We start from the raw sequence: 57671 nt of genomic DNA on the forward strand, positions 1-57671 counted from the left end.
CGCGATAGATGAGCCGTTTTGCTTTTTTTGCGGTTACGATCCCAAGGGAGAATGTCGAGTGTGTGGCCAGAGACTAACACCGGGTATCGAAGCCGATATGGGTGGTGATCTCTGTCAAGGTTGCTGGGAGGAGACATTCATACATCAGTGAAATTGCAGCCTTCCGGGTTTCCCAACGTTTCGGAGCATTGAACGAATGACGAGAATGGGTAGTGTAGCGGACGTTCGGTGCTCCAACGCCGCCGTCGCAGCCCGCGTCATCTATTGGTCATTACCCGTTACCGCATTGCGATGGTTTAGAGGTTTTTGGCCTGCGAGTGAAGTTTTAGCTCTGTTAGTGGGTAGGCTGATCAGGCTTTGGATGGCCACATGCTGTGGGTGTATCGCCGTATGCACTCGAGCGTGTCAATGATAACTTCCGTTGAAGTATGCATCTGGCTATTCTCCGAGGGATGAAAGTTGACGTTGTTCCATTGCGATAGGTATCTAGGTGGCCAGAAGCATCACTGATGAAGAAATCGGCTTAATAAAGGCCTTGCTCGCCAGGGGCGAGCGTAATGTAGATATACAGTTCTATTTCAACCGGCAAGATAGACCAGTTAACTCCGGGCGCATAAGCCAAATTCGTAATGGAACATATGGGCCAAACGTCCCTGCTGCATCACAAGATGACCTCGCAGCCTTTCTTGATAATTTCAAAGCTGCTGCGATTGGCATCGCGAATCAAGGCGCAGCCACACTGACAATCGCTGAACGTGCTGCGCAGCGATTCGAGCTGAAAGTTGACGGAAACTGGTATTTAAGTGATGGGGAGACGAATGATCAGGAGTGCAAGGCGGAGTTCGACCCCAAGAGAATGAATCCCCTTGTTAGGGCAATTGCTGCGCTAGCGAACAATAAAGGTGGGTTTATTTTTCTTGGCGTAAGCAACGCAGGATGCCAAGTTGTCGGGCTGCCTGATGATGTGTTTGACAATACCGATATTGTGCGAATAAGCGACAAGGTGAAGACCTTTTTAGTTCCAACGCCAGACTTCGTCAAAGAGACCATCCAGATTGGCGGCATGAATGTCGGCGTTCTGTATGTCGAGAAGTATAGCGTGCCTCCGGTAGTGGTATGCCGAGATAGCGACGGGCTGGAAGACGGTAGCATTTTATTTCGTTATCCTGGGCAATCGTCAAAAATAAAGTTTGGCGATCTTCACGCGATGCTTCGGGAGAGAGACCAAGCCAGCCAAAGTGTGCTGCTTCAATCCGCTCAACGACTTGCTGACATTGGTACTGATCGGTCGCTCATCGTCGACACAAATGCTGCGACCATGGAGACTTCCGACATGAAGCTTACCATTGATCGAAAGCTGGCTGACCAGCTAGACTTTATTCGGCAGGGTGAATTTGAAGAAGTTGAAGGTGCTCCCGCTCTTCGCCTCGTCGGAGACGTCAAGGCAGTCGATGCCGATGGTGAGGCCTTGGAACGTATCGAAGGACGTGCGCTTACTGCCGACGGCGTTTTACAAGCCTTTCTGACCAAGGCGCACGTTCGGACGCCTTTAGACTATGTTACCGTATCTGCCCAAGTTCAGCGCCAGTGGTTGCCGATGTTTTGCTTTTTGAACAATGCGGGGGCAACGAAAGCTCAAGCAATTGAGGCATTGGGTGGAACCGTAGCGGTCTACGCAAACAGCAAAGCCAACGCGTTGGAGCGATTGAGAGGTGAAAGAAGCGCGTTCAGCGCCGCCGGAGGGCAAGCTGTGCCAATTCTCGCAAGGATGATTGACGCGGATTTCGCAGGCCTTTTAGAGGAAGAAGATGATCGTGCGATCGCCAGAGCAATTCAGGCGCTACCGGACGGGTTTGACAACTTTGAGCCGGTGTACGACCTCCTTCTGAACCTGTTTGATAGCGCTGGACCTGATAGCGCGAGAAAGGGCGGTGTCTTTAAAGCCTCTGCACGTTTGGATGAACTGGCGTTCTTGCCGTTAGTCGCTGATGAATGAGCGTTCTCCCACATAGGTGAAGTTGGCAGGCTTTCTAGCAATAGGCCGGTAGGCTGAGCTGATCGCTGCGGTGGTATTCACCTGCCGGGCAATACCGTACGTCGCCGCGAAAGGTAGGTTCGATTGTATTGCGCGGTAGCGATGGCTGTCGTGCAGAAGCCCGGAGCAGTACCTGAGCTTGTGCCCGAAGAGGGGTTTCCGCTGCTGCCGCACTGCCAACATACGTGGAGTGTCCTGGCTCGCCCCAGAGAAAGGCAGGACGGTCCGCCCCTTGGTCGCATCAAGCTCTTAGGATTAAGGCCATTCTTTATGAAATTTTGTATCAATAAGATGTGCCCTCGTGACCAGTTTATATTGAAAATAAAAGGTTTTTTAGGTGCGAATAGTTCATGTCACATGGAGCGCCACATAAGCCCACTCAATATCGCACGAGTATCCCCCGCGCCCCGACCGCGGGGCGTGTCCTGCCCTGCTTGGCCGGTCAGCACCACAGCGCGGCGCCCAGCCACGGGCTTCGTGCAGGCATGCTGTCCTCCGTCGCCCCCCTGATCTGACCGGATTTCGGCCTGAGGCTGGCCGCCATTTATTCACGAATCGTGAATAATTATGTTACAACCGGTATACAGCTGGCGCAGTTTTCATAAGGAATTTGACATGACACCCTGGGAAATTCACGGCTTCGAACTGGCGAACTGCAACTGTGACACGGGCTGCCCGTGCCAGTTCATGTCGCTTCCGACCAAGGGCCATTGCGAGGCCGCGGTCGCCTTCATCATCGAAAAGGGGCACTACGGCGATGTCGACCTCTCCGGCACCAGGCTGGCGCAGGTCTTCAAGTGGCCCGGCGCGGTGCACGAGGGCAATGGCACGATGCAGACGATCATCGACGAGAGCGCGACGCCCGAACAACGCGACGCGCTGGAGAAGATCGCCACCGGGCAGGACACCGAGGACATGGCCACCTTCTGGTGGGTCTATTCCGCGATGAGCCCGCACAAGCTCGAAACCCTCTACAAGCCCCTCGACATCAAGATGGACTTCGACGGCCGCAGCGGCTCCGCCAAGGTGCCGGATGTCTTCGAGACCGCCTTCGAGCCCCTGACCAACCCGATCACCGGGGTCGAGCACCGGGCGCGGATCAACCTGCCCCACGGGTTCGAATACCGGTTCGCAGAGGTCGCCAAGGCGACCACCACGACCACCGGGGCAATCGCGATCACCGAGAACACGGGCAGCCACGCGCATTTCTGCGAGCTGCACATGAACAACGCCGGCGTCCTCGAAGCGGCCTGATCCGGGCGCAGACCAGATGCAGGACATTCCCCTGATGGAACGCGCCCTGCGGCGCGACCGGCTGCTGCTAGTCGCGCTGATCTCGACGCTGTTCCTGTTGGCCGGGCTCTACACGCTCCTTGGTTTGGGCATGGAGATGACGGCGCTGCAGATGACGGCCATGCGCGACATGCGGGACATGCCGGGCATGGCGACACCGGGGGCGTGGAGCGCGGGCCATGCGCTGCTCGTCTTCCTGATGTGGTGGGTCATGATGGTGGCGATGATGCTGCCCAGCGTGGCCCCCACGGTGCTGCTCAACGCGGCGCTTCGGCGCCATGCCGGGCAGGCGCAGGCGGTCCCGGCGATCTCCGCCGCCTTCCTCGGCGGTTACCTCGCCGTCTGGGCGGGGTTCAGCCTGATCGCGACGCTGACGCAATGGGCGCTGGAAGCGCGCGGCATCGTCTCGGCCACGATGATGACGCTCATCGACACGCTGCCCGGCGGGCTGGTGCTGATCGCCGCGGGGGCCTTCCAGTTCACCCCGCTCAAGGCCGCCTGCCTGACCCAGTGCCGCGACCCGATCCGCTTCCTCACCGACCGGCGGCGGCCCGGGGTCACCGGGGCCTTCCGCATGGGCATGGACCACGGGACCTATTGCCTCGGCTGCTGCTGGTTCCTGATGGCGCTGCTCTTCGTCGGCGGGATCATGAACCTCTACTGGATCGTCGGCCTCGCCGCCTTCGTGGCGGTGGAGAAACTGGCGCCGCAGGGCGCGCGGATTGCCCGCGTCACCGGTGCGGCGCTGATCCTCTGGGGCGCGGTGGTCGTGATCCGATCCCTCTGACCACGCCCCGGGATGACCTTCGGATCAGGCCCCGATCAGCCCTGACCGCGCAGCATCTCCTCCACGAGGCGCTGCACGTTCAGCGCCTCGCGCGGGGTGGCCAGCCGGTGCGGCTGCCCCGCCACGCAGAGCAGCAGGTCGTCGAGCTGCGCCCGCAGGGCGACGGCGCGGCGGTCTTCCGGAAGCTCCGCCACGGGGACGAAGACGCCGCCGTCCGAAACCGACCGCTCCGAGAAGTTCGAGACCCGGTGGCTGGCCCGGCTGCCCTTCACGGTGAACTCCTGCCGGTCCGGCTGGGCCCCGCCCACGCTGGCAAGGATCGACACGGGCACGCCTGCGCCGCTCTCCAGCCGTGCCAGCAGCGCGGTTTCGCAGAGCGCCGGATCGGCGGGATAGGTCGGATGCGCGAAGACCACCGACAGCGGGCCGAGGATACGCTGGGTGAAGAAGAGGAAATGCGACAGCACCTCGCGGGTCATCCCGCCCTCGTCCCGGAAGCGGAGCCAGTCGGCCGCGACCTGCCAGTCGCGCGGCCAGGCGGCATAGGTGACGACCATGTCGACCCCGGCCAGATCGCCCATCTCGCCCGCGGCGGCCGCGGCGGAGATATGCGCCAGCGGTTCGCCGGCGGCCTGGGTGAAGTTCACCGCGGCGCGGATGCCCCCGGCCTCCAGCTGCGCCACGAGGTCCTCGCTTTCGGCCACATCGACGCCGAGCGGTTTTTCGAGGAACACCGCCTTGCCCCCCGCCGCAGCGGCGAGGGCGTAGGTCTTGCGCGGCACCGGCGGGCAGGCAAGATAGACGAGGTCCGCCGCCGCGATCGCCGCCTCGGGCGAGCCTGCGATGGGCGCCTCGGGCGCGATCGCGCGGGCCGCGTCGCAGGCCTCTGCCGACGGGTCCCAGAGCGCGACCGGCGCATAGCCCTCGTGGCGCTGCATATGCTCCAGCATCCGCCGCCCCATGATCCCCAACCCGATGATCGCTACCTTGACCGTCATGTCCGCTCCTGATCTCCTGCGCCGCGTGGCGCGCCCTTTTCCCGGTTCCTCGCACAGTTGCAGGGCGGGGTGTAGGTTCTATCGCACACGACCATGCGTCCGCCACGGGCCATCCATGGCAGATTGGCGCGGGAGCGGCGCAGGACCGGGCAACGCGGCGGAGATGCCGAGGGGACGTGCAGGTGTCAGTGCTGGCCTTCGGCGCTCTTCTCGCCCGAGACGAGACTGATCACCGCGGCCAGCACGCCGCCGACCACCAGCGCCAGCACACCGGACAGCGCCGCCGTCACCAGCCAGTTCAGCGCCCCGCCGATCGCGGGCACCGCATGGGCCGCCACCTCGGCCAGATGGGCGATCCAGTGCTCGGGCGCGTCGTAGCCGTAGTGCGCCATCCCGTGCAGCAACAGGCTGCCGCCGACCCAGAGCATCGCCAGCGTGCCAACCACGGTCAGCGCCTTCAGGAAGGGCGGCACCGTGCGCACGATCCCGCGCCCCAGCCGTCCGAGGAACCGGTCCTCGAACCGTTTCGCGAGGGCGAGACCGAAGTCATCGGCCCGCACGATCACGGCCACCACGCCGTAGACGCCCAGGGTGAACATCACCGCGATCGCCAGCATCACGCCGACCCGGACCACCATTTCCAGCTCGGACACCTGCGAGAGCGTCAGCACCATGATCTCCGACGACAGGATGAAATCCGTGCGGATCGCGGATTTCACCGTCGCGTTCTCCACCGCCTCGGGGCTGCGCGGTGTCTCCGCCTTGGAAGGCCCGTGGTGGGACACGAGGCCCAGCATCTCCATCACCTTCTCCGCCCCCTCGAAGGCGAGGTAGAGCCCCCCCAGCATCAGGAGCGGCTGGATCACCCATGGCGCGAAGGCGCTCAACAGCAGCGCCGCCGGGGTGATCACCACCGTCTTGTTGAAGAGCGACCACTTGGCGATGCGGAAGATCGAGGGAAGTTCGCGCCGGGGACTGACCCCGGTCACGTATTTCGGCGTCACCGCCGCGTCGTCGATGACAACGCCGATCGACTTGCTGCTGGCCTTGAGCGACTGCGCCGCGATGTCGTCGAGGGAAGCGCTCGCCATCTTGGTGAGGGCCGCGATGTCGTCGAGGAGTGCGAGAATGCCGTAGCTCATGGTGCCCTGCGGTTGTCCGTGTTCCGGTTGACTATAGGCGGCGAGCGGCACGCGGCCAGTGCTGACAGCCCCAGCGTGGGCAATTCGCACCACGCGGAGGGTGTGACGCCCCCCGGAATGGCCCCTGCCCGCCTCGCAGCCGCGTCGCGGACGACGGCCCCTGCGCCCCGCCGGGGATCGCAGAGCGGGGCATGTCCGGCCCGCCGCAGTGCGGCGATGGATTTGCGCAAACCCGCCACACCCCGAAAGGTGTATTTCGCGGGCTTCTATTAAAGGTTGCATTTTGAGCCAAGTCCGGCATCCTGAAGACGGGCACACATATGTTAAAACAAGTCCAACGTGCCCGCGTGTTTTTTGGCAGGTACCCGCATGTTGCGGGATGGTTACGAGTATGATCGCAGAAGGACTTCTCCCCTAAGCAGACCACACCGCAGGTGGGTGCATCCGCACCTGTCCTGTCCGCGTCCCCACGCGACAGATCAGCGTCTCTGACGCCCTGTTCTGACGCCCAAGCGGTGGATCTTCTCCAGCCTTTCCAGGTCCGTGTGCCTCCGTGCGCCCGGCCTCTGGGTACTTGCATCCAATTTCCTATCGGCCTGCGCCTTCGGGTCCGGCCGGACAGGCAGGAGGCTGCATGGCACTTATCAACCTCGATCTCGGCGGCTCCGGGACGACAACCATCGATCAGAGCAACGCCAACGACGGCGATACCATTGCCGTCGACGCCCTCGGGTCCCATACGCTCATCGTGGACGGGGTCACGGTCTCGCTGGACAGCATCGCCGGCGTGGAAGCCGCGTCGAGTTCGACCTTCCAGGCCCAGAACGGCGGCAACCTCACCATCGACCAGGGGCTGCTGAACATCGCCGCCCTGAACTCCATGACCTTCAACATCGTCGATGACGGGATGATCACCCTCGACGGTTCAGCCCTCGACCTGCTGAGCGACGTGACGAACCTGCTCAACAGCTACACCGTCGATTTCTCCGGCACGGACGTGGGGACCTTCGTCTACGATCCTCCCGCGGTCTCGATCCTCGGCTCGATCAGCTTCGACGTCACGGGGATGCAGGCGGGCGACACGCTCGACCTCGGCGGGCAGAACTGGGACAACGGCAGCTACGACAGCGGCACCGGCATCCTGACGCTGACCTCCGCCGGGCTTCTCGAACAGACAGTGGTCATGAACGTCGAGATGTCGGCGGCGGATTACCTGATCTACCAGGCCGATCCCTCGGCCTATCTCTCCGGCGATACCTTCGTCTATCCCGGAGCCATCGTCTGCTTCCGCGCCGGCACCCGCATCCTGACCGAAGAGGGCTACATCGCCGTCGAGAACCTGCGCGAGGGGATGTTGCTGCGCACGCTGGAGGGCGGGCTTGCGCCCATTCTCTGGGTCGGTTCCAGCCACCTCGACGCGACGCGCCTCGACCTGCTGCCGAACCTCTGGCCGATCCGGATCAAGCGCAACGCGCTCGGCAAGGGGTTCCCGGCCCGCGACGTGGAGGTCTCGCCCCAGCATCGGATCTACGTGAACGGCAAGGCCATTGAGGAGGTCGCCGATTGCGCGGCGGGGCTGATCGCGGCCAAGCATCTGACCAAGCTCAGCGGGATCAGCGTGGTCCGGCAGCCGGATGACATCACCTACTTCCACATCCTCCTGCCCACCCACGAGGTGATCTGGGCCGAGAACCTCCCCGCGGAGAGCATGTACATCGGCCCCTACACCGCACAGAACCTCGCGCCCTCGCTGCGCTCGGAGATCGCGACGCTCTTCCCCGACTTCGCCAAGCGGTTCCGCAAGGGGGCCGAGACCCGGTTCTCGCTCCTGCGCGGCTCGGTCGCCCGCGAGATCTCGGAAAGCCATGGCGCGACGCGCACCATGTTCTTTGCCCCGGGCAAGATCCGCCAGACCCAGATGCGGGCAGCGCGGCACATGCCCTGGAGCCCGGGCAGTGTGGCCGAGCTCGCCTGACGCTGGCCTGACTGGCACCTCCCGCCACGAGAAAGGCCCCGCCGGTCCGGTGGGGCCTTTGCTCTGGGCCCCGGCGCCGGGGACGCCGCGCGCCACTATCCCTTCAGCACGCCCGACAGGAAATCGGCCAGCGCCTCGCGCCCCGAGAGCGGCAGCACATGGGCGACATACTGGTCGGGGCGCACCAGCACCATGCAGCCCATCGCCCGGTCGATCCCGCGCATGTCGAAGATATCGCCGAGACCCTTGTGATCGGTGCAGAAGACCTTCTCGTGATCCTGCAGGCCATGGCGGCCCTTCGCCGGTTTCAGCAGCGGCGGCATCGCCTCGTAGGCGAGCGCCTCGAAGGTCTGCTGGAACACCGCCCGCAGGTCGAGAACGCTGTCGATGTCCTCTCCCGGACGGGTGAAACGCACCACCGGCGAGGCGGGATCGCGCAGCAGCCACTCGGCGAGGTCATGGATCGCGCCCCCCGGCTGGCCGCTATCCCCGGCCCCCGCAAAGGCATAGAGCCGCCAGCGGCCATCGGCCTGCGCCACATGGCCCAACTGCATCTGCATCGCATCGGCCAGACGCACCACGGGGGCGGAGTGGAACCGCTTGCCGATGGTCAGCCCCTCAGCCAGCGCCTGGTGGTCCGCCGGGCCGATCAGCGCGGAGGGCGCGTAATGCACCGCGAGGCCGCCGGTGAATTCGAGGTTCTCGATGAACTGCTTCTGCACGCGCGGCATGTCGGCGCCGTCCAGCGCGGACTGGCCCGGGGGGGCCGACATGATCCGCGCCCACTTGTGATCCGTGTCCACCAGCCGCTTGGCCTCGGCCCAGCGTTCGGCAGAGTAGCTGTGCAGCAGCTCGGGCCCGGCGCGGCCCTGAAGCACATGGGCCAGCTTCCAGCCGAGGTTGAAACTGTCCTGCATCGACACGTTCATCCCCTGCCCCGCCTTCGGGCTGTGGGTGTGACAGGCATCCCCCGCGGTGAAGACCCGCGGCGTCCGCGTGGCCTTCTCCGTCTCGGGCACGTCGTCGAACCGGTCGGTCATCCGGTGCCCGATCTCGTAGACCGACCACCAGACCACCTCCTTCACGTCGATCGTGTAGGGCGCCATGATCCGGTTGGCGGCGGCGATCATGTGCGCGGAGGTCAGGTTGCGGCTCGACACCCGCTCGTCCGGGTTCAGCTTGTCGAGTTCGACATACATCCGGAAGAGATAACCGCCCTCGCGGGGCAGGATCAGCACGTTGCCCTCCGTCGCGGAGGAGACGATGCACTTCTGCCGGATGTCCGGGAAATCGGTGTTGGCGAGGATATCCATCACGCCCCAGGCCTGATGTGCCGCGTCGCCGTGCAGCGTGCCGCCGATGGCCTTGCGGACAGTGGACCGCGCCCCGTCGCAGCCGACGACGTAGTTGGCGCGTACCGTGGTCGTGGTACCCGCGTTGACGCCCGTGTTCTCCAGCGTGACGGTGACCGGGTGGTCCTGGGTGCGGGTGTCGATGCTCAGGTCGCTGACGGCCCAGCCATAGTCGGGCTGCAACCGTGTCGGCGACTTGCGCATCACGTCTAGGAACAGCTCGTGGATACGGGCCTGGTTGATCAGCGTATGCGGCATCTCGGAGGAATCGTCCGCGACATCCTGCACCCGCCCGACGCGACGTACATAGGCCGGGTTGGCCGGGTCCGGGGTCCAGAAGGTCGTCTGGTTCACCCAGTAGCTCTCGCGCTTGACGGTCTCGCCGAAGCCGAAGGCCTGAAACATCTCCATCGAGCGGGTGTTCACGCCGTCGGCCTGCCCCTTCTCCATCGGGCCGGGCTTGCGTTCGACGATCATCACGTCGATCCCGGGAAACTGGGACAGCTGGGCCGCGAGGCAGAGACCGGCCGGCCCGCAGCCCGCGATCAGCACATCCACCGTCTCTGGCAGGGGGGCGAAGGCCCCGTACTCACGGCGGCAGGCGGCCGCATCCTGCAGGTCGGGATCCCCGCCGCGAAACCCGTTCAGATAATACTGCATCCTCGCTCCTCCTCGCCATGCAGCCAGAGGCCAGCGCCCCGACGAGGCATATGGTAGCTATACTTACTATCTCGGGTCAAGACTGATAAGTGTACTTCTCAAATTACGTCAAACCACTGTAATTTATTAACAATCAAACAGACGCCTCCGCCAAGGCGGACCACACTCGGATCAATTCGCGATTCGGAAAAGGGCTGCGCGGCCGTCAGGACTGGGCGGCGGCGGTCGAGGATTTATGCGCCAGTTCGAGGAAATGGCGGCGCTCCTCCTCGGTCAGGCCGGGTAGGATATCGGATTGCAGGTCCCGCACCACGGGGAGGATACGTTCGAACATCGCGGTGCCCGCATCGGTCAGGGTCACGACGCGCGCCCGGCGGTCGCGCTTGCTGACACTGCGGGAAATCCAGCCCTTCTGTTCCAGACGGTCGATCACCCCGCCGATGGTCGCCCGGTCATAGGCGATGGCGGCGGCGATCCCGGCCTGATCGATCCCGGGATTGTCCCGGATCGCATCCATGGCGGCGAATTGCACCGGCGTCACGTCCAGCCCGGCCGCCTTGGTCTGAGCCGCGAAGACATGGGCCGAAGTCTGGTGCATCCTGCGGATCAGGTGCCCTGCCATATCGTGAACGGTCATCTCGTCTCCTCGCGCCCTGCCGGCTAGCCTTGCCGGTCCACGCTGCCGGTTTCCGGAGTGATTCCGGCGCGTCCCCCACCCGGGCCCCTGCGCCGAAACGGCGTATTCTTCCGTTAAATCGTTCTATGGCAGAGCGTTACCAAAAATAAAACGTCAACTTACTTTTTCTGTTGACCCAAGCTTAGTCAAGTCGGGTATGATAAGTCTACATATTAAAGGCCGGGCACGGCCTGAGCCATCCAAAGGAGGAGTGGATGTCGGGACTTACCAAACTTCTGTGCACGGCGGCGGCTGTTGCGTCCCTGGCCGGATCGGCCGCGGCGCAGGACGTCACGCTGATCATGCATCACTTCCTGCCGCCCGTCTCGAACGCGCACAAGGACATGCTCGCCCCCTGGGCCGAGAAGATCGAGGCCGAGAGCGATGGCCGCATCCACGTGGAGATCGCGCCGTCGATGTCCATGGGCGGCAAGCCGAACGAGCTTTACGGGCAGGTCCGGGACGGGGCGGCCGATATCATCTGGACGATCCTCGGCTATACCCCCGGCGTCTTCCCGCGCAGCGAGGTCTTCGAGCTGCCGCTGGTCCATGCCGGATCGGCACGGCAGACCACCATTGCGCTCAACGCCTCCCTCGACATGCTGGCGGAGGACTTCAAGGACGTGAAGGTCCTCTTCCTGCACAGCCACGAGGGCAACCTGATCCACAGCGCCACCAAGCCGGTCCGCAGCTTCGAGGACGTGGCAGGCATGAAGCTCCGCACTCCCAGCCGCACCGGCGCTTGGGAAATCACCGAGATGGGCGCCGAACCGGTCGGCCTGCCGGTGCCCGCCCTGCCCGAGGCGATGTCGAAGGGCGTCGTGGACGGCGCGCTGACCACCTACGAGATCGTGCCGGCGCTGAACCTGCAGGAGCTCGACAAGTACACGACCGAACTGCCCAACGGGGATCGCTTCGGCACCTCGGTCTTCATGCTGGCGATGAACAAGGACATCTACGATGACCTGCCCGACGACCTGAAGGCCGTGATCGACGCCAACTCCGGCATGAATGTCGCGGCCGAGATCGGCGCGCTCTGGGAGGGCTTCGAGGACACCGGCATTGCCGCGCTCGACGGCGCCGGGGTGGAGCGCATCGTCCTCTCCGAGGAGGAAGGCGCCAAGTTCGACGCGGTGAGCGAGAAGGTCGTGCAGCAGTGGGTCGACGACGTCGCCTCCAAGGGCATCGACGGCGCGGCCCTCGTCGAGGGCGCGCGCGCGGCGATCGCCGCGGCCAAGTAACGCCGCAGGCTTCCGACAGGGCCGGAAACCTCACCGGCCCTGCGACCGGACGGGGCCGGCCACAGCGCCCGCCCCACCGGACCCATCGAAACCAAGCTATTCAAAGGGGGCGCAAGATGACTGCCGTTCTGTGGCGAACAGCGGACCTATTCGCCGTGCTGGCCGGTGTCGCGCTCTTCGTGATCGTGGCCGTGACCACGACCAATACCGGGGCCTTCATCCTCGACCGGATCACCGGCCCGCTGGGCGTCGACGTGCCCGGCCTGCCGGGCTACGAGGATTTCGTCCAGCTGGCCATCAGCGGCATCGCCCTGATGTTCTTCCCCTTCTGTCAGGCCAACCGCGGTCACGTCTCGGTCGACCTCTTCATGGAGCGCCTCCCCGAGCGCGTGCAGGGCGCGGTCGACAAGCTCTGGCTGCTGCTGACCGCGGGCATGGCGGTCTTCCTCGCCTACTGGATGGTGCAGGGCCTGATCGAGGCCCGCGAGGACGGCGCCGTGACCTCGGTCCTCGGCTGGAGCGTCTGGCCCTTCTACATTCCCGGCATCCTGTCGATGGCCCTCTGGGGCCTCGTGGCGCTGGTCCAGATCCGCGGGGACCTGCGTCATGGCTGATCCGATCACCATCGGGGTTCTGGGCCTCGTCGTTCTCTTCGTACTGCTTCTGCTGCGGATGCCGGTCGGCATCGCGATGATCCTCGTGGGCATCGGCGGCACATGGGTGCTCAGCCTCGCGGTGCCCTTCGTGCGCTTTGTGCCCTACATCCGGCAGTTCAAGTCACTGCTGTGGGAGAACGTGGCGAACTACGACCTCTCGGTCGTGCCGCTCTTCGTCCTGATGGGCTACATCGCCGCCGAGGCACGCCTGTCCTCGGACCTCTTCAAGGGGCTCGAGGCGCTGATGTCGCGCATCCGGGGCGGCGTGGCCATGGCCGCGGTTGCGGCCTGCGGCGGCTTCGGCGCGGTCTGCGGTTCGTCGCTGGCGACGGCGGCGACCATGGGCAAGGTCGCCCTGCCGGAACTGCGCGCGCTCGGCTATTCGCCCCGGCTGGCCTCCGGTGCGCTGGCGGCGGGCGGCACGCTGGGCATCCTGATCCCGCCCTCGGTGGCACTGGTGATCTACGCCATCATCGTCGAGGGCTCGATCCTCAAGATGTTCCAGGCGGCCATCGTCCCCGGCCTGCTGGCGGTGCTGGGCTTCATCCTCGTCATCGCCGTGACGGTCCGGCTGAACCCGTCGAGCGCCCCTGCCCCCGCGCCCATGGCGCCCGAGGCGCGCCGCATCGCCCTGCGCCGCCTGATCCCGGTGATTGCGATCTTCGGCTCGATCATCCTCGGCCTCGGCTTCGGGCTCTTCACGCCGACGCCCGCGGCTTCGATCGGGGTCTTCGTGATCACCGTCTACGGCTTCGTCCTGCGCTGGCGCACCGGCGAGGGGCTGGGCCTCGGCGGTCTGCTGCGGGCGATCCGCGCCACGGCGGTCACGGCGGGGATGATCTACCTGATCCTCTTCGGCGCAGAGGTCCTGAAGGGCTTCTTCACCCGCACCGGCCTGCCGCAGGCGCTCAGCGACTGGGCCGCGACCAGCGGGCTGGACCCGATGCTGGTGCTGATCCTGATGCTGGTGGCCTTTGTCATCCTCGGTTGCTTCATGGAAAGCCTCGCCATGATCCTCGTCGTGGTGCCCTTCTTCTGGCCGACGCTCATCGCGCTCAACGGCGGAGACTACGCCACGGCGGACACGGCGGCCTTCGGCATGGACAGCGACAGCCTGAAGATCTGGTTCGGGATACTCGCGCTGATCGTGGTCGAACTGGGGCTGATCACGCCGCCGGTGGGCCTCAACGTCTTCATCATCGCCTCGCTCGCGCGGGACACGCCGATGTCGACAGTCTTCCGGGGCGTACTGCCCTTCCTCGCCGCCGAGGTGATCCGCGTCGGGCTGATCCTCGCCCTCCCCGCGCTGACCCTGCTGGTGCCGAGGCTACTGGCGGGCTGACACCTGCGACAGGCCCGGTGGTCTGCGCCCGCCGACAGACCGCTTGACGCAAAAGAGCCGGGGGTGACGGATGTCGCCCCCGGGCTCTCGCGTTTCAGGCCAATGATTAGCGGCCGTGCAGTCAGGCCCGGCCTCGCTGCCGGGTCAGGCGGCCGCCCCGCCACGCCACTTCGGCAGCAACTGCCGCAGGGCGATCGGCACCACCAGCAGCAGGCCGATGACGCTGGCCGTCAGGTCGGGTGCCACCAGCAGCAGCGCCGCGAAGACCAGCACCAGACGCTCGAACCAGTAGAGCGGTGCGAAGAGCCAGCTCGACACGGCGGAGGCGAGGATCCAGATGCCCAGCGTCGCCCCGCTAAAGGCGAGCGCGAAGGCCTGCCAGGTGAAGCCGTCGGTCACGATCAGCAGCGCGGGCTGGAAGGCAAAGACGAAGGGCACCAGCGCCTTGCCCATGCTGAGCCGGAAGGCGGTGTTGCCCGCCTTGAAGGCATTCGCCCCGGCGATCCCCGCGCCCGCATAGGCCGCCATCGCCACTGGTGGCGTCACATCCGCCAGCACCCCGTAGTAGAAGACGAAGTAATGGGCGACCATCTGCTCCACGCCCAGCATGCCGAGGATCGGCGCCGCCACGGCCACCATGATGATGTAGTTCGCCGTGGTGGGGATGCCGCAGCCCATCAGGATGCAGACGATCGCCGTCAGGATCAGCGTGAAGAGCAGCGTCAGCGAGGGCACGGTCATCAGCTCGAACGGCAGGAAGGCCAGCGTCTCGTGCAGCGAGGTCGCCCAGCCCTGCGCGATGCTGGTGACCATGTAGGCGATCTTGAAGCCGACACCGGTCAGGGTGACGACACCGATCACCACGCCCACCAGCGCCGCCGCGGCCGTGACCGAGAGCGACTGCTTGGCACCGAGGATGAAGCCTTCCCAGATGCCATGCGCCGTGCCCTTGAGGCCGTCCATCAGCCCGCCTGCGCGGATCTGCTGGATCGCCAGCACGACGATACAGGCGGAGATCGACCAGAAGGCCGCCGCGAAGGGCGTGCGGCCTGACAGCAGCACCGCCACGAGGATCACCAGCGGCACGACCGAGAGCCAGCCCGCCTTCAGCACCTTCCACGCGTTCGGCAGCTCCGCCGCCGAGAGGCCGCGCAGGCCGAGTCGACGGGCTTCGAGGTGCACCTGCACCAGCACGCCGAAGAAGTGCATGAAGGCCGGCACCAGCGCCGCGGTCAGGATCGTGGTCAGCGGCACGCCAAGGTATTCGATCATCAGGAAGGCCACGGCCCCCATGACCGGCGGCGTGATCTGCCCGCCCGTCGAGGCAGCAGCCTCCACGGCGGCGGCGAAGTGGCGGGGATAGCCGATGCGGATCATCGCCGGGATCGTCAGCGCGCCGGTGGTCACCGTGTTCGCGATCGAGGAGCCCGAGATCGAGCCGAGCAGCGCAGAGGACAGGACCGAGACCTTGGCCGGGCCGCCCGCATAGCGCCCCGCGAGCGCCGAGGCGATGTCGATAAAGAGTTGGCCGAGGCCGATCCGCGTTGCCATCACGCCGAAGAGCACGAAGTGGAACACGTAGGTCGCGATCACCCCGAGCGCGGTGCCGTAGATGCCCTGCGAGGTCAGGTAGAGGTGGTTGACGATGTTCGACCAGCTTGCCCCGGGATGGACGAGGATGCCGGGCATCGACTTGCCGAAGTAGGCATAGGCGATGAAGAGGATCGCGATCACCGGCAGCGGCCAGCCCATGGAACGGCGCACCGCCTCCAGCAGCACGACGATCAGGATCGTCCCCATGGCCACGTCGATCGGCAGCGGATTCCCGACCCGGAAGGCCAGTTCGCTGTAGATCCACGGCACGTAGAGCGCGCTGACGATGCCCGCGATGGCCAGCACCCAGTCCAGCAGCGGCAGCCCGAAGGGCGAGCGCCAGCCATGGCCCATCTCCTTGCGGCCGAAGGCCGCGAAGCTGAGGAAGACGACCAGCAGCGTGACCCCGAGGTGGAACCCGCGGTGCACGGTCGCCTGCGGGATGCCGAAGCCCGCGGTGTAGAAGTGGTAGCACGACAGCAGGAACAGGATCGCCGCGCTGATCAATGTCAGCGGCCAGACCAGGACACGGAAGCGGAGTTCCGGGTCGAACTCCTCTTCGATGGCCTGCAGTTCATCGGCGCTCAGTTCACGGACATCGTCCATGCCCGGCTTGCTGCGGTCCTCGGTCATCTGCGACGCTCCTGTGAGGGTAGAGGAAAAAGGGGGCCGCGATCATGCTCGCAACCCCCTGAAAATGGGCGGGCGCGGAACAGAGCCGCGCCGGACCGATTTACTGAAGCAGACCCGCTTCCTTGTAGAACTTCTCGGCGCCGGGGTGCAGCGGGATGCCGATACCGTTCAGGGCGGTGTCACTGGTGATCATCTTGCCCTTGGCGTGACCCGCGTCGAGTTGCTTGCGGGTGTTGTCGTTCCAGAGCGCCTTGGTGATCTCGTAGATCAGCTCTTCGGGCTGGTCCGCGCTGGTGACCCACTGGGCGCCGACGGAGAGCGTCTGCACGTCGTCCGCGTTGCCCTCGTAGGTGCCGCCGGGCACGGTGTCGGGGGCGAAGAACCCAAAGTCCTCGCAGATCTTGGGGGCTTCGTCACAGGTGATCGGAATCAGCTTGACCTCGTGCTGGCTGGCCAGCTCCGAGATCGCGCCGGCCGGGTAGCCGCCCACGAAGAAGAAGGCGTCCATCGCCCCGTCGCGCATGCGGTCGGCGGCCTGGTCGGGCTTCAGGTACTCGGGCTGGATGTCGCCCTCGGCGATGCCGTAGCCCTCGAGGATGATCTTGGCGTCAACCAGCGTGCCGGAGCCGGGCTCGTCCATCGAGACGCGCTTGCCCTTCAGGTCCGCGACGCTCGCGATGCCCGATGCGGCGCTGGCGACGAGGTGGATGCTCTCGGGGTAGAGGTTGGCGATGGCGCGCAGCTTCTCGACCGGCTCCTTGCCTTCCCAGATGCCGGTGCCGGTGTAGGCCCAGGTGGCCACGTCGGACTGCGAGAAGCCCGACTCGAGCGAGCCGCCCGCGATGGCGTTGATGTTGGCGACCGAGCCGTTGGCCGACAGCGCGGAGGCGATCAGCCCGGGCACACCGCAGGAGCCGCCCTGGTCACAGGCGCGCGAGCCCGGCGGGTTCGAGATCGCGTTCGCGAGAAGGCCGCCGATCGGGTAGTAGGTGCCGGCGGTGCCGCCGGTGCCGATGCGGAAGAACGCCATGTCCTGCGCGCTTGCCATCGGGGCGGAGAGGCCCAGGGCCAGGGCGACGCCGGCGATAATTTTCATGTGTTTCATGGTAGCTCCCAACTTCCATTGAAATGACTGCGGCAAATCTAGGTCCAACTTCATCACGTTCACAAGAGCAGACTTGACGGCCACCCCGGGCATGACCACGCGACAGCGGCCCGCGACCCTTGTTCCGCTGTTATTCCGCTGGGGCCCGCAGGTCCGCGCAGCCGGGCCGGCGACTTGTGCAAGGGCGGGCGTGACGGTGCCGGGGCCCCGGTTCGCCGGCAGCCCGCCACGATGACGTACCGTCCGGCACAAGCCCCGTTGTTTTCGGCAGGAATCGGCCTAGCTTGTGGCAGCGTAGAAACTCTCTTGGAGAGACCAGCACCGTGAACCTGCGGGACAGCCTTCGCTTCAGCGGACAGAAGAAGACACCGGGGGCCGCCTCGGGCTACCAGGCTCTGATGGACCTCGTCGACGACGGGTTCTGCATCATCCAGTTCATCGACGGCCCCGACGGACCGCTCAGCAACTACATCCACATCGAGTCGAACTCCGGCTACGAGCGCCACACCGGCATCAGCGACATCGTCGGCAAGTCGGTGTTCGACGTCTCGCCGCAGGACGGGGCCGAGTGGGTGAAGATCTACCGGGTCGTGCTGGAGACCGGGCGCCCGATCCGGTTCGAACGCCGCTTTGCCGAGGTCGACCGCTATATCGAGGTCTCTGCCACGCTGGTCGAACCGGTCGAGAAGGCACAGGTCGCCGTGCTGTTCCGCGACATCACCGAGCGCAAGCGGACGGAGCAAGCGCTGCGCGAGAGCGAGCAGAGCGCGGTGCGCAACGCCCGCCACGTGGCTCGCGCCCTGTCGGCGGGCGCGATCCTCGGCACATGGGCTTGGGAGCTCGGCGCGGATCGTTTCGAGCTCGACCAGGGGTTCTCGACCGCCATGGGGCTGGACCCGGCCCTCGCCCCCGAGGCCGTGACCCTCGACCTTGTCGCCGAACACGTCCATCCGGACGACAAGCCCGCCCTGATGGAGGCGATCGACCGCGCGATCGAGGATGGCGTGCCGATCGCCTTCCAGTTCCGGGTGCGGCAGGCCGACGGGCGCTACCACTGGATCGAGACCAACGGTCGCGTCGAGGAATGCGGCACCCGCGTCTTCGCGGGCGTGCTGATGGACCTCGACGACCGCCTCGCGATCCTCGAAGAACGCGACCGCGCCACCGCGGAGGTCTTCCGCCTCAACCAGACGCTGGAGGAGCGCGTGGCACAGCAGACCTCCAAGCTGATGGCGCAGGAAGAGGCCCTCCGGCAGGCACAGAAGATGGAGGCCGTGGGGCAGCTCACCGGGGGGCTGGCGCATGACTTCAACAACCTCCTGACGGCGATCTCCGGCTCGCTCGACCTGATCACCTCGCGGCTGCGCGAGGGGCGCACCGAGGAGGCCGCCCGCTTCCTCGAAGCCGCGCAATCCTCGGCCGAGCGGGCGGCGACGCTGACCCAGCGGCTGCTGGCCTTCTCGCGCCGCCAGTCGCTGCTGCCAAGTGCCACCGACGTGCCCGAGCTGGTGCGCGGGATGGAGGACCTTATCCGCCATTCCATCGGCCCGCATGTCACGGTCGAGACCTGCTTCCCCGAGGCACCATGGGGGGCGATGGTTGATGCAAACCAGCTCGAGAACGCGCTGCTGAACCTCTGCCTCAACGCCCGCGACGCCATGCCGGAGGGCGGGCGGATCGGGATCGAAGTCGCGAACGAGACCATCGGCGCGGGGAACGACGCCCTTGATCCCGGTGACTACCTGCGGCTTTCGGTACAAGACAGCGGCACCGGGATGACGGCGGAGCAGATCGAGAAGGCCTTCGACCCCTATTTCACCACCAAGCCGAGCAGCAAGGGCACCGGGCTGGGGCTCTCGATGGTCTATGGCTTCACGCGGCAGAGCGGCGGTGCGGCGGTGATCCGCTCGACCGTTGGCGAGGGCACCACGGTGGACCTCTACCTGCCGCGCTCCAGCTCGGCGCCCGTGGCTCATGCAGAAGCGCATCAGGGCGCGGAGGTGCCCGACGGCAGCGGCACCACGATCCTCGTGGTCGACGACGAGGTGCTGGTGCGCATGGTCGTGGTCGAGGCCCTGACCGACGCGGGCTTCGATGTCGTCGAGGCCGGCACCGGCGCCGAGGGCCTCAAGCGGCTGAGCGAACGGCCCGAGATCTCGGTCCTGCTGACCGACGTGGGCCTGCCCGGCGGCATGACGGGCCGCGTCCTCGCCGCCAAGGCGCGGGAACTCTACCGCGACCTCAAGGTCTGCTTCATGACCGGCTATGACGAGGAAGCGGCCTCGGGCCCGGCGCTCGGCGAGGCGGACGTGCTGCTCAAGCCCTTCTCCTTCGACCTGCTGGTGCAACGGATCGTGGAGATGACCGGCACACCGGCCAGCTGAGGCGAGGGCCGCGCCCGGCTTCGGGCGGCGGCGTCGATCCTCGGCCCTCACCTCTGTCGGCACCGCTCCGCGCGGCGGCTTTCCCGGGCCCGTAACTTCCTTGTGAACTCGGGGCCGCAGGCTTGCGGGCAAGGCGGGCGGGCCCCAGAACACCCGTGACGACAGCCACCCGGGACGACGGATGCTCCGCTACGCCACCCTTTGTGCGACCCTCGCGGTCCTGCTCCTGACGACCCTCGTGTCGGCGCAGGTCCCTCAGACAAGCGGCTGTGGCAGCGCGCGGGCCCAGGTGGATGTCTGCTACGCCCCCGGAGCCGCCCTGCCGGACCGGGCCCCGGCCAAGAAGCCCTGCCTCAGCTGTGCCCTGACCGACACCGCCGCGCTGCCCCCGGGCCCCCTCGCCTGGCCGCTGCGCCATGTCGCGGCAGAGGCCCCGCAGGGGTCCGGGCGCGTCATCCCGCCCGACGCGCGCCCTCCGCGCGCCTGATCTCCATCCCCGGTAACCGGTGCGCCCCGCGCACCAGCCCTGATGCGACGCCCCCCGGCGCTCGCCCCTTTGGAGATATGACCATGACCACCACCCCCAAACGCCCGGCACTTCTGCTGCCGGCTCTCGCCCTCGTCTATGCCGTCGCGGGCCCGCTCTCGACCCTCTGGCTGCGTGTCATCAGCGGCGTCGCCCTGATGATCCACGGCTGGCCCAAGATCCAGAACCCCACCGGCGCGGCCGAGATGGTCACCGGCCTCGGCTTCGCCCCCGGATGGCTCTGGTCCATCCTGCTCTCGGTGACGGAATTCACCGGCGGCCTCCTGCTCGCCCTCGGGCTGCTGACCCGTCTTGCTGCGGGCGGCACCTCGGTTGTCCTGCTGACCACGATCTACTTCCACTGGATCGTGAAGGATCAGGGCTACCGCGGGGCCGAGCTGTCGCTCATCTGGTCCGCGGTCACCCTCAGCTTCCTCGCCCATGGCGGAGGCCGCTACTCGCTCGACCGGCTGCTCGGAAAGGAGCTGTGATGGACCGGAGAACCCTTCTGGGCAGCCTTGGCGCGGCGGCGCTTGCAGGCAGCCTGCCCCGGGCCGCGCAGGCGGCCAACAGCCTGCCGGTCGAGGCCCCGATCCACGTCGGGCACGTCGGCCTGCGGGTCCGCGACGCCGAGGCGCTCTCGACATGGTACCAGCAGGCGCTCGGCCTGCGGGAGACCGGGCGCGACGGCGCGACCATCCGTCTGGGCGTGGGAGGGGAGACGCTGCTCACCCTGACCCAACACGAGGGGCTCTCCCTCGCCGGGCCTCGGGCGGCGGGCCTGTTTCACACCGCCTTCCTGCTGCCGACGCGCCGGGACCTCGCCATGTGGATCGCCATGGCGATCGACCAGCGGGTGCCCGTCACCGGCACCGCAGATCACCGGGTGAGCGAGGCGATCTACCTGACCGACCCGGAAGGCAACGGGGTCGAGATCTATGCCGACCGGCCGCAGGACAGCTGGCAATGGGTCGACGGGCAGGTGCAGATGGGCACCTTCGCCATGGACGTGGACGGCATCATGGGCACGCTGGGCCTGCTCCCGCCCAGCTGGCGCGGCGCGCCCGCCGGCACCCGCGTCGGCCATGTCCACATGAAGGTCGGCAACGCGCGTCAGGCCGGGCGCTGGTGGCGCGAGACGCTGGGCTTCGACGCCGTGAACGCCCGGGACGATGCGGTCTTCCTCTCAACCGGGGGCTATCACCACCATGTCGCGGTGAACGAGTGGATGAGCGCCGGCGCCGGGCGACGCTCGGACCGGGAAACCGGGCTCGACAGCGTGGACCTGCTGCGCCGGACCCCCGGCGAGACGCGCCGCTACGAGGACGACTGGGGTACGACGATCACCCTGACCTGAGCCTGACCCTCGGGCGATCCCCACGTGATCCTCGCGTGATCCCGGGGGGCGTGGCGCCGGCCGCCACGCCCCTGCCCGGCCTGCGGGCCCCTCTCCGGTCCCGTCGCGGGATCGGAGGACGCCGAAATATCGGTCGAATATCATGACCTGCGGCAGGGCCATGCGCTGCCCGGGCCGCCGCCCCTTGCGGTTGCGGGGCGCAGGCGTCAAGCCGGTGATGTCACTGACACTGTAAAGGAAAACAGCATGACCTCCGGTTTCGATCCCGATCTCCTCGCCCAGGCGGTCACCCTCGCGCAGGAGAGCGAGTCCCCCTGGCCGCGGTCGATGTACTACGACGACGGCAGCTATGTCGGGAACGTCGAGTGGAACGAGACCGGCCCCTGGACCGAGATCGTCGGCCCGGTGAAACCCCGCGGCGGCCCGGCCGGGCTGATCCTGCGCGGCGGCGAGGAAATCGCCCGCTGGGGCGATGTGGAGCGGGCCGACATGACCTTCTCGATCGCCAAGAGCTACCTCTCGACCCTCGCGGGCGTGGCCCATGGTGACGGCCTGCTGCCGGATCTGGACGAGCCGGTCTGCACCCGCGTGCCCGGCCCGGCCTTCGAGGGCCCGCACAATGGCCAGATCACCTGGCGCCACCTCCTGAACATGAACAGCGAGTGGAGCGGTGAACTCTTCGGCAAGGCCGACCAGGTGGATCACTACCGCCAGATCGGCGTCGGCGCCGACAACAGCCGCAAGGGCGAGATGCGCGAGATGAAGACGCCCGGCACCTTCTACGAATACAACGACGTCCGCGTGAACGCCCTGTCCTTCGCGCTGATGTCGCTGTTCCGCCGCCCGCTGCCCGAGGTCCTGCGCGAGCGGATCATGGACCCGATCGGCGCCTCGCCGGACTGGCGGTGGGAAGGCTACGAAACCTCCTGGGTCGAGATCGACGGCCGCCGCATGCAGTCGGTGCCCGGCGGCGGGCACTGGGGCGGGGGGCTGTTCATCTCGGCCTCCGACCATGCGCGCTTCGGCCAGCTGATCCTGCGGGACGGCGTCCACGCGGGCCAGCGCCTGCTGCCCGAGGGCTGGATGGCGCAGGCGGTGACCCCCTCGCCCACGCTGGCGAACTATGGCTTCCTGTGGTGGCTGAACAAGGGGCCGGCGGCCAATCCCGCCCTGCCCTCCAGCGCCTTCGCCGCGCAGGGGGCAGGCACGCACCAGATCTGGATCGACCCGGATCACGACGTGGTCGTGGTGCTTCGCTGGGTGGCCGGCGACCGCGCCCAGAAGGTGCTGGAGGCCATCGTCCGCGCGCTCTGAGCCGGACAGGACCTGTCGAGGGGTGCGGGGACCTGCGCGGCTGAGAGCCCCGCCCCGCTTCCCTCGCCCCGCTCCCATCGCCTCCGCCCGCCGCGCCCCTTGCAGCCACCCGGGCGTTGCGGCTGGACACAGGCCCCGGGCCATGCCACCTTCACGCCCGATGGTGCCGCATCCTCCGGGTGCGGCTGAAAAGGGAACACGGTACGGGCTCTGCCCAACTCCGTGACTGCCCCCGCAACTGTAGGCGGAGAGCGGTTCCGATTAACGCCACTGGACCAGGGTCCGGGAAGGTTCGGAACAGCATCGACCCGCAAGTCAGGAGACCTGCCATCTCCGGCGCGGTTCCCGCGCTGCAGTCACCTTGATCCTGGCGGGGAGCCGGGGGCGCGGAGGCAAGACATGGACTTCTCTTCTGCCGGTCCCAGGCCACTCGCCCCTGTCCCGCTGTCGCAGCGCGGAGGGCGCCATGCTTCTGGAACGCACACTCACCACACTTCAATCCCGGGCCGAAAGCCCCGAGCGCGCCCGTGAACTGGGTCGGCTCGGGTTCCTGCAGTGGATGATGCTGCTCAGACCCGAGGCGAGCTATCTCGAGGAGGCGCGGCGCGCCCTGACCCTGGCCGCCCCCTTCGAGGGCACCGATCCGGCCATCGCGGTCTTTACGCGGCTGGTGCGCGAGTCCCTGTCGCGCCGCGCCCAGCCGGTCGAGGTGCCCCTGCCGCTGCCAAGACGCCGGGGCGGGGCCCGCGCCCGGAGGGCGCTGATGTAAAGCCGGGGCCCGGAGGGCGCTGATGTAAAACCGGGGCCCGAAGGGCGCCGATGTAATACCGGGGCACTGAGGGCGCTGAAGCAATACCGGGCCATGGAGGCGCCCATTCAGCCCCCAGGCAGAGGGCACTGACGTGACACCCTCCCCGCGAATGTGAGCGAACCTCATATCCGTTACGAAAATTATGAGTTAGGCACTCGGTGCAAATCTGTCCTATCGAGGCGACTTGAAAGGCAGATTCGACATGATCAACTTCTCGCTCCCCCCCACGGACAGCTTCAAGGCGCTCCAGGCCGCCGCGCGCGAGCGCATCCTCCTCCTCGACGGCGCCATGGGCACGATGATCCAGACGCTGAACATGACCGAGGAGGATTTCACGGCACAGGGCCATATCCATGGCCCCGGCTGCCGGCATCACCACTCGGATCACCCGCAGAAGGGCAACAACGACCTGCTGGTGCTGACCCAGCCGCAGGCGGTCGAGGACATCCAGCTGAAATTCGCCCTCGCGGGCGCGGACATCCTCGAGACCAACACCTTCTCCTCCACCACCATCGCGCAGGCCGATTACGGGCTGGAAGGCGCGGTGCATGACCTCAACGTCGCGGGGGCGCAGGTGGCGCGCCGCGCCGCCGACCGTGCGCAGGCCGCCGACGGCAAGCCGCGCTACGTCGCCGGGGCCGTCGGGCCGACGAACCGGACCGCCTCGATCAGCCCGGACGTGAACGATCCCGGTTACCGCGCGGTGACCTTCGATGACCTGCGCACCGCCTACGGACAGCAGATCGACGGGCTGATCGAGGGCGGGTCGGACCTGATCCTGATCGAGACGATCTTTGACACGCTGAACGCCAAGGCGGCGATCTTCGCGGCGCTGGAAAGCTTCGCCAAGGTGGGCAAGCGCCTGCCGATCATGATCTCGGGCACGATCACCGATGCCTCGGGGCGGACCCTTTCGGGGCAGACCCCCACGGCGTTCTGGCATTCCGTGCGCCACGCGCGGCCCTTCACCGTGGGGCTGAACTGCGCCCTTGGCGCCGATGCGATGCGCCCCCACCTGACGGAACTCTCCGGCGTGGCCGACACGCTGATCTGTGCCTATCCCAACGCGGGCCTGCCCAATGCCTTCGGCCAGTACGACGAGACGCCGGACCAGACCGCGGCACTGGTCGAGGTCTTTGCCAAGGAAGGCCTGATCAACGTGGCAGGCGGCTGCTGCGGCACCACGCCCGAGCATATCGCGGCCATCGCGGACCATGTCGCGGGCTATGCCCCGCGCAAGATCAAGGAGCTGGCCGATGCGTGAACCGCTGCTGCGCCTCTCGGGGCTCGAGCCCTTCGTCCTGACCAGAGACATCCCCTTCGTGAACGTGGGCGAGCGGACGAACGTCACCGGCTCGGCCAAGTTCCGCAAGCTGATCACCAACCGCGACTATGCCACCGCGCTCGACGTGGCGCGCGATCAGGTCGAGAACGGGGCCCAGATCATCGACGTCAACATGGACGAAGGCCTGATCGACTCGAAACAGGCGATGATCGATTTCCTGAACCTCGTCGCCGCCGAGCCCGACATCGCCCGCGTGCCCGTCATGATCGACAGCTCCAAGTGGGAGGTGATCGAGGCCGGTCTGAAATGCGTGCAGGGCAAGCCGGTGGTGAACTCCATCTCGCTGAAGGAAGGCGAGGAGAACTTCATCGAACAGGCCTCGCTCTGCCTCGCCTACGGGGCGGCCGTCGTGGTCATGGCCTTCGACGAGAGCGGTCAGGCCGACAGCTACGAGCGCAAGATCGAGATCTGCGAACGGGCCTACAAGGTGCTGACCGAGAAGGTCGGCTTCCCGCCCGAGGACATCATCTTCGATCCCAACGTCTTTGCCGTGGCGACCGGCATCGAGGAGCACGACAACTACGGCGTCGACTTCATCCGCGCGACGGAATGGATCCGCAAGTACCTGCCCCACTGCCACGTGTCCGGCGGGGTCTCGAACCTGTCGTTCTCCTTCCGCGGCAACGAGCCGGTGCGCGAGGCGATGCACGCGGTCTTCCTCTATCATGCCATCAAGGTCGGCATGGACATGGGGATCGTGAACGCCGGGCAGCTGGCAGTCTATGACCAGATCGACCCGGAGCTGCGCGAGGCCTGCGAGGACGTGGTGCTGAACCGTACGCCCGCGAACGGCGGCAACGCGACCGAGAACCTGCTGGACGTGGCCGAGAGATACCGCGGACAGGGCGGCGCCAAGGGCCGCGAGAAGGACCTGACGTGGCGCGAATGGCCGGTCGAGAAGCGTCTGGAACATGCCCTTGTGAACGGCATCACCGAATACGTCGACGAGGACACCGAAGCCGCCCGGCTGGCCGCCGAGAAGCCGCTCGACGTGATCGAGGGCCCGCTGATGGCGGGCATGAACGTGGTCGGTGACCTCTTCGGCGCGGGCAAGATGTTCCTGCCGCAGGTGGTGAAATCCGCCCGCGTGATGAAACAGGCCGTCGCCGTCCTGCTGCCCTACATGGAGGCCGAGAAGGAAGGGCAGCGCGAAAGCGCGGGCCGTATCCTGATGGCGACCGTGAAGGGCGACGTCCATGACATCGGCAAGAACATCGTCGGCGTCGTTCTGGCCTGCAACAACTACGAGATCATCGACCTCGGCGTCATGGTCCCGCCGCAGAAGATCCTCGAAGAGGCCAAGGCCCACAACGTCGACATCATCGGCCTCTCCGGGCTGATCACCCCCTCGCTGGACGAGATGGTGCACCTCGCCACCGAGCTGGAGCGCGAAGGCTTCGACGTGCCGCTGCTGATCGGGGGCGCCACCACTTCCAAGGTGCACACGGCGGTGAAGATCTCTCCGCAGTACAAGAAGAGCCAGGCGATCTACGTCACCGATGCCAGCCGCGCCGTCGGCGTCGTCTCCTCGCTGCTGAGCAAGACCCAGAAGCCGGGCTATATCGAGGGCATCCGGACGGAATACTCCGAGGTGGCCGAGCGTCACGAACGCGCCGAACGGGCCAAGCAGCGCCTGCCGCTGGCCGCCGCCCGCGCCAATGCCATGAAGATCGACTGGACGGACTACGCGGTCACCGCGCCCCGCTTCACCGGCCCCAAGGTGATCGAGGGCTGGGATCTGGCCGAGATCGCCCGCTACATCGACTGGACCCCGTTCTTCCGGACGTGGGAGCTGAAGGGCGTCTATCCCCGCATCCTCGAGGATGAGAAATACGGCGAAGCCGCGCGCAACCTCTTCAGCGACGCGCAGGCGATGCTGCAGCAGATCATCGGCGAGGCGTGGTTCAAGCCCCGGGCCGTGGTGGGCTTCTGGCCTGCGAACCGGGTCGGCGACGACATCCGCCTCTACACCGACGACAGCCGGGACACCGCGCTCGACACCTTCTTCACCCTGCGCCAGCAGACCTCCAAGCGGAAGGACAGCCCGAACCTCGCGCTCGCCGATTTCGTGGCGCCCGAGGGCACGCCCGACTGGGTCGGCGGCTTCGTCGTGACGGCGGGGCCCGAGGAGATCGCCATCGCCGAAGGCTACGAGAAGCGCGGCGACGACTATGGCTCGATCATGGTCAAGGCCCTCGCCGACCGCTTCGCCGAGGCCATGGCCGAGATGATGCACGAGCGGGTGCGCAAGGAGCACTGGGGCTATGGCGCGGACGAGCGCTTTGCCCCTGAGGAGCTGATCGGCGAGCCCTATCGCGGCATCCGCCCGGCCCCCGGCTATCCGGCGCAGCCCGACCACACCGAGAAGGTGACCCTGTTCAAGCTGCTCGACGCCGAGGCCAACACCGGTGTCGAACTGACCGAGAGCATGGCCATGTGGCCCGGCTCCTCGGTCTCGGGCCTCTATATCGGCCACCCCGATGCCTACTACTTCGGCGTCGCCAAGGTGGAACGCGACCAGGTCGAGGATTACGCCGCCCGCAAGGGCATGGCGGTCGAGGAGGTCGAACGCTGGCTTGCCCCGGTCCTCAACTACCGGCCCGGCGACGCCGCCACGGAGATCGCGGCGGAGTAAGCCGAGCCCCGGCAAGCCGGTCCGGTGCAAGCCCGGACCGGAGCCGACAAGACCGGCATCAAGAAGATCGGGATCACCCGGATCGGGCCCGCTCGACGCATCACGCCGCGCGGGCTCACTCGTCCGGCAGCAGGCGGGCCGGGTCGATGCCGCGTTTCTCGGCACTGGCGCGCACCGCCTCGCGCAGGGCGCGGCTGCGCTCCAGCAGGCGGCGGAACCGGTCCTCGTCGAGCACCAGCAGCGTTGTCGGCGCAATGGCGCGGACATCCGCGCGGCGGCGCTTGTTGGTCAGGATCGCCATCTGCCCGAACATCTCGCCTCGCCCCAGACGCCAGGTCTGGCCCGCGGTCTCCAGTTCCACGGCGCCGGAGGCGATGAAGAACACGCTCCGCGCCACGCTTTCCTTGCGCAGCACAACCTCGCCCGCATCGACATAGATGGTCTGCAGCGACCGCCCGAGGCGCTTCATCACGCCCTCGTCGAAATCGGCAAAGAGCGGGAACTGCTGCACGAAATCCGCCCGCCGGATCGCGAGGTCGAGGCCCGGACGTTCCTCGGCGGCCACGCGGCGCGCGCCAAGATCCTGCATCAGCGCGGTATAGACCTCGGCCCCGATCAGCCCGTCATCGCGCATCGCCACGTATTCCCGCTCCTCCAGCCGCAGCGCCGTACGCCGGATGAAGCGCCGCTCCAGTTCCTCGGCATAGCCGGGATACTGCAGGCGCAGCCCCTCCAGCGCGGTCTCGACGGTCTCGATCCGACGCGAGAGCAGCTCATGCAGCAGTTCCGCCACGCGGCGTCCGTGGATGCGTCGGATACGGCCGTCGATGAACGTGCCGAGGTCGCGCAGGATCAGGCGCTGCGACAGCAGCAGTTCGAACCGGTCGGCGGTCAGCCGGGCCAGCGGGCCCGATATGCCAAAGCGTGCGTGCACCCGGACCGCGGTCCGGAAGGCCTGCCCGTAGGCCACGCTCCGCCGCGCCGCCCGCTGGTAGCCGGTGCGGCCCTGCGTCCGGGCGCCCTCGATCAGCCGGTCGGCGTCGGACAGCACGAGGTCCGCCATCCGCGAGGAGATCGTGCGCTCCCGCACCCGGGCGAGGATCGTGTCACGCTCGTGCCCCGCGAGGGCGATGAGGCCGAGGGCGATCCGGTCCCGGTCGAGGATGTCGGCGTTCTCCTCCGCCGTCTTCACCGCCATGTCGAGCCGCTCGCCGAAACGCTTGGCCTCGGAGCGCACGGTGTCGCGGTTGAGGTCGTAGTTCTCGGTCGTGCGGGCCACGTCCTCGCGCACGGTCTGCAGGGCCACGGCGACCACCTGCCGCGACAAGGCCTCGTCGATGGGCGAGAGCCGGTCGAGGCCGAGCCGCCCGATCACCCACCGCAGCGTCGTCCCCTGCACCAGCAGCGTGAAGAGCGTGAAGCCCGTGGCCAGGATGCCGACGAGCCGCTGGATATCGTCCGGCACCCGGTAGCTCTCCGTCACGGCCAGCGCCAGGGCCAGCGTCACCGCCCCCCGCAGCCCGCCCCAGAGGATCGCCACCCGGTAGGGCCGCTCCACCGTGGGCGAGAGCTTCAGCGCCGTCAGCAGGGGCATCAGCCCGAAGAGGATCGCCGTGCGCGCGACAATGGCCGCGATCACGACGACACCGACCAGCAGGACATCGGACAGCCGGATCTCCTCCAGCAGGCGCGGGATCAACAGCGCGGCAAGGATAAAGATCAGCGCCCCCGACCAATGCGCCAGCACGCCCCAGAGATCGCGCAGGTTGGCCCAGGCCTGTGGCGGCAGCCGCCCGGGCGCGGTCAGGTTCAGGGTCAGGCCGGCGGCCACGACGGCGATCACGCCCGAGGCCCCGACCCCCTGTTCGGCCACGATATAGGCGAGATAGGGCAGCGCGACCGAGATCGAATGCTGGGCCAGTTCGTGACGGCTGAACCCGGCCATCACCCAGACACCGATCCGCGCGGCGAGCCAGCCGGTCACGCCGCCGCCAAGGATGAGCATCGGGAACTGCGCCAAGGCATCGCCCAGGTCCGGGTCCGGCAGGCCCAGCATCACGAAGCCAATGAAGAGGCCGAAGAGCGCGATGGCCGCGGCGTCGTTCAGCAGGCTCTCGCCCTCGATGATCCGCGCCAGCCGCCGCGGCGCCGAGATCGAGCGGAAGATCGAGACCACGGCCGAGGGATCGGTGGTCGAGACGATGGAGCCGACCAGCAGGCAGGCCGCGAGGGGCAGCCCGCTCGCCCAGGACAGCGCGTAGCCGACGGAGAGCGTGGCCACCACCACCGCCACGACGGCCAGCACGAGGATCGGCACCCAGTCGTCCAGCATCCGCCGCAGGTTCATCTCCAGCGTCGCCTGGAACAGCAGGGTCGGCAGGAACACGTAAAGGAAGACATTGGACCGGATCGGCAGGCCGAGGATCGCCTCTGCCACGGGATTGAGGGCATCCGTCAGGTCCGTCCGCAGGAAGAAGGTCGCGCCCGCCCCGATCAGGATGCCCAGCACCGCGAGGATCACGCTGTAAGGCAATCGCAGGCGCGCGGCAAAGGGCTCGGCAGCGCCGATGACGAGGAAGAGCGAGGCAATGACGGTCGTGACGAGGATGATGTCCATGTGTCGGAAATAGCAGAAAAACAACCGGGCGCACCTGTCTTCTGCGGCCCGTGGAGCGGAATGGCGGCCCCCCGCGGCGGGGAGTGGCAGCGGGCCGCCGGTCCCCGGGTCTTGCCCCCCGGCGGCAGGTGGCAGGGACGGCGATATCCGACAGGGAACGGCCCGTGTGCCGGGCCGCACGGGCCCTGCGGAGGACGGCGCACGGCGGGCGGCGCCTCACGCGGGCGCCGCCCCCCATGCGTCCGGATTTGGGTCAGCGGGCGGCGGCGCCCTGGTCTCCAGCGGCGCCGGTGAGGCCGATGGCCCCCATCAGCCCCGCCGCAAAGCCGCGACCGAAGTCCCCGAAGGCGGTGCCAACGGCCTCTTCCACGGCGGGCCCGACGCCCGCCTCGATCTGCTGCAACGTGGTGTTCAGCTCCGCGAGCCGCGTCTCGACCTGCGCGAGCCCGCCCTCCAGCTCGGTACAGACCTGCAGCCCGGGGCCGTCTCCGTCCCGCAACCCGGCCAGACCCTCGCGCGCGCCGCCGATCTGCGTGGTGAGATCGCGCAGTTCCGACCGGACCGGGAGGATGGCGCCGGTCACCTCGGCCATGTTGGCGGTCACATGTTCAACCTTCGAGGTCAGGCTCCACGCCAGCCACAGGCAGAGGGCAAGAAGGATCAGGGTGGCATTCAGAAGGGCGAGGGCCAGATTTCCCAGCGTGCGCCCGAGGCGTCGTGTGACCATCCCTGAACCTCCCATGACCCGGCAAACCGAATGCCGCCAACACCGTCATCAGAGGGCAGGACAGGCGTGCGTCCCCGGCCCTCTGCATCCGCAGCCTTGGCCCAAACATCCGGGGCGTCAAGAAAAATGCCGCCCGCGCCCGCCGCCTTGCCGCGACGCTGCGGAAAATCAGACGTCGGGCTTGCACAACTTTGACGTGCTCCCCTAAGCTCTTGCGAGAGCCCCCATTCGCGCGGCCCGCCGCGGTCCAACCCTATTTCGACAAGCCCATTCCAGGCGCCAGCTTTCGGCGCCATTGCCCGGTCAGAGCCCCGCAAAGCGGTGCGACGGCCCTCCCGCACGACACAGGAATTCCCCGCATGGTCCACCAGCCCGCAGCGCCCCTCCCCCAGATCGCGCGCACCATCGTCGCGGCCCTCGCCCTTGCGCTTGTACCGGGTGCCTCCCGGGCGCAGGACGCGGCCTATGTCGGCTCGCAGGTCTGTGCCGCCTGCCACGCCTCGGAGACCGAGGCCTGGGAGGGCTCGCACCACGCGCTCGCCTGGACCGAACCGGAGCCCGCCAACATCCTCGCCGACTTCGATGGCACGCGCTTCGCGCTTGGCGACATGGAGGTGGCCTTCCGCATCGACGGCGACGGGCGGCACATCGCCTCGGTGACGGAGCTGGACGGCAAGACCACCGATTACCCCGTGCACTCCGTGGTGGGCGTGGCGCCGCTCCAGCAGTACCTCTTCGAGACGGAGCCCGGCAAACTTCAGAGCTTCGACGTGGTCTGGGACACGGAGAAGGGCGCGTGGTTCCACCTCTATCCCGAGGACAACCCGCCGCCCCGCGACGCGCTGCACTGGACCGGGCCCTACAAGACGTGGAATTCACGCTGCGCCACCTGTCACGCCACCGGCTACGAGACGAACTACGACCAGCAGACCCGCAGCTATGCCTCCACCCAGGCCGAGATCGGCGTGGGCTGCGAAAGCTGCCACGGTCCCGCCGCCGCCCATGTGGACTGGGCACAGCAATGGGAGACGACCCGCGCCGCGCCGCCGCCCAACCACGGCCTGCCGGTGGACCTTTCCGATCCGGCCAGCTTCCTCGACACCTGCGGCGGCTGCCATTCCCGGCGCGAAGCCTTCTACGGCGGCACCCCGCCCCCGGGCACGGCCTACCACGACGCCTACAACCTCGCGCTGCTGCGCCCCGGGCTCTATTGGCCGGACGGGCAGATCCGCGACGAGGTCTATGTGCTGGGCTCCTTCCTGCAGTCGAAGATGAACGCCAAGGGTGTCACCTGCACCAATTGTCACGCGCCCCACAGCGCCACGCTGATCGCCGAGGGCAACGCGGTCTGCGCCACCTGCCACAGCCCCGCCGGCAACCCGGAGTTCCCCAGCCTGCCGCTGCAGGAATTCGACACGCCCGCGCATCACCGCCATCCCGAGGGCAGCGCAGGCGCGCAGTGCAAGTCGTGCCACATGCCCGAGCAGGTCTACATGGGCAACGACTGGCGCGCGGATCACTCCTTCCGCATTCCGCGCCCGGACCTGAGCGCCGAGACCGGTGCGCCCGATGCCTGCACCACCTGCCACGCGGATCGGACGCCCGCATGGGCCGCCGACGTGCTGGAGGAGTGGTTCCCCGACAGCAGCCACCGCGGGCCGCACTATGGCCAGACCCTCGCCCATGGGATCGAGAGCCCGGCGCAGGCCTGGGACGACCTTGCCGATCTCGCCTCCCAGCCCGATCAGCCGGCCATCGCCCGGGCGACCGCGCTCTGGCTCATGGGGGCCGAGGGCAGCCGGATGGCGCCCGGGATGATCGAGACGCTACTGGCCGATCCCGACCCGATGGTGCGCGCCGCGACCGTCGGCGCGTTGCAGGGCGCGGGCGATCCGCAGCAGGTGATGCGCGTGGCGGGGATGCTGGACGATCCCTCCCGCAGTGTGCGGATCGCGGCGGCCAAGGCGATGCTGGCCGCGCCCATCGCCCATCTGCCCGGACCCATGGCGCAATCGCTGCAACGGGCGCAGGGCGAATGGCAGGCGACGATGATGGCCCGCCTCGACTATCCGGAAACGCACCTGCAACTCGGGGGCATCGCGCTCTCCATGCGCCGCCTGCCCGCCGCCGCGCAGGCCTTCGCCGAGGTGACACGGCTCGACCCGCAGCACGTCGATGCCTGGGTCATGCGCGCCCGGATCGCCGCCGCGACGGAAGGACAGGAGGCCGCCGTGCGCATCCTCGCACGGGCCATCGGCGCGAACCCGGACAACGCGGTGCTGCGTGACCTGCTGGCGCAACTCGAAGCGCCCCAGCCGCGCCGCTCGCCGTAAGGGTCGAGAAACGTTGCGTCCAAACCTGCCCCAAGGCGGATTACTTCGGGGATTTCGCAACTTTAGGTAACGCAGCCCGTCGGTTCCGCGTTAAGCTTCCCCCGGGTGGCGTCCACATCGGGCGTAGCCCGGGGCGGGATCTGTTTCGCGATCCGTTCTGCGCCCCGGCGCTCCACCCGCCTCTGTTTCGAGAGGCCTGCATTTGTAGAGGAATGAGCCCTGCGCGCCCATTCCGGGTAAGAGTGCCATCCGGCCGGAATTTGAATGGCCGCCTGTCCTTGTTCTCCCGGAGCCGGAGCGGGCCGCGTGCGGCACCCAGTCTGGAGGACGGGACATGAAGAACAGCCTACTTTGGATCATCGCGGGTATCCTGCTCATCATCGGGGGCATCTTCGCCCTGATGAACCCCTTCGCCGCAACCGTCGCCGCCGAGCAGATCGCGGCCTGGTGCTTCCTGATAGGTGGCGTGATGCAGTTCGTCGCCGCCTTCCGCAACGAGGGCTGGGGCGGCCGCATCTTCGGCCTCGTGCTGGCGGTGGCCTACCTCGTGCTTGGCGCGGGGCTCCTCTTCCACCCGCTCGTGGGCATCGTCACGCTGACCATGATGGTCGCGGTGATGTTCCTCGTGAACGGGGTGCTGAAGATCGTGCTGGCCTTCAGCCTGCGCGGCACCGGGCTCTTCTGGCTGTCGCTGATTTCCGGCGTGGTCTCCGTGGCGCTCGCGCTGATGGTCTTCTCGAACTTCCTGCAGGCCTCGCTGACCATGCTGGGCATCCTGCTGGCGATCGAGCTGATCTCCAGCGGGGTGACGATGGTGACGCTGGGCCTGTTCCAGCGCAAGCACCCGGAGATGGAAGCCCTCGCCTGAGACCCGGACACACGACTGAAACGCCCCGCGCGATGACCGCGCGGGGCGTTTTTCCTTGCCCGGACTTTCCTTGCCCGGAGTTTCTTCGTTCGGAGTTTCCTTGCCCGGACACCGAGGGCGAAACGCCCGTCACGTAGATGCCAAACGCCGACGGGCACACCCGTCGACCACGACACTGAAGGCATGAAAAAACTCCCGAACCACGAGGGCCCGGGAGAGAGGAGACGGCGGGCGCATGCCGCCCGCACGAGGGAAACAGAACCGGGAAAAGCCGGCGTTACTGCATCGACTTGCTGATGAACTGCTCCACCACGTTCGACATGTCGAAGGAAGCGCCCCCCTGCACCGGCGGATACTCTGCCAGCGTCTGGAGATGCTGCTGCATCAGCACGTTCATCGGCTGCATCAGCCACGAGACCTTCTGCATCAGGTGCCCGTAGGCATCGACGCTGGAATAGCTCTCGAAGGGGTCCATCCGGATGTTGAAGACCATCGGCGCGGTGCGACCCACGAGGTTGTCGTAGTAGTCTTCCTTGGTGGAGAAGTGGAACTTCCACGGCCCCATGCGCACGGCGGTCAGCTTGCTCTCATAGTAGTGGAAGATGCTGGTGCGGTTCGAGCGGTCCTGTTCACCCATCCAGTAGGGCAGGTTGTTCACACCGTCGATATACTGCTGCTTCTCTTCCATGACCTCGGCGGCCACGTCCTCGATCCCGGCGGCGGCGGCCAGGCTGGTGAACATGTCCTGGTGGCCCTGGATGCCGTTCAGCGTGGTGCGCTCGGGCAGGTGGCCCGGCCAGCGGATCATCGAGGGCACCCGGATGCCGCCTTCGTAGGTGGTCATCTTCTCGCCGCGGAACGGCGACGTACCGCCATGGGGCCACGAGTTGTGCTCCGGCCCGTTGTCGGTGGAGTACCAGACGATCGTGCTGTCGGTCAGGCCCTGCTCATCCAGCCAGTCGAGGACGAGGCCGATGTCATGGTCATGCTGCATCATCCCCGAGCCGTAGAGGTCCGCCTCGGAGGTATACTGCTCCGCGGCATAACGCCACTCGTCGTTCAGACGGGTGTAGAGGTGCATCCGCGAAGTGTTGAGCCAGACGAAGAACGGCTCGCCCGCCTCCTTGGCGGCGGCCATGAAGTCGATCGCCTTGGGGATCATCTCGTCCTCGTCAAAGGCCTTCATCCGCTCTTGCGTCAGCGGGCCGGTGTCCTCGATGGTCTGCATCCCGACCTTGCCGAAGCGCGGCATCTCGGTCTAGTCGTCCGTGTCGGTGGCGAAGGTGTGCAGCACGCCACGGGTGCCGAACTGCTCTTCATAGGCCTCCAGCGAGCCGGAGAATTCCTTGCCGAAATTCTGGTAGTCGCGCTGTTCGGCCTCTTCCTGCGTGTTGAGGTGGTAGAGGTTGCCGAAGAATTCGTCGAAGCCATGCACCGTCGGCAGGTGTTCGTTTCGGTCGCCGAGGTGGTTCTTGCCGAACTGGCCGGTGCGGTAGCCGACCTGTTTCAGTTCTTCCGCCAGCGAGGGCGAGCCCGCCTGCAGCCCGAGCGCCGAGCCCGGCTGCCCCACCGTCGTCATGCCCGAGCGGATCGGGTACTGGCCGGTGATGAAGGCCGCCCGACCTGCGGTACAGCTGGGCTGAGCGTAGTGATCGGTGAAGCGGATGCCTTCGTTCGCGATCCGGTCGATGTTGGGCGTCGTGTAGCCCATCATCCCCATCCCGTAGGCAGAGACGTTGGACCAGCCAATGTCGTCGCCCCAGATTACAAGTATGTTCGGCTGCTCCGCTGTCTCCTGCGCGACGGCCGCTCCTGCCATAAACGCGGCCGTGACGGGAAGCGCGAGGACGTAAGTCCTAAACATGACTCTGCTCCTAACTTCAAGATCTTGGAATCAAAAATTAACAAAGTCAGCGTAGCACACGTTTGGAGCGAGTCGACGAGGTTTGTTCAGCCCCCGACGCCCCATGTGACGCAGCGTAAAATCACATGCAAAGAATGGCTTACATGCGACGTCGCGGGCGCCACCGTGCAGCAACCGGCCCATGGCTCTGACGCCGCCCCCGTCGTGCCAGCCGGCGCGGGCGCTGCCCCTTGTGCGCGGCCCCGCCCCCAGCCATTTCGGCCATCGCCTCGGGCAGTGGTGCCCCCTGCGGCCCGCACCGCAGGGATCATGGGACGCCGGGGCGCCGCCTCCCCGGCCCGGCTTGACGCCCGGTCGCGGGGATGTCATCCCTGCAGGCGAAGCGACAGGGGCGCTCGGGAAACCGGGCTGAGACGAACCCTTAGAACCTGAACCGGATAATGCCGGCGGAGGGAGGCGCATGAGATGGTCAGGCGCACCCCGCCCGCCCCCTCGCGTTCCTCCCGCCGTCCGGCGCGTGGAGGAGATACGATGGAACATCCCGGCTCATACCTTGCACAGATGCGGCAGACCGCGCCTCTCGTGCACAACATCACCAACTACGTGGCCATGAACGTCATGGCGAACGTGCTGCTGGCGGCGGGTGCCTCGCCCGCGATGGTCCACGCCCGCGAGGAAGCGGCGGAATTCGCCGGGCTTGCGCAGGCGGTCAGCCTCAACATCGGCACCGTCTCCCCGCCCTGGGCCGAGGCGATGGAGGCGACGGCGCAGGCCGCGGCCGCGCAGGAGGTGCCCTGGGTCCTCGACCCGGTCGCCGTCGGCGCGACGGCGTATCGCCGGGCCCTTGGGGCACGTCTCCTCGCGCTGCGGCCCACGGTCATCCGGGGCAATGCCTCCGAGATCCTCGCCCTCGCCGGGACCACCGCGGCCGGCAAGGGGGCCGATGCCACCGAGACCGTCGCCACCGCCGAGGACGCGGCCCGAGCCCTTGCCCGGACCAGCGGCGCCGTGGTCGCCGTCACCGGCCCCGTGGATTTCGTCACCGACGGCGCGCGCGCGGCACGGATCGCCAACGGACATGCGCTGATGCCCCGGGTCACCGCGCTCGGCTGTTCCCTGACCGGGCTCGTCGCCGCCTTCGTCGCCGGGCAACCCAGGTTCGAGGCCACCGTCGCGGCCCTCGCCTACTACGGCCTCGCCGGAGAGCGGGCCGGCGCCGGGGCGCAGGGGCCGGGCTCGTTCCAGCCGGCGTTCCTCGATGCGCTGTCGGGGGTGGGACCAGAGGAACTGGATGCGGGCGCACGGATCAGCATCGCATGATCCCGCCGCTCTGCTTCATCACCGATCCCGGGGCCGCCCGCCCCGTGATCGAACAGGCCCTCGCCGCCGCGCAGGGTGGCGCCGGATGGGTCCAGCTGCGCGACAAGACCTTGAGGGATGAGGATTTCGCGGCGCTGGCCCGGGCGCTGATCTCGGCACTGACACCTCTCGGTGTGCCGCTGATCGTGAATGACCGGGTCGATGTCGCCGTCGCCTGCGGCGCAGCCGGGCTGCATATCGGTCAGGGCGACGGCGATCCTGCCACGATCCGGCGCCGCATCGGGCCGGGGATGATCCTCGGCCTGTCGGTCGAGGAGGAGGCCCAGATCGCCGCGGTGCCAGGCGGGGTCGACTACCTCGGCGTGGGGCCCGTCCATGCTACCGGTTCAAAACCCGACCATGCCCCGCCGATCGGCCACGCCGGCTTTGCCGCGATCCGTGACGCCACCGCCCTGCCCTGCCTCGCGATCGGCGGGATCACATCGGATGATGCCGCCGCGCTGAAGGCCGCGGGCGGCGCCGGTCTGGCCGTGATCTCGGCCATCTCGCGGGCCGATGACATGGCGGGGGCCGCCCGCGCCCTGTGCACCGCCTGGAGGACCGCATGATCCCGAACATCCTTTCCATCGCCGGCTCGGACCCCTCCGGAGGTGCCGGCATTCAGGCCGACCTCAAGGCGATCTCGGCCAATGGCGGCTATGGCATGAGCGTGATCACCGCGCTGACCGCCCAGAACACCCGCGGCGTTCAGGCGGTGCGGCTTTGCGACACGGACATGATCACGGCCCAGATCGAGGCGCTGCGTGCCGATATCCGGATCGACGCGGTCAAGATCGGGATGCTCGGCGATGCGGCGATCATCGACTGCGTGACACGGGGGCTCGACGGGATCGACGGCCCGGTCGTGCTCGACCCCGTGATGGTTGCCAAGGGCGGCGACCGGCTCCTGCAGGCCGAGGCGGTGGAGGCCCTGCGCGGGCTGCTGCCCCGCGCCGATGTCATCACGCCGAACCTGCCCGAAGCCGCCGACCTGCTGGGCTGCGCCGAGGCCCGGACCCTCGACGAGATGGCGGCCCAGGCCCGGGCCCTGCGGAACCTCGGCCCGCGTGCGGTGTTGCTGAAGGGCGGCCACCTTGCCGGGCAGGCCTGCCCCGACCTTCTGGTGACCGACCATGGCCTGCAGCGCTTCGACGCCACGCGCATCGCCACGCGCAACACCCATGGCACCGGCTGCACCCTGTCCTCGGCGCTTGCCACCGCGCTCGGGGCGGGACTTGCGCTGCCCGAGGCCGTGCAGCGCGCCAAGAGCTATCTCACCGCCGCGCTCGCCGCCGCGGATGCGCTGACCGTCGGGTCCGGCTTCGGACCCGTCCACCATTTCCACGCCATGAAACGGACCACGCCATGACCTTCACCGAAGACCTCGCGCGGGAGACCGCCGCGATCCGTCACCAGATCCACACGATGCCCTTCAACCGCGAACTGGCGCAGGGCACGCTCGCCCCGGATATCTTCCGGGGCTACATCATTCAGGATGCCCACTACCTCGAAGGCTTCGCCCGGGCGCTCGCGCTTGCCGCCGCCAAGGCGCCGGACGCGCCCACGGTCGCGCAGCTGGCGGGCTCCGCCGCAGGTGCCATCGCCGTCGAGCGCGAGTTGCACGGGCATTACATGGGGCTCTTCGGTGTCTCCGAGGTGGATTTCGCGGCGACCGAGCCCTCTGCCGCCTGCGACCACTACGTGTCCTCCCTGCTACGCGTGGCCGCAACCGGTGACTTTGCCGAGACCGTGGCCGCCCTGCTGCCCTGTTTCTGGATCTACCGGGACGTCGGGCGCGAGATCGCGCAGCACAGCGCACACGAAAACCCCTATGCCGCGTGGATCGCCACCTATTCCGGCGATGCCTTCGACGAAAGCGTGCGCCGCATGCTTGCGCTGACCGACCGCCTTGGCGCTGCCGCGACCGATGCGGGCCGGGCCCGGATGCATCACGCCTTCGCCCGCTGCTGCTGGCATGAATGGCGGTTCTGGGACAGCGCCTATCACAAGGAGGGATGGGACCGCGGCCGCCTCTCCGGCGCTGCGGCCTGAGAGAGAGAGCGGCCAGCGAGACAGGAGGCCGGGCCGCGTGATCGCGTGCCCGGACCGTCACGACGTGCCCTGCGCATCAGAGCCGGTTGCCATTGTCGGACCTCGAATTTATACTATACCCCAGTATAGCACAGCAGGCCCGCCATGCCCCATTCGCCCGAAGCCAAGAAACGCGTCCTGACACGCGTGCGCCGCATCAAGGGCCAGTGCGAGGCGTTGGAGCGCGCACTCGAATCGGGCGCGGACTGCGGCCCGATCCTGCAGCAGATCGCCGCCGTGCGCGGGGCCGTGAACGGGCTGATGGCCGAAGTGCTGGAAACCCATGTCCGTGAAGAGTTCGCAACTGACACCCAACACGGCGGAGAAAAGGTCGACGACCTGATCGGCCTTGTGAGAACCTACCTGAAATAACCGCCCCGGCGGCCCAGCCCGCCAAGCCTGAAAGCCAGAAGGAGCCTGCGCATGAAATCCCGTGCCGCTGTCGCATTCGCCCCCGGCGAACCGCTGAAAATCGTCGAGATCGACGTCGCGCCGCCCAAGAAGGGCGAGGTGCTGATCAAGATCACCGACACCGGCGTCTGCCACACCGACGCCTTCACCCTGTCGGGCGACGACCCCGAAGGCATCTTCCCCGCCGTTCTGGGCCACGAGGGCGCAGGCGTCGTCATCGAGGTCGGCGAGGGCGTGACCTCGGTCAAGCCGGGCGACCACGTGATCCCGCTCTACACCGCCGAATGCGGCGAGTGCGAGTTCTGCAAGTCGGGCAAGACCAACCTCTGCATCTCGGTCCGCGCCACGCAGGGCAAGGGCCTGATGCCCGATGGCACCACCCGCTTCTCCTTCAACGGCGAGCCGATCTATCACTACATGGGCTGCTCGACCTTCTCGGAATACACCGTCGTGGCCGAGGTCTCGCTGGCCAAGATCAACGAGGAAGCGAACCACGAACACGTCTGCCTGCTGGGCTGCGGCGTGACCACCGGCATCGGCGCCGTGCACAACACTGCCAAGGTTCAGGCCGGTGACTCGGTCGCGGTCTTCGGCCTCGGCGGCATCGGCCTCGCCGTGATCCAGGGGGCGCGTCAGGCCAAGGCCGGCCGGATCATCGCCATCGACACCAACCCCGACAAGTTCGAGCTGGCCAAGGAATTCGGCGCGACCGACTTCGTGAACCCCAAGGACCACGACAAGCCGATCCAGGAGGTCATCGTCGAGATGACCGGCTGGGGCGTCGACCACTCCTTCGAGTGCATCGGCAACGTGAACGTCATGCGGGCCGCGCTGGAATGCGCGCACCGTGGCTGGGGCCAGTCGGTGATCATCGGCGTCGCGGGCGCCGGTCAGGAGATCTCGACCCGTCCGTTCCAGCTGGTCACCGGCCGTCGCTGGCTCGGCACCGCCTTCGGCGGCGTGAAGGGCCGCACCCAGCTGCCGGGCATGGTCGAGGATGCGATGAAGGGCGATATCGACCTCGCGCCCTTCGTGACCCACACGATGCCGCTGGAAGAGATCAACGAGGCCTTCCACCTGATGCACGAAGGCAAGTCGATCCGCTCGGTCATCAAGTACTGATCGCGGCACCAGACTGATAGAGGCCCGCGCGGTGTATGCCGCGCGGGCCTTTTCTGTTTGTCCGGCCCGGTCCGATCCGCTCAGACGGTCTGCGCCGGACCGGTCCAAGCCCTCCGCCCCAACGCGCTCAGCACGCGTCGGCGGCCACCCGGAACCCGCTGTTCGAGGTCGAGCTGTCCGGATGGCTCCGGGTGCGGGAATGGACGTGATAGCGGTCGCAGTAGCTCTCGTGGCACAGGAACGAGCCGCCGCGCTGGACCCGCTCCTCCCCCTCCCCGGGCCCCTGCGGATCAAGCACAGGGCGGGCCCCGGGCCGGCCCGGCAGCGGACCGAAACGGTCCTGCACCCACTCCCAGACATTGCCCGTCATCTCGTGGAGGCCATAGCCATTGGCGGCGAAGCTGCGCACCGGCGCGGGACCCACGTGGCCGTCCTCGGCGCTGTTCTCTTCCGGGAAGACGCCCTGCCACGTGTTCATCGCATGTCCCTCCGCGGGCACCAGCGTATTGCCCCAGGGAAACTTCATCCGTGCCAGCCCGCCCCGTGCGGCGCGTTCCCACTCCGCCTCGCGCGGCAGGCGCAGCCCGGCCCAGGTGGCATAGGCGAGGGCATCGTACCAGCTGATGTGGATCGCCGGATGATCGGGCCTCTCCCGCCAGTCGGAGCCGGGCCCCTCGGGTGCCTGCCAGCAGGCGCCCTCGATCTGCCGCCACCACGGCAGGCCTGCGGGATGCACGGGCGCGGCGGCCAGATCGGCCACGAAGAGGTGGAACACGAAGCTCCAGCCCTCCGCCTCGGCCACGGTGCGATAGCCGGTCTGCGCCACGAACCGCGCGTATTGCGCATTCGTCACCGTGGTCGGCGCCATCAGGTAGGGTGAGACGCGCAGCTTGCGGCGCGGGCTGTCGAGGTCCTGTGGATAGCGGGACTGCCGCGCGCCCATCTCGAAGATACCGCCGGGGATCGGCTTCAGCTCTGCCCGCAGCGCGGACCGCGTCTGCGCGTCTGCCGCCGGGACCGACAGCGCGGCCGCCTCGAATGCGTCGCCGACGCCCTGCCCTGCACCACACCCCGTCCCCTGCCCCACGCCGCCGCAGCAGGCCTTCGGTGCCGCCTCAGAGTCCATAGACCCGGTCCTCCGGTGCGATATCGGCCAGCACGTCGAGGAACGCCGCCTTCACGGCGCGTTCCAGCGGGCTCAGCGCCGCATCCGCCGCGCTGACGATGCTGACCTCGGTCATCGGCGTGTCGGTATAGGGCGGCAGACGCCAGAGCCGCCCGGCGGCGCAATCGGGCGCGGCCACGTGCAGCGGCAACGGACCGATGCCCACCCCGGCCACGATCATGCGGCGGACCTCCTCGAGGTTGCGCGAGCGCCCCGCCACCTCGGGCCGCAGCCCGGCGCGGAAACGCATCCCCGCCACTTCGAGGAAGGCCTTGTCGGTGCGATCCGCCATGAAGCCGACCGAGACCTCGTCGCGCAGGTCCTCCAGCGCCAGCCCGCCCTGCCCGAAGAGCCGGTGCCGAGGGCCACAGAAGAGGCCGTAGTGCTGGCGATAGAAGTACGTGTAGTCGAGCATCGGATCGCGGTCGGAGACGAGGCAGATGCCCAGCGAGGCCTCCCGCGCCGCCACCATGCCCAGCGCCACGCGGCTCGACACCACGTCGAGGAACAGGCTGGCCTCCGGGTGGCGGTTCGTGAAGAGCGCGAGCGCCGCGTCGAAGAGATCGCTCACCACGTAGCTGGCAAGCGCGATCCGCGCCTCGCCCCGGATCACGTTGTCGGCGGCATCCAGCCGCGCCTGCAACCGCTCGACCGAACCGTGGATTTCCATCGCATCGGCCAGCACCACGCGCCCCGCCTCGGTCAGGCCAAAGCTGGTGGGGCTGCGGTCGATCAACTTGCGCCCGATCTGCTCCTCCAGCCGCCGCAGGCTGACGGAAACCGTGGGCTGCGTGAGGTTGAGCCGCTGCGCCGCATCCGTGATCGAGCTCGACTGCGCGATGGTCACGAAGCTGCGCAGCAGGTTCCAGTCGAGATGGCGGGATACTCTGCCTCTGTCCGACATGGGCCGGGTCGTCTCCTTCGGCGGGATGCGGCACCCGTCCTCGCGCGCCGGTCCCTCCGGAACATTCGCACCAGGGCGGAGGGTGTCAAGCAGGGCCCGTCTCCACCACGGCCGGCGTCGCACCCGTGGGCCCCACGCCATAGGCCGCCTCGCGCCCGCCGTGGCGCTCCACGAGGGCGGCCTGATCGGCCTTGGCGCGGCGGTCGGTCGCCTCCGGATCGCAGATGCGCCGCAGCTCCGCCTCCATCTCGGCCAGCCGCGCGGCATGGGCCGGGTCTCCGGCAAGGTTCACCGCCTCGTCCGGATCGCTGCGCAGGTCGAAGAGTTCGGGCGCGAAGCCCACGTAATAGTGATACTTCCACGGCCCCTTGCGGATCATGTAGCCCGCACTTTCGGCGCCGACCGCGTGATACTCGGAGAAGGCCACCCGGTCCGGCGCCGGGGCGCCGTCGATGATATCGAAGAGCGATTTGCCCGGCAGGCTGTCGTCGGAAAGGCCGAAGTGCTGCAGGAAGGTCGGCGCGAGGTCGATCAGGGAGACCGGCGTGTCGCAGGTGCCGGGGCGTTCACCCGGACGGGCGACGATCAGCGGCACCTCGGTCGCCTCGCGGTAGAGATGCGACTTGCCCCAGCGGCCCCGCTTGCCGAGGTCCTCCCCGTGGTCGGAGCTGTAGATCACCGTCGTCGTCTCGGCGAGGCCGGTCTCCTCCAGCACGTCGAGCAGCTGCCCCACCTGATCGTCGAGGAAGCTGCAGAGCCCGAAATAGGCCGAGATTGCCCGGCGGCGCAGCGCATCGTCCGCGCCGAACTCGCCATCGGTGTCGAAGAACCGTTCCATCGTCTCGACCCAGGGATGCCGCACGTAGCCGTCCCGTGGCATCAGATCAGGCAGCGGCAGCGCGTCCTCGGGATACATGTCCATGTATTTCTGCGGCACCACGAGGGGGAAGTGCGGCGCGACATAGCCGGCCTGCAGGAAGAAGCGCTGCCCGCTGGCGGCCAACTCCCTCAGCCGCGCGGTGGCGGCTTCGGTCACGGCCTCGTCGAAGATGTTGTAGGAGGAATGCCCGGCCCCGATATAGTCGAAGAGCACCACGTCCTCGCGCCGCGGCGGCATCGGATCGCGGACCGAGCCCCAGAGCATCCCGATCCCGTCCTTCACGTGCATCGACACCGTCTGGGCCGTGAAGCCTGTGTCATCCATCACGTTGCGGAAGTGCAGCTTGCCGATCGACTCGACGGGCATCCCGGTGGCGGCGAGGTCATGGGCCCAGCCGGTCGGCGTGCCGGTATAGGGCATCGCGTTGTCCCAGCAGCCCGTCTCGTGCACGTGCCTCCCGGTCTGGACGGAGGCCCGCGCCGGCACGCAGATCGGACAGGGCGTATAGGCCGAGGTCATCCGCTGGCCCCGCGCGGCGAGCCGGTCGAGGTTCGGCGTCTTCACATAGGGATGCCCGGCACAGGACAGCGCCGTGGACTGGTGCTGGTCGGAAAAGATGAAGAGGAGGTTCTGGGTCATGGGCTCACCGGGGCAGAGGAACTGGGGCAGAGGAACTTTCCGCCAAGGTGGGCAGCGCGGGAGGTGAAGGCCACTATTCTTTGACCATGGGGCGCATTGAGAATTTCAATACCATTCGGGAGGGCTTCGCCGGAAGCCGCGACCGCGGGACGAAGGCGGCACGAAGGCCAGAGCAGTCCCAGACATCGGGGTGGCAAACATAAGGTTCGCAGACACAGGGTCAGGCGAAAACAGGACCCCGACGCAGGAAATCAGCCGGGACTCAGATCTCAGCGACACCTGCTCCTGCGTGGCAGCGTTCAGCCCTCGCTCAGGGCATCCTGCAGCGCGCCGGTGTTCACCGGTTTCTGGCAGCAGGCCGCGCCGGGATAGCGCTCGGAGATCTCGGCATCGTTCACATGGCCCGAGTGGAACACCAGCCGCACCCCCATGCCGTCAAGCTGATCGGCCAGCGGATAGACCTCGCCGTCCTTCAGGCTCACGTCGAGGATCGCCATGTCGGGGCGTTCCCGCTCTATGATCCGGGCCGCGCTCGATACGGTTGCGAAGGGACCGATCACCTCGTAGCCGAACTCTTCCACGAGCAGCTTCAGGTCCAGCGCGACGATATGCTCGTCCTCGCAGACCAATACACGTTTCTTGCGATCTTCAGCTGCTTGCGTCAGGGACATAGGCTAGGGTCATCCTTCTTTCGGTCCCGGTATACACCACGTCGATCCGTCCGTTCAGCTGGGCTGCCGACAACTGGATGAGGGTGGAGCCGAAACCGCTGCTCTCTTCACCCGGGTCAACACGCGTGGCGTGGATTTCGTTCCACTCGATCCGCACTTCTCCGGTCGCATCGCGGGACCAGCGCACCTCGAGCCGCCCGCCGGGCTGGCCAAGCACGCCGTATTTCGCGGCATTGGTGGCCCACTCGTGCAGCAGCAGCGACAGCGCCGTAAGCTCATGGCCGCCGATCTCGATCAGGGGGCCCTGCAGGTCCATGGGCGCGAGGCCGTCGTAGGGCTCCAGCGAGGCGCGCACCGCATCCTCCAGCGACAGCACCTGCCGGGCATTGGCATGGGACCGCTGGGTCAGGTCATGGGAGCGGGCCAGCGCGTTCACCCGCGACTGGATCCCCTGTACGAGGTCCGGGACGGAGGAGGTGGACCGGCCGGCGATCCGCACCATGCCCGAGATGATCGAGAACATGTTCTTCACGCGGTGGTTCATCTCGCGCAGCATCATCTCGCGGATGTCGCGGTCTTCCTGCTCGTTCGTGACGTCGAAGACCACGCCGAGGATGCGCGCGGTGCGGCGGCTGTGCATCCGCTTGCCCACCATCTGGACCGAGGTGTAGCGCGGCCCCTCCCCGTCGATCCGGAAGGTGATGTCGATGGCATCGCCGTCTTCGCTGACGTCCGCAAAGGCCCTTGCCACGCGGTCCCGGTCCTCCGGGTGCACGGTGTTGATGAACTCCGCGATCGCAAGCTCGGGGTCCGAGGCCGCGAGCATGGAGGACCCGGTGTGATCCAGCCGGATCGTGCGGGCGCGCGGATCGCATTCCCAGACCGAGAGCAGCGACACGTCGAGGGCGAGGCGGAGCCGCTCCCCCTCCTGCTGAAGCGCCTCTTCCAGCCGCAGCGCATCGGTGACCTCGCTGAAGACCAGCGTGGCCCCGTCGAGGTCCTTGTCGCGGCTGACATAGGGCGTGATCAGGAGGGACCATGTGCGTTCGTCCTCGCGGTCGGCGACCCGCAGGTGACGGACCTTGCCGTCGCGCAACACCTCGCGCGTGGCCTCCAGCACCTCGTCGTTCTGGCGCAGGGTGCTCGTCACCTCGGTCAACGGACGCCCCCGGTCGGAGCTGCGGAAGGGATAGATCGACTGGATCGCGTCGGTGAAGTTCCGGATGTCCATGTTGGCATCCAGCACCAGCAGCGGCATCGCGGTGGAGGCAAAGAAGTTCGACAGGTCGGCATTGGCGACGGAGAGCTCGTCCACCTTGCCCTTGAGCTCGTCGTTGACCGTGGAGAGCTCCTCGTTCGTCGACTGGAGCTCCTCGTTCATCGACATCATCTCTTCGTTGGAGCTCTTCAGCTCCTCGTTCGCGGTCTCCAGTTCCTCGACCGTGGTGTGCAGCCTGACGCGGGTCGAACGCAGCTCGTCCTCGAGGCTCTGGACGTGGCTGTCCATCGGCTCGAGGGAGTCGAAATCATCCTCCTCGGCGGATTCGAAACGGTCGGTGTCCCGGAAGACAACGAGGAAGGTGCCGTCGGTCAGCGGCTCGGCGATCATGTCGAAGGCCTGCCGCCCGAATTCGGACTGCGCCACCAGCCCGCGCGAGATCGTGCGCTTCTTGCTTCGGCTGATCTGCCGGATCATGGCCGAGATCCCCTCGCGCACGCCGGGGCGCGCGACCGCGGGGGCAAAGCGGTTGCCCTCCTCCCCGTGCGAGAAGTCGAGATACTTGCCCAGCCGGCCGGTGGTCCGAAGGATCTCGCCGCTGGAGGAGACCCGCAGGGTCGGCGGCGCATAGGTCGCGAGGATGCGCTCGATCGCCCCGCCGTCGCCCCACTCCAGCCGGGTGGAGCGCTGATCGTCCTCGCGCGGTCGGCGGCGGGCCGGCATGTCGCGCCCGTCCTGCCCGCGCAGGTGCAGCGGATATTCCGGCCGCCCTTCGGTCCGCTCGAAGATCCGCGCGCCCTGCTCTATGGGACGGAAGGCATGGTCGAACCGGCCCACCGTCTCGGAGGGGCCGAGGAACAATGTCCCGCCGGGCTTGAGCGCGTACTGGAAGATCGGCAATGCGGCGGCCTGCAACTGGTCGCCGAAGTATATCAGCAGGTTGCGGCACGACAGCAGGTCGATGTTCGAGAACGGCGGATCGCGCACGATGCTGTGCACCGAGAAGCGGATCATGTCGCGGATCTTGGCGGAGATCTGGAACCGGCCGTCCCGCGCCACGGTGTAGGTGTCGCGCATCTCCTCCGGGATATCGACCAGCGCCGCCTGCGGATAGGAGGCCTCCCGAGCGAGGCGCAGCATCTGCTCGTCGATGTCGGTGGCGAAGATCTGGATGTTGACCGATCGTTTCTGCAGCCGGCACTCCTCGGCGAAGAGCATGGCGATGGAATAGGCCTCTTCGCCGCTGGAGCAGCCCGGCACCCAGACCCGGATCTCGTCCTCGTTTCCACTGCCGCGCACCAGCGGCTTCACGCAGCGCTCGCGCAGCTGCTCGAAATGCTCTTCATCCCGGAAGAAGCGGGTGACGTTGATCAGCAGGTCGCGGAACAGGAACTCGCATTCGCTGGGGTCGGCACGGATGTGACGCAGGTACTGGTCCGCATCCTCGAGGGCGAGCACTTGTAACCGGCGCTGAACCCGACGCACCAGCGTGGATTTCTTGTAGCCCGAGAAGTCGTGGCCGACGAAGTTGCGCACGACGGTGCAGATATCGGCAAGGTTGCTCTCGACCGTGCTGGCCAGCGCCCGGTCCGACTTGTCGAGGAAGCTGTGGGCGTAGAACTGCTGGATCGCCTCCACGATCAGCGAGGGACGGCGCACGAAATCCACCAGCCCGGTGCCCTGCGCCGAGGTCGGCATGCCGTCGTACTTGGCGGTCTCGGGGTCCTGCACGATGCAGAGCCCGCCATGTTCCTTGATCGCGCGCAGGCCCGCGCTGCCGTCGGCCCCGGTGCCGGACAGGATCACGCAGGCGGCAAAGCGGCCCTGATCCAGCGCGAGGCTCTCGAAGAAATCGTCGATCGGTCGGCGCAACCCGCGCGGCTGACGGAATTCCGTCAGGTCCAGCACCCCGTCGCGGATCGACAGGCCCGAGCCGGGCGGGATGATGTAGACATGGCCCGCCGTCACCTTCTCGCCCCCCGACAACTGCCGCACCGGCAGATCCGTGTGCCGCGCCAGCAATTCGGCCAGCAGGCTCTCGTGGTTGGGATCGAGGTGCTGCACCACGACATAGGCGAGGTTGTTGTCGCGCTGCGCGCCCGCCAGCATTTCGCGGATCGCCTCCAGCCCACCGGCAGAGGCCCCGATACCCACGACGCAGAGACGCTCGCGGTCAGGGGTGTCTTTTCCGCCGTCGCGGAGGGTCTCGTCTTCGTCTCTCATGCCTCATGCCTGCGTGGCAGGCCCGCCTGTTGTCGCGTCACGTTTCGGTATCCCGAAGCGAAAGCTGTGCCATCACCGCGACGCTGTCTGCAAGCAGCTTGGCCGACTCCATCATTGCAAGCCCGCTTTCACGTCCGATCTGCTCCACGTCGGTCAGGGCGCGGCGCAGCTTCTCGTCGTTCGCGCGCAACTTGGAGCGCATCAGCGCCGTTGTAATGTCGAACTGCGAGGCGAGGATGTAGCGGGTCCGGCCCGCGTTGTCCTTCAGCCGGGTCATGAAGACGTAGTTGTGAAACGTCGTGCCGTCCTTGCGGTAGTTCAGGATCGGGAAACGCCCCTGATCGGGCCCCTGCCCGCGCACGAAATCCCCCAGCGCACGGCGGGTCTCTTCGGTCGTCTCGGGGCCCTGCAGGAACCGGCAGTTGCGGTTCAGCACATCGTCCGCGTCATAGCCGGTCAGCTTGCAGAAGGCGTCATTGACCAGAACGAGCGGCGTGTCCCCTCCGGTCTCGGAGAGGGCAAGGGCCACCGTCGATTTGTTCAGGTACTGCGCAAGCGCTGAAGGCAGGCTCGAGACGTTATCCATGGGGTCTGCGATTGTTGACTGTCAGACGCACTAAATGTGCCGAACCCGCGCGAAGGCAAGGGCTGGCGGGCAAGGGCGTCGCCGGAGGCCCCAATTGCCGGGACGGATGCCCGGCGGCGCCGCGATCTGCACAGGCCAAAGCCCCCTCCCGGTCAGCGCAGCGCCTTGGTCATCTGCGGGTCAAGCCGGTCGCGCAGCCCGTCGCCCACGATGTTCACCGCCAGCACCGTCGCCGCGAGGAAGAGCGAGGGATAGAGCACGAGCCCCGGGTTCACGAGGAACATAGAGCGTCCTTCGGCCACCACGTTGCCCCAGCTGGGGATCTCCGGCGGGGTGCCCGCGCCGAGGAAGCTGAGGTAGGCCTCGGAAATGATCGCGGAGGCGCAGATGTAGGTCGCCTGCACCACCAGCGGGGTCAGGGTGCTGGGCAGGATATGGCGCAGCACAAGCTGCTTGTCCGGCGTGCCGGCGGCCACCGCCGCCTCGACGAAGGGCTGTTCGCGCACGCTCATCACGATCCCGCGGACAAGACGCGCCACGCGGGGCACCTCCGGGATGGTGATCGCGATGACGATGTTGCGGATCGAGGAGCCGGCCAGCGCCATGAAGGCAATCGCCAGCAGCACCGAGGGGATCGCCATCAGCCCGTCCATCACCCGCATGACCACCACGTCGACCCAGCGGATCAGCCCGGCGGCGATGCCGATGGCCAGCCCGATCAGTGAGGCGACGCAGGCCACCGTCAGCCCCACGGTGAGCGAGATCCGCCCGCCGTAGAGCACCCTCGCAAAGACATCGCGGCCCATCAGGTCGGTGCCGAAGGGCTGGCCCTCGGCCGCGGGTTTCAGCCGCTGGGTGACGTTCAGCGCGACGGGATCGAAGGCGGTGAAGAGCGGCGCCCCGAAGGACAGCAGCGCCAGCCCGCCCAGCAGGAATATCCCGAAGGAGAGCCAGATGTTCTCGGCCACGAAGGCGGGCACGGCACGCAGCGGCGCCAGCACGGACCGGGGGACGGCGGGGGAGGTCTGATCGCTCATCGCGGGCTCACTTCTGGTACTTGATGCGCGGGTCGAACAGCGAGTAGCTGAGATCGACCAGCAGGTTGATCAGGACATAGGCCACGGTGAAGACCAGCAGCATCGCCTGGATCACGGGATAATCCTGGCGCACGATGGCATCGACGGTCAGCCGCCCCAGCCCCGGCAGGGCAAAGACCGTCTCGGTCACCACGACGCCGGAAATCAGCATCGCGATACCCACGCCGATCGTGGTGACGATCGGGATCGCGGCGTTCTTGAGCGCGTGGAAGATCAGGATCGGCGGGGTCGAGAGCCCCTTGGAGCGGGCGGTGCGGATGTAGTCGTTGCCGAGGATCTCGATCACGCTGGCCCGGGTCATCCGGGCGATCAGCGCCACGTAGATCATCCCCAGCGACAGCGTCGGCAGGATCAGCGACCGCAGCCAGGGCCAGAGCCCGCCCGAGATCGGCTTGTAGCCCTGCACCGGCAGGATCTGCGCCTTGAGCGCGAAGAGGTAGACCAGCACGTATCCCAGCACGAAGACCGGCAGAGAGAAGCCCATGACCGCGGTCATCATCACGCCCCGGTCAAAGAGGCTGCCGGCACGCCACGCCGCGAAGGTGCCCGCGGGCACACCGACGAGGATCGCGAAGCTGATGGTGGTGATGGTCAGCGACAGCGTTGGTTCGATCCGCTGCATCATCAGCGCGGAGACCTGCATATCGGAGTAGATGGACGACCCGAGGTCGCCCTGCAGCACGCCGAGGATCCAATCCCCGAACTGGATGTAGAGCGGCCGGTCGAGGCCGAGCTGGACGCGGATTTTCTCCACGTCCTCGGGTTGTGCGAAGTCTCCCGCGATGACGGCGGCGGGATCGCTGGGCCCAAGGTGCAGAAGCATGAAGATCAGCACCGAGACGACGAAAAGTACGGGGATCGTCGCCAGAAGGCGTCGCAGGATGTAGCCGAGCATGGGCAGTATCGCGTCCGTTGTCTTGAGAAGGGTCTTTAAGGGGTCTTGGAGATGGGTCGGGACCCGAAGGCCCCGACCCTGACTTTGGCCCGGAAGGTCTTATTCGACCTCGATGTTCCAGAAGCCGAGCACCGGCGAGGACAGCATCCCCGACACGTTCGAGCGCCATGCGGAGGGCGATGTGATCTGGCCCAGCATGACGAAGGGCGCGGTGTCCATCATCAGCGTTTCCAGCTCTTCCATGATGGCAAAGCGCTTGGCCTGGTCGGGTTCTGCCGCCCACTTGGCGCGCAGGGCCTCGACCTCTTCGTTCTGCGGCCAGCCGAACCAAGCGGTTTCACCGGCAGCCACGCCCGAATGCGAGATCGGCGAGGCAGAGCCCACGCCCGTCCGGGTGTGGAAGATGCTCCAGCCGCCGTCATCCGGCGCGTTCTTCGAGGAACGGCGCGAGGTCAGCGTCGCCCAGTCCATCGCCTGAAGCTCGACCTTCACGCCCATCTGGCGCAGCAGGTCGGCCGTCAGCAGGGCGGTCGGGCCCGAGGGGTGGTCGGTCGGGTGCATGACGATCACGGTCTCGCCGTCATAGACCGAGGACATCAGCTCCTTGGCCTTGTCCATGTCGCTGTCGAGCATGATCTCACCACCGCCGGCGCTGGTTTCCATCGGCGTGTTGCACATCATCAGCGAGGGGCATTCCTGCCAGTAGTCGGGGTTGCCGACCATGGCGGTCATGTAGTCGGACTGCTTGACCGCATACATCATCGCCTGCCGCGCTTCCTTCTTGTCGAAGGGCGGGTAGAGGTGGTTCGGACGCAGGATCACGATCAGGCCGAAGGGATCGAGCACACCGGCCTCGGTGTCGGGGTTGGCTTCGACCACCGGCAGCAGGTCGGCGGGCGGCGCTTCCCAGAAGTCGATTTCGCCGGTCTGCAGCGCGGCCAGCGCGGTGGCGGGATCGGGCAGGTAGGACCAGACCACGCGGTCGACCTTCACCACCTTGCCGCCCGCGGCGCCGTCGGCGGGTTCGTCACGGGGCACGTAGTCCTCGAACTTGTCATAGACGACCTTGTTGCCGGGCACCCATTCCGCCTCGTTGAAGACGAAGGGACCGGAGCCGGTGTAGTCCTTCACCTGCTCGAAGGGATCGGTCTGGGCGACGGCCTCGGGCATGATGAAGGGGCCGGAGAGACCGGCCAGCGTGTCGAGCACGAGGCCGAAGGGCGAGGCCAGCTTGAGCTCGAAGGTCTTGTCGTCGACGGCCGTCAGGCTCTCGGTCGCATTGGCCAGCGCCCCGCCCGCGTTGTCACGCGCTTCCCAGCGGGTGATCGAGGCGATGACGTCCGCGGTGGTGACCGGTTCGCCGTTGTGGAACTTGAGCCCGTCGCGCAGGGTGAAGGAATAGCTCATCCCGTCATCGGAGATGGAGTAGTCCCCGATCATCTGGGGCTTCGGCTCCAGCTTGCTGTTCATCGCGAACAGCGTGTCATAGATCACGTAGGCGTGGTGCCGGGTGATGATCGCAGTTGTCCAGACAGGATCGAGGTTGCGAAGGTCGGCGTAGGGGACCGCGTTCAGAACCTTGTCCTGCGCCAGCGCCGGACCGGTCAGACCACCGGCGATGGCCGCGGCGGCGAGCGCCATGCGGATCGTACCGGACACAGTCCTTCCAAAACTTTGTACAGCCATTATTGGCTCCCTGTTGTATTGTTTATTTTTGTTACGACGCAAACAATGCGTCACCATGATCCCCGCCGACGTCAGCGGGGACTGGTCAATTGCAAGGCAGAAATAGGTAATCCTGCCTACATACCCGAGGGTTGATCGTTTTTTGATTTAATCAAAAGACATTTATTGTACGAAGAACAAGAAATCCGAGATATCCGGACAAGCCTGCTGGAAAAGCCAGCACTTGCACCGCCAATACGCAGAGGAGCGCGCCATGGCCGAGGCCACAGCCGCAGGACCCGCCGCCGTACCGGCACGGGAGACGACACAGCCATCCGACGCGCCCGTCCTCGCTGTCCACCGGCTCGAAACCCACTTCTCGGGCGCCAAGGGACCGGTCGCGGCGATCCAGAACGTCTCCTTCGAGATCCGCCGGGGCGAAACCCTCGGCCTCGTGGGCGAGAGCGGCTCGGGCAAGAGCGTCACGGCGCTGTCGATCCTGCAACTGCTGCCGAAGCGCAACGCCAGGATCGCGGCCGGCTCCGTCCGCCTTCTGGGCGAGGAACTCGTCGGCGCCAGCGAGTCCCGGATGCGCGAGCTGCGCGGCAATGCCATGGGCATCGTCTTCCAGGAGCCGATGACCAGCCTGAACCCCGTGCTGCGGATCGGCTGGCAGATCGGCGAAGCCGTGCGCCGCCACCAGGGCCTGCGCGGCGAGGCCGCCCGCGAACGCATCCTCGAGATCCTGCGCCTCGTGCGCATCCCCGAGCCGGAACGGCGCCTCAAGCAGTTTCCCTTCGAACTCTCCGGCGGGATGCGCCAGCGGGTGATGATCGCCATCGCGCTCGCCTGCCGCCCTGCCCTGCTGATCGCGGACGAGGCGACGACAGCGCTCGACGTGACGATCCAGGCGCAGATCCTGCAGCTGATCGCCGACCTCCAGAAGGAACTGGGGATGGGCGTGTTGATGATCACTCACGACCTCGGCGTCGTGGCCGAGACCTGTGACCGGGTCTGCGTCATGTATGCCGGTGAAGTGGTCGAAAGCGGCTCCGTCGCCGAGATTTTCGAGCGCCCGCTGCATCCCTACACGAAAGGCCTGCTGAACTCGATCCCGCGCCTGCCGGACCCCGGCCGCCCGATCGAGGCAGAGGCCGCGCCGCTGCCGGAACTGCCCGGGCAGGTCCCCGCCCTGACCGAGATGCCCGCCGGCTGCCGCTTTGCCGACCGCTGCCCCTACGTGCAGCCCAAGTGCCGCGAGACCGCGCCGCCGCTGACCTCCATCGACCCGATGGGCACCGGCAGCGACCGCAAGACCGCCTGCTACGAATACCAGCGCCTGCTGGCCGACACCAAGGAGACGGCCGATGCTTGATGCCGCACAGATTTCGCAGGACACCGTTCTCAGCGTCGAGGGGCTGACCGTCCACTACCCGGTCCGCAAGGGGATGCTGGGGCGGCAGGTGCAATATGTCCATGCCGCCGACGATGTCAGCTTCACCCTGCGCAAGGGCGAAACGCTGGGCCTCGTGGGGGAAAGCGGCTGCGGCAAGTCCACCGTGGGCCGCTCGATCCTGCGGCTGGTGGAGCCGACGCGGGGCAAGATCCTGCTGGGCGACACCGACATCACCCACCTTGAGCGGGGCGAGATGCGGGCCCATCGCCAGAACCTTCAGGCGATCTTTCAGGACCCATATTCCTCGCTGAACCAGCGGATGCGGGCCTTCGACCTCGTGGCGGAACCGCTGCGCAACTTCGGCCGCCCGGTCACACGCGAGATCATCGCCGACCTCTTCCGGCAGGTGGGCCTACGCCGGGACCAGATGGACAACTTCCCGCACCAGTTCTCCGGCGGGCAGCGCCAGCGCCTCGTGATCGCCAAGGCCCTCGGCCTGCAGCCCGATATCATCGTCTGCGACGAGGCGGTCTCGGCGCTCGACGTCTCGGTGCAGGCACAGGTGATCAACCTGCTGACCAAGCTGCAGCGGGAGCATGGCATCGCCCTGCTCTTCGTGGCCCATGACCTTGCGGTGGTGGAACATATCTCGCACCGGATCGCGGTGATGTACCTTGGCCAGATCGTCGAACTGGCCGAGAAGCGCAGCCTCTTCGCGCAGCCGCGCCACCCCTACACCCGCGCCCTGCTGGACGCGGTGCCCGTACCGGACCCGAAGCGGCGGCTGGAAGCCGGGCGGATCATCCCCGGCGATGTGCCCAGCCCGCTGAACCCGCCCGCAGGCTGCCGCTTCCACACCCGCTGCCCGCTGGCCTTCGACCGCTGCCGCAAGGAGGCCCCGGTGCTGAAGCAGGTCGCGACGGATCATCAGGCCGCCTGCCACCTGAACGACGCCGCCTGAGCGGCTCGACAACGGGTACCGCCCCTCGCCCCGGATACCGCCCCCGCCCGCCATGCGACCGCGCTCTGGCTTGCCGCCCCGCCACCGGCCCTCTATGGCTGGGAGGACAACCGGGACGACAGATGACACACGCCGCGCCAGAACCTTCGCTGACCGATCAGGCCTTCGAGCGGATCCGCAAACTGATCCTGCGCTCGGACCTCGAACCGGGGGCCGAGATCTCGGCAGCGCAGCTCTGTGACCGGCTGGGACTGGGCCTTGCCCCGATCCGCGCCGCGCTTGCCCGGCTGGAGCAGCATGGCCTCGTCGGCGCGGTGCCGCGCAGGGGCTATATCGTGGCGCCGCTGACCCTTCAGACCGTGCGCGACGTCTTCGAGATGCGCCTGCTGCTGGAGCCCGCTGCCCTGCGGAAGGCCGTGGGGAAGGTGGATTTCGCGCATCTGGAGGCGTTGAACGACGCCTGCCTGAGGGCGGGGCGCGACGGGACGACGGATGGCCGTATGGACTACCTCGTCGCCAACCGCGAGTTTCACCTCTACCTCGTACGGCTCTGCGGCAATGCGCTGATGACGGAGACGCTGGCGCGGGTGCTGGACGAGTCGACCCGGGTGCTGCACCTCGGGCTCAGCCACCAGAACCGCAGCCGCGATGACCGCACCACCCACAGCGCCCTGATCGACGCCCTGCGGCGCGAGGATGGCGAGGCCGTGGAGGCCGTCACCCGGGAAGAGGTGCTGACCTCCCGCCGGCTGGTGATGGACGCGATCCTGTCGAGCGAGATGTTCCGGAGTCTGAGGCTCGAAACCCAGCGGGGCTGATGCCGCCCCGCCGGGGATGCGGGATCACTCCTGCACGGTCGCGGCGAGGCTGCCTTCCCAGAACACCAGCTTGGAATGGGCGAAGCGCACGATCTGCGTGCCGATCACCCCCATGGCGGCGAGGCTGACGAGGGCCGCGAACATGACGTTCACCTCCATGGTCAGCGCCGAGGCGTTGATCAGGTAGCCAAGCCCCTCGGAGGAGGAGACAAACTCTGCCACCACCGCGCCGATCAGGCTGAGGACGATGGCGATCTGAAGACCGGCGAAGATATGGCCCGCCGCACTGGGGAAGCGGATTTCCCAGAAGGTGCGCCAGCGGCCCGTGTTGGCGGCGCGCGCCATCTCCAGCAGGTCCGCGGGCGTCTGCTTGAGGCCGACCACCGTGTTCACGAAGACCGGGAAGAAGCAGACCAGCACCACCATGATCACTTTCGACGTCTGGTCGAAGCCGAACCAGACGAGGATCAGCGGCGCCAGCGCCACCTTGGGCATGGATTGCAGCGCGATCACCAGCGGATTGATCAGCCGCTCCGCGATCCGCCACTCCGAGACGATGGCCCCCACGCAGATCGCCGCGACGCAACCGATGATATAGCCCATGGCGGTCGAGGAGAGCGTGTAGAAGAAGTGGTGCCAGAACAGCCCGTCGATATAGCCGGTCTTGAGCGCGCCCAGCACGGCCAGTGGCTTGGGCAGGACGTAGCTCGGCACGTCCCAGACATAGACCGCGACCAGCCACAGCGCGAGGATCGCCCCGAAGGTGATCAGCGGATAGAGCGCGCCTGTCAGTTTCTCTTTCATGTCGGGCCTCACTTATCCAGATGCGAGAAGATGCCGCGCAGGTGGCGCGTGTAATCCGTGAACCGGGCCTCTGACATCGTGTCCATGGTGCGCGGGCGCGGCAGGTCGATGGTCAGGTCCTCCACCAGCCGCGCGGGGCGGGGCGAGAGCACGATGACCCGGTCCGAGAGGTAGACCGCCTCGGGGATGGAGTGGGTGATGAACATCACCGTCTTGCGGGTCTCAGTCCAGATCCGCTGCAGGTCGTCCATCATGGTTTCGCGCGTCATGGCGTCGAGCGCCGAGAAGGGCTCGTCCATCAGCAGGACCTTGGGATCGTTGACGAGGCCGCGCACGATGCCCACGCGCTGCTGCATCCCGCCCGAGAGTTCCGCCGGATAGCTGTCCGCGAACTGCGCCAGCCCAACCATGTCGAGCAGCCGGCGCGCGCGCTCGGCCCCCGCCTTGCGGTTCAGGCCCTGGCTCCGGACCGGCAGCGTGACATTGTCGAGCACGG

The 57671-nt window shown here is 67.1% G+C and carries 48 protein-coding genes and 2 riboswitches (2 of these 50 only partly in view); of the genes, 27 read left to right on the top strand and 21 right to left on the bottom strand.

The window, feature by feature from the left end; all coding sequences use genetic code 11:
• From ACX9MO_RS06245 to ACX9MO_RS06260, 4 genes are all read left to right on the top strand, one after another.
• Window positions 1–151: the 3' end of an RNA-binding protein gene (locus ACX9MO_RS06245; protein ID WP_462213920.1), read on the top strand. It extends 818 nt beyond the left edge of the window; the window shows 151 of its 969 coding nt (coding positions 819–969); the start codon falls outside the window, past its left edge; it ends in the stop codon at window positions 149–151.
• A 339-nt stretch (window positions 152–490) separates the two neighbouring features.
• Complete coding sequence (locus tag ACX9MO_RS06250) at window positions 491–1996, top strand: AlbA family DNA-binding domain-containing protein (protein WP_462213921.1); 1506 nt, start codon at window positions 491–493, stop codon at window positions 1994–1996.
• Window positions 1997–2650: 654 nt separating this feature from the next.
• Window positions 2651–3289, top strand: a complete 639-nt coding sequence (locus ACX9MO_RS06255; RefSeq protein WP_462213922.1) for a DUF1326 domain-containing protein — start codon at window positions 2651–2653, stop codon at window positions 3287–3289.
• 16 nt (window positions 3290–3305) lie between these two features.
• Window positions 3306–4115, top strand: a complete 810-nt coding sequence (locus tag ACX9MO_RS06260) for a DUF2182 domain-containing protein (protein WP_222491167.1) — start codon at window positions 3306–3308, stop codon at window positions 4113–4115.
• Window positions 4116–4150: 35 nt separating this feature from the next.
• On the opposite strand, the gene ACX9MO_RS06265 is transcribed toward ACX9MO_RS06260, so the two are convergent.
• Window positions 4151–5113, bottom strand: a complete 963-nt coding sequence (locus ACX9MO_RS06265) for a Gfo/Idh/MocA family protein (protein ID WP_462213923.1) — start codon at window positions 5111–5113, stop codon at window positions 4151–4153.
• A gap of 185 nt (window positions 5114–5298) precedes the next feature.
• Complete coding sequence (locus ACX9MO_RS06270) at window positions 5299–6255, bottom strand: DUF808 domain-containing protein (RefSeq protein WP_462213924.1); 957 nt, start codon at window positions 6253–6255, stop codon at window positions 5299–5301.
• Window positions 6256–6889: 634 nt separating this feature from the next.
• Here ACX9MO_RS06270 and ACX9MO_RS06275 point away from each other — a divergent pair.
• Entirely contained in the window at window positions 6890–8230 is a 1341-nt protein-coding gene (locus tag ACX9MO_RS06275) for a Hint domain-containing protein (protein ID WP_462213925.1), read from the top strand.
• A gap of 95 nt (window positions 8231–8325) precedes the next feature.
• Here ACX9MO_RS06275 and ACX9MO_RS06280 read toward each other — a convergent pair whose 3' ends face one another.
• Window positions 8326–10242, bottom strand: coding sequence for an FAD-binding monooxygenase (locus ACX9MO_RS06280; protein ID WP_462213926.1), 1917 nt, complete (start codon window positions 10240–10242; stop codon window positions 8326–8328).
• 205 nt (window positions 10243–10447) lie between these two features.
• On the bottom strand, window positions 10448–10879 hold the full coding sequence (locus ACX9MO_RS06285; RefSeq protein ID WP_222491160.1) for a MarR family winged helix-turn-helix transcriptional regulator: 432 nt from the start codon (window positions 10877–10879) through the stop codon (window positions 10448–10450).
• Window positions 10880–11133: 254 nt separating this feature from the next.
• Here ACX9MO_RS06285 and ACX9MO_RS06290 point away from each other — a divergent pair, with 254 nt between their 5' ends.
• The 3 genes from ACX9MO_RS06290 to ACX9MO_RS06300 all read left to right on the top strand — a co-directional run bounded on the left by ACX9MO_RS06290 (window position 11134) and on the right by ACX9MO_RS06300 (window position 14157).
• Window positions 11134–12159 carry a TRAP transporter substrate-binding protein gene (locus ACX9MO_RS06290; protein ID WP_462213927.1) on the top strand — a complete coding sequence of 342 codons (1026 nt, stop codon included), beginning with the start codon at window positions 11134–11136 and terminating at the stop codon, window positions 12157–12159.
• 116 nt (window positions 12160–12275) lie between these two features.
• Entirely contained in the window at window positions 12276–12773 is a 498-nt protein-coding gene (locus tag ACX9MO_RS06295; RefSeq protein ID WP_222491158.1) for a TRAP transporter small permease, read from the top strand.
• Window positions 12766–14157, top strand: a complete 1392-nt coding sequence (locus tag ACX9MO_RS06300) for a TRAP transporter large permease (RefSeq protein WP_222491157.1) — start codon at window positions 12766–12768, stop codon at window positions 14155–14157. The genes ACX9MO_RS06295 and ACX9MO_RS06300 overlap by 8 nt, the downstream gene beginning before the upstream one ends.
• Before the next feature lie 144 nt (window positions 14158–14301).
• On the opposite strand, the gene ACX9MO_RS06305 is transcribed toward ACX9MO_RS06300, so the two are convergent.
• Together ACX9MO_RS06305 and ACX9MO_RS06310 are read right to left on the bottom strand one after the other, a co-directional pair.
• A complete protein-coding gene (locus tag ACX9MO_RS06305; protein WP_462213928.1) occupies window positions 14302–16383 on the bottom strand; it encodes a TRAP transporter permease in 2082 nt (693 codons plus the stop codon).
• A 100-nt stretch (window positions 16384–16483) separates the two neighbouring features.
• On the bottom strand, window positions 16484–17488 hold the full coding sequence (locus ACX9MO_RS06310) for a TAXI family TRAP transporter solute-binding subunit (protein WP_462213929.1): 1005 nt from the start codon (window positions 17486–17488) through the stop codon (window positions 16484–16486).
• Between the two features lie 323 nt (window positions 17489–17811).
• Between ACX9MO_RS06310 and ACX9MO_RS06315 the strand changes: the two genes are divergently transcribed.
• The 8 genes from ACX9MO_RS06315 to metH all read left to right on the top strand — a co-directional run bounded on the left by ACX9MO_RS06315 (window position 17812) and on the right by metH (window position 27860).
• The gene (locus ACX9MO_RS06315) at window positions 17812–19872 is read left to right on the top strand and encodes an ATP-binding protein (RefSeq protein ID WP_462213930.1); all 2061 of its coding nucleotides are present in this window, start codon (window positions 17812–17814) and stop codon (window positions 19870–19872) included.
• Window positions 19873–20053: 181 nt separating this feature from the next.
• Window positions 20054–20359 (top strand): hypothetical protein, encoded by a 306-nt coding sequence (locus ACX9MO_RS06320; protein WP_462213931.1) that lies wholly within the window; start codon window positions 20054–20056, stop codon window positions 20357–20359.
• Window positions 20360–20442: 83 nt separating this feature from the next.
• Complete coding sequence (locus tag ACX9MO_RS06325) at window positions 20443–20889, top strand: DoxX family protein (protein ID WP_462213932.1); 447 nt, start codon at window positions 20443–20445, stop codon at window positions 20887–20889.
• Window positions 20889–21755 (top strand): VOC family protein, encoded by an 867-nt coding sequence (locus ACX9MO_RS06330; RefSeq protein ID WP_462213933.1) that lies wholly within the window; start codon window positions 20889–20891, stop codon window positions 21753–21755. The genes ACX9MO_RS06325 and ACX9MO_RS06330 overlap by 1 nt, the downstream gene beginning before the upstream one ends.
• Before the next feature lie 246 nt (window positions 21756–22001).
• Window positions 22002–23069, top strand: a complete 1068-nt coding sequence (locus ACX9MO_RS06335; RefSeq protein ID WP_222491152.1) for a serine hydrolase domain-containing protein — start codon at window positions 22002–22004, stop codon at window positions 23067–23069.
• Between the two features lie 146 nt (window positions 23070–23215).
• Window positions 23216–23415: riboswitch (cobalamin riboswitch) on the top strand.
• A 120-nt stretch (window positions 23416–23535) separates the two neighbouring features.
• Entirely contained in the window at window positions 23536–23838 is a 303-nt protein-coding gene (locus ACX9MO_RS06340; RefSeq protein WP_462213934.1) for a hypothetical protein, read from the top strand.
• Between the two features lie 244 nt (window positions 23839–24082).
• Entirely contained in the window at window positions 24083–25144 is a 1062-nt protein-coding gene (locus ACX9MO_RS06345) for a homocysteine S-methyltransferase family protein (RefSeq protein ID WP_222491150.1), read from the top strand.
• Window positions 25137–27860, top strand: coding sequence for a methionine synthase (metH, locus tag ACX9MO_RS06350; protein WP_462213935.1), 2724 nt, complete (start codon window positions 25137–25139; stop codon window positions 27858–27860). Before ACX9MO_RS06345 ends, metH begins: the two co-directional genes overlap by 8 nt.
• A 115-nt stretch (window positions 27861–27975) precedes the next feature.
• Here metH and ACX9MO_RS06355 read toward each other — a convergent pair whose 3' ends face one another.
• Window positions 27976–30477, bottom strand: coding sequence for a cation:proton antiporter (locus ACX9MO_RS06355; RefSeq protein ID WP_462213936.1), 2502 nt, complete (start codon window positions 30475–30477; stop codon window positions 27976–27978).
• Window positions 30478–30730: 253 nt separating this feature from the next.
• Window positions 30731–31204, bottom strand: a complete 474-nt coding sequence (locus tag ACX9MO_RS06360) for a hypothetical protein (protein WP_462213937.1) — start codon at window positions 31202–31204, stop codon at window positions 30731–30733.
• A gap of 359 nt (window positions 31205–31563) precedes the next feature.
• On the opposite strand from ACX9MO_RS06360, the gene ACX9MO_RS06365 reads away from it, so the two are divergent.
• Together ACX9MO_RS06365 and ACX9MO_RS06370 are read left to right on the top strand one after the other, a co-directional pair.
• The gene (locus ACX9MO_RS06365; protein ID WP_462213938.1) at window positions 31564–33537 is read left to right on the top strand and encodes a multiheme c-type cytochrome; all 1974 of its coding nucleotides are present in this window, start codon (window positions 31564–31566) and stop codon (window positions 33535–33537) included.
• Between the two features lie 334 nt (window positions 33538–33871).
• A complete protein-coding gene (locus tag ACX9MO_RS06370; RefSeq protein WP_222491145.1) occupies window positions 33872–34405 on the top strand; it encodes an HdeD family acid-resistance protein in 534 nt (177 codons plus the stop codon).
• A gap of 277 nt (window positions 34406–34682) precedes the next feature.
• Here ACX9MO_RS06370 and ACX9MO_RS06375 read toward each other — a convergent pair whose 3' ends face one another.
• Entirely contained in the window at window positions 34683–35657 is a 975-nt protein-coding gene (locus tag ACX9MO_RS06375; RefSeq protein WP_462213939.1) for a sulfatase-like hydrolase/transferase, read from the bottom strand.
• Window positions 35658–35663: 6 nt separating this feature from the next.
• On the bottom strand, window positions 35664–36269 hold the full coding sequence (locus tag ACX9MO_RS06380; RefSeq protein WP_462213940.1) for a sulfatase-like hydrolase/transferase: 606 nt from the start codon (window positions 36267–36269) through the stop codon (window positions 35664–35666).
• Window positions 36270–36646: 377 nt separating this feature from the next.
• Window positions 36647–36741, top strand: a riboswitch (TPP riboswitch).
• Window positions 36742–36800: 59 nt separating this feature from the next.
• On the opposite strand from ACX9MO_RS06380, the gene thiM reads away from it, so the two are divergent.
• The 6 genes from thiM (at window position 36801) to ACX9MO_RS06410 (ending at window position 41252) form a co-directional block, all read left to right on the top strand.
• On the top strand, window positions 36801–37589 hold the full coding sequence (thiM, locus tag ACX9MO_RS06385; RefSeq protein ID WP_462213941.1) for a hydroxyethylthiazole kinase: 789 nt from the start codon (window positions 36801–36803) through the stop codon (window positions 37587–37589).
• Window positions 37586–38197 carry a thiamine phosphate synthase gene (gene thiE / locus ACX9MO_RS06390; protein WP_462213942.1) on the top strand — a complete coding sequence of 204 codons (612 nt, stop codon included), beginning with the start codon at window positions 37586–37588 and terminating at the stop codon, window positions 38195–38197. Before thiM ends, thiE begins: the two co-directional genes overlap by 4 nt.
• The gene (gene thiD / locus ACX9MO_RS06395; protein ID WP_462213943.1) at window positions 38194–38997 is read left to right on the top strand and encodes a bifunctional hydroxymethylpyrimidine kinase/phosphomethylpyrimidine kinase; all 804 of its coding nucleotides are present in this window, start codon (window positions 38194–38196) and stop codon (window positions 38995–38997) included. The genes thiE and thiD overlap by 4 nt, the downstream gene beginning before the upstream one ends.
• Window positions 38994–39680 (top strand): thiaminase II, encoded by a 687-nt coding sequence (gene tenA / locus ACX9MO_RS06400; RefSeq protein WP_462213944.1) that lies wholly within the window; start codon window positions 38994–38996, stop codon window positions 39678–39680. Before thiD ends, tenA begins: the two co-directional genes overlap by 4 nt.
• Before the next feature lie 144 nt (window positions 39681–39824).
• Complete coding sequence (gene frmR / locus ACX9MO_RS06405; RefSeq protein ID WP_462213945.1) at window positions 39825–40091, top strand: formaldehyde-responsive transcriptional repressor FrmR; 267 nt, start codon at window positions 39825–39827, stop codon at window positions 40089–40091.
• A gap of 51 nt (window positions 40092–40142) precedes the next feature.
• The gene (locus ACX9MO_RS06410) at window positions 40143–41252 is read left to right on the top strand and encodes an S-(hydroxymethyl)glutathione dehydrogenase/class III alcohol dehydrogenase (RefSeq protein ID WP_462213946.1); all 1110 of its coding nucleotides are present in this window, start codon (window positions 40143–40145) and stop codon (window positions 41250–41252) included.
• Window positions 41253–41379: 127 nt separating this feature from the next.
• On the opposite strand, the gene ACX9MO_RS06415 is transcribed toward ACX9MO_RS06410, so the two are convergent.
• The 9 genes from ACX9MO_RS06415 to ACX9MO_RS06455 all read right to left on the bottom strand — a co-directional run bounded on the left by ACX9MO_RS06415 (window position 41380) and on the right by ACX9MO_RS06455 (window position 53190).
• Window positions 41380–42378, bottom strand: a complete 999-nt coding sequence (locus ACX9MO_RS06415; protein WP_462213947.1) for a formylglycine-generating enzyme family protein — start codon at window positions 42376–42378, stop codon at window positions 41380–41382.
• Complete coding sequence (locus tag ACX9MO_RS06420) at window positions 42368–43321, bottom strand: LysR family transcriptional regulator (RefSeq protein WP_462213948.1); 954 nt, start codon at window positions 43319–43321, stop codon at window positions 42368–42370. Before ACX9MO_RS06420 ends, ACX9MO_RS06415 begins: the two co-directional genes overlap by 11 nt.
• A gap of 85 nt (window positions 43322–43406) precedes the next feature.
• Window positions 43407–44840 carry a sulfatase-like hydrolase/transferase gene (locus ACX9MO_RS06425; RefSeq protein WP_462213949.1) on the bottom strand — a complete coding sequence of 478 codons (1434 nt, stop codon included), beginning with the start codon at window positions 44838–44840 and terminating at the stop codon, window positions 43407–43409.
• 299 nt (window positions 44841–45139) lie between these two features.
• A complete protein-coding gene (locus ACX9MO_RS06430; RefSeq protein WP_222491134.1) occupies window positions 45140–45511 on the bottom strand; it encodes a response regulator in 372 nt (123 codons plus the stop codon).
• A complete protein-coding gene (locus ACX9MO_RS06435) occupies window positions 45489–48953 on the bottom strand; it encodes a chemotaxis protein CheB (RefSeq protein ID WP_462213950.1) in 3465 nt (1154 codons plus the stop codon). The genes ACX9MO_RS06430 and ACX9MO_RS06435 overlap by 23 nt, the downstream gene beginning before the upstream one ends.
• A 37-nt stretch (window positions 48954–48990) precedes the next feature.
• Entirely contained in the window at window positions 48991–49539 is a 549-nt protein-coding gene (locus tag ACX9MO_RS06440) for a PAS domain-containing protein (RefSeq protein ID WP_462213951.1), read from the bottom strand.
• A gap of 152 nt (window positions 49540–49691) precedes the next feature.
• Complete coding sequence (locus ACX9MO_RS06445) at window positions 49692–50576, bottom strand: ABC transporter permease (RefSeq protein WP_462213952.1); 885 nt, start codon at window positions 50574–50576, stop codon at window positions 49692–49694.
• A gap of 7 nt (window positions 50577–50583) precedes the next feature.
• Window positions 50584–51531: an ABC transporter permease gene (locus ACX9MO_RS06450; protein WP_462213953.1), complete on the bottom strand. Its 948-nt coding sequence runs from the start codon at window positions 51529–51531 to the stop codon at window positions 50584–50586.
• Window positions 51532–51630: 99 nt separating this feature from the next.
• Window positions 51631–53190 carry an ABC transporter substrate-binding protein gene (locus ACX9MO_RS06455; protein ID WP_462213954.1) on the bottom strand — a complete coding sequence of 520 codons (1560 nt, stop codon included), beginning with the start codon at window positions 53188–53190 and terminating at the stop codon, window positions 51631–51633.
• A gap of 280 nt (window positions 53191–53470) precedes the next feature.
• Between ACX9MO_RS06455 and ACX9MO_RS06460 the strand changes: the two genes are divergently transcribed.
• The 3 genes from ACX9MO_RS06460 to ACX9MO_RS06470 all read left to right on the top strand — a co-directional run bounded on the left by ACX9MO_RS06460 (window position 53471) and on the right by ACX9MO_RS06470 (window position 56371).
• A complete protein-coding gene (locus ACX9MO_RS06460; protein WP_222491128.1) occupies window positions 53471–54571 on the top strand; it encodes an ABC transporter ATP-binding protein in 1101 nt (366 codons plus the stop codon).
• Entirely contained in the window at window positions 54564–55553 is a 990-nt protein-coding gene (locus ACX9MO_RS06465) for an ABC transporter ATP-binding protein (protein WP_462213955.1), read from the top strand. Before ACX9MO_RS06460 ends, ACX9MO_RS06465 begins: the two co-directional genes overlap by 8 nt.
• Before the next feature lie 122 nt (window positions 55554–55675).
• Window positions 55676–56371, top strand: a complete 696-nt coding sequence (locus ACX9MO_RS06470; RefSeq protein WP_222491126.1) for a GntR family transcriptional regulator — start codon at window positions 55676–55678, stop codon at window positions 56369–56371.
• A 24-nt stretch (window positions 56372–56395) separates the two neighbouring features.
• Here the strand turns inward: ACX9MO_RS06470 and ACX9MO_RS06475 are convergent, their stop codons facing one another.
• The gene (locus ACX9MO_RS06475; RefSeq protein ID WP_462213956.1) at window positions 56396–57175 is read right to left on the bottom strand and encodes an ABC transporter permease; all 780 of its coding nucleotides are present in this window, start codon (window positions 57173–57175) and stop codon (window positions 56396–56398) included.
• 8 nt (window positions 57176–57183) lie between these two features.
• Window positions 57184–57671 carry the 3' portion of an ABC transporter ATP-binding protein gene (locus ACX9MO_RS06480; protein ID WP_462213957.1) on the bottom strand. The gene runs 244 nt beyond the window's last position, so 488 of the gene's 732 nt are visible here — the last part of the coding sequence; the start codon falls outside the window, past its right edge; its stop codon occupies window positions 57184–57186.

The sequence above is a fragment of the Pseudooceanicola profundus genome (genome assembly GCF_054919315.1).

Bases quoted from the DNA above. Each gene is read 5' to 3' on its own strand.
- ACX9MO_RS06320 (WP_462213931.1), top strand. From the start codon at position 20,054: ATGCTCCGCTACGCCACCCTTTGTGCGACCCTCGCGGTCCTGCTCCTG.
- ACX9MO_RS06460 (WP_222491128.1), top strand. From the start codon at position 53,471: ATGGCCGAGGCCACAGCCGCAGGACCCGCCGCCGTACCGGCACGGGAG.
- ACX9MO_RS06345 (WP_222491150.1), top strand. From the start codon at position 24,083: ATGATCAACTTCTCGCTCCCCCCCACGGACAGCTTCAAGGCGCTCCAG.
- ACX9MO_RS06335 (WP_222491152.1), top strand. From the start codon at position 22,002: ATGACCTCCGGTTTCGATCCCGATCTCCTCGCCCAGGCGGTCACCCTC.
- ACX9MO_RS06270 (WP_462213924.1), bottom strand. From the start codon at position 6,255: ATGAGCTACGGCATTCTCGCACTCCTCGACGACATCGCGGCCCTCACC.
- ACX9MO_RS06380 (WP_462213940.1), bottom strand. From the start codon at position 36,269: ATGTTTAGGACTTACGTCCTCGCGCTTCCCGTCACGGCCGCGTTTATG.
- ACX9MO_RS06300 (WP_222491157.1), top strand. From the start codon at position 12,766: ATGGCTGATCCGATCACCATCGGGGTTCTGGGCCTCGTCGTTCTCTTC.
- ACX9MO_RS06340 (WP_462213934.1), top strand. From the start codon at position 23,536: ATGCTTCTGGAACGCACACTCACCACACTTCAATCCCGGGCCGAAAGC.
- frmR (WP_462213945.1), top strand. From the start codon at position 39,825: ATGCCCCATTCGCCCGAAGCCAAGAAACGCGTCCTGACACGCGTGCGC.
- ACX9MO_RS06330 (WP_462213933.1), top strand. From the start codon at position 20,889: ATGGACCGGAGAACCCTTCTGGGCAGCCTTGGCGCGGCGGCGCTTGCA.
- ACX9MO_RS06305 (WP_462213928.1), bottom strand. From the start codon at position 16,383: ATGACCGAGGACCGCAGCAAGCCGGGCATGGACGATGTCCGTGAACTG.
- ACX9MO_RS06370 (WP_222491145.1), top strand. From the start codon at position 33,872: ATGAAGAACAGCCTACTTTGGATCATCGCGGGTATCCTGCTCATCATC.
- ACX9MO_RS06290 (WP_462213927.1), top strand. From the start codon at position 11,134: ATGTCGGGACTTACCAAACTTCTGTGCACGGCGGCGGCTGTTGCGTCC.
- tenA (WP_462213944.1), top strand. From the start codon at position 38,994: ATGACCTTCACCGAAGACCTCGCGCGGGAGACCGCCGCGATCCGTCAC.
- ACX9MO_RS06440 (WP_462213951.1), bottom strand. From the start codon at position 49,539: ATGGATAACGTCTCGAGCCTGCCTTCAGCGCTTGCGCAGTACCTGAAC.
- ACX9MO_RS06285 (WP_222491160.1), bottom strand. From the start codon at position 10,879: ATGACCGTTCACGATATGGCAGGGCACCTGATCCGCAGGATGCACCAG.
- ACX9MO_RS06310 (WP_462213929.1), bottom strand. From the start codon at position 17,488: ATGAAACACATGAAAATTATCGCCGGCGTCGCCCTGGCCCTGGGCCTC.
- ACX9MO_RS06415 (WP_462213947.1), bottom strand. From the start codon at position 42,378: ATGGACTCTGAGGCGGCACCGAAGGCCTGCTGCGGCGGCGTGGGGCAG.
- ACX9MO_RS06450 (WP_462213953.1), bottom strand. From the start codon at position 51,531: ATGCTCGGCTACATCCTGCGACGCCTTCTGGCGACGATCCCCGTACTT.
- ACX9MO_RS06360 (WP_462213937.1), bottom strand. From the start codon at position 31,204: ATGGTCACACGACGCCTCGGGCGCACGCTGGGAAATCTGGCCCTCGCC.
- thiM (WP_462213941.1), top strand. From the start codon at position 36,801: ATGGAACATCCCGGCTCATACCTTGCACAGATGCGGCAGACCGCGCCT.
- ACX9MO_RS06420 (WP_462213948.1), bottom strand. From the start codon at position 43,321: ATGTCGGACAGAGGCAGAGTATCCCGCCATCTCGACTGGAACCTGCTG.
- ACX9MO_RS06275 (WP_462213925.1), top strand. From the start codon at position 6,890: ATGGCACTTATCAACCTCGATCTCGGCGGCTCCGGGACGACAACCATC.
- thiD (WP_462213943.1), top strand. From the start codon at position 38,194: ATGATCCCGAACATCCTTTCCATCGCCGGCTCGGACCCCTCCGGAGGT.
- thiE (WP_462213942.1), top strand. From the start codon at position 37,586: ATGATCCCGCCGCTCTGCTTCATCACCGATCCCGGGGCCGCCCGCCCC.
- ACX9MO_RS06430 (WP_222491134.1), bottom strand. From the start codon at position 45,511: ATGTCCCTGACGCAAGCAGCTGAAGATCGCAAGAAACGTGTATTGGTC.
- ACX9MO_RS06355 (WP_462213936.1), bottom strand. From the start codon at position 30,477: ATGGACATCATCCTCGTCACGACCGTCATTGCCTCGCTCTTCCTCGTC.
- ACX9MO_RS06325 (WP_462213932.1), top strand. From the start codon at position 20,443: ATGACCACCACCCCCAAACGCCCGGCACTTCTGCTGCCGGCTCTCGCC.
- ACX9MO_RS06265 (WP_462213923.1), bottom strand. From the start codon at position 5,113: ATGACGGTCAAGGTAGCGATCATCGGGTTGGGGATCATGGGGCGGCGG.
- metH (WP_462213935.1), top strand. From the start codon at position 25,137: ATGCGTGAACCGCTGCTGCGCCTCTCGGGGCTCGAGCCCTTCGTCCTG.
- ACX9MO_RS06465 (WP_462213955.1), top strand. From the start codon at position 54,564: ATGCTTGATGCCGCACAGATTTCGCAGGACACCGTTCTCAGCGTCGAG.
- ACX9MO_RS06425 (WP_462213949.1), bottom strand. From the start codon at position 44,840: ATGACCCAGAACCTCCTCTTCATCTTTTCCGACCAGCACCAGTCCACG.
- ACX9MO_RS06435 (WP_462213950.1), bottom strand. From the start codon at position 48,953: ATGAGAGACGAAGACGAGACCCTCCGCGACGGCGGAAAAGACACCCCT.
- ACX9MO_RS06410 (WP_462213946.1), top strand. From the start codon at position 40,143: ATGAAATCCCGTGCCGCTGTCGCATTCGCCCCCGGCGAACCGCTGAAA.
- ACX9MO_RS06475 (WP_462213956.1), bottom strand. From the start codon at position 57,175: ATGAAAGAGAAACTGACAGGCGCGCTCTATCCGCTGATCACCTTCGGG.
- ACX9MO_RS06260 (WP_222491167.1), top strand. From the start codon at position 3,306: ATGCAGGACATTCCCCTGATGGAACGCGCCCTGCGGCGCGACCGGCTG.
- ACX9MO_RS06375 (WP_462213939.1), bottom strand. From the start codon at position 35,657: ATGCCGCGCTTCGGCAAGGTCGGGATGCAGACCATCGAGGACACCGGC.
- ACX9MO_RS06470 (WP_222491126.1), top strand. From the start codon at position 55,676: ATGACACACGCCGCGCCAGAACCTTCGCTGACCGATCAGGCCTTCGAG.
- ACX9MO_RS06255 (WP_462213922.1), top strand. From the start codon at position 2,651: ATGACACCCTGGGAAATTCACGGCTTCGAACTGGCGAACTGCAACTGT.
- ACX9MO_RS06445 (WP_462213952.1), bottom strand. From the start codon at position 50,576: ATGAGCGATCAGACCTCCCCCGCCGTCCCCCGGTCCGTGCTGGCGCCG.
- ACX9MO_RS06295 (WP_222491158.1), top strand. From the start codon at position 12,276: ATGACTGCCGTTCTGTGGCGAACAGCGGACCTATTCGCCGTGCTGGCC.
- ACX9MO_RS06280 (WP_462213926.1), bottom strand. From the start codon at position 10,242: ATGCAGTATTATCTGAACGGGTTTCGCGGCGGGGATCCCGACCTGCAG.
- ACX9MO_RS06365 (WP_462213938.1), top strand. From the start codon at position 31,564: ATGGTCCACCAGCCCGCAGCGCCCCTCCCCCAGATCGCGCGCACCATC.